This window comes from Acinetobacter sp. ANC_7634, from assembly GCF_056779875.1.
Genome location: NZ_JBWYIT010000013.1, coordinates 1 through 57,671 on the forward strand (window position 1 = coordinate 1; position 57,671 = coordinate 57,671).

Sequence of the window (57,671 nt, forward strand, 5' to 3'; positions counted from 1 at the left end):
AATCACCATTACCTGCGTTGTTGTTGACGATCACTAAGTCTTTAATACCGAGTTCAATTAAGCCATCGATGAGTTCAGCAGGCTGACCTGCGGTACCAAACCCACCAATCATAATGGTTGAACCGTCTTTAATTTGGGATAAAGCTTCAACTAAAGACTGTGACGATTTATCGATCATCCAACAACTCCCTCTGTACAACATATTTTAATATTTGGGGAATCCACGATTAGCGCAATTTCAATCTGGACGGAGATTGAAATATGCAACTAAATCGCTTGGATTCCGTCACTCCATTCTTGATAAATTAAAAAGCTTGAGCTACCTTGAAAAAAGGTTTTTGTACGATTTACAGATTTTTTGTTCGATGATCGAACAATATCTTGAGTATATTGCTCAAGATTCTAAATCAGCATTAATAATTCAATTTTTAAAATAGCAAGGAAAATGCTGTGTCTACAGAATCAGACTCAAGGAACAGACAACTTCAAAATCCAGATAATAAAAAGTGGATTCGTCATGAAGACTTTATTGCAGGTATCAGCAAAGGACTGGCTATCCTAGATTGTTTTGCAAATGACCGTCACCGTTTAAATGTGACCATGGCTGCAGAAAAAACAGGGTTGACTCGAGCCGCTGCAAGGCGACATTTAATGACTTTAGAATATTTAGGTTATTTAGAATTTGATGGTCATTACTATTATTTAACACCTAAAGTTTTAAAATTTTCAGGTGCATATTTAAGTGGTGCACAGCTGCCTAAAATTGCTCAGCCATTGTTGAATTTACTCACTCAGCAAACCTCTCTCATTTATTCCGTGATGGTATTAGATGGCTACGAAGCTATTACGATTGCACGTAGTGCAGCGCATCAACAGACTGATCGTGTTAATCCTTATGGATTACATTTAGGTAATCGACTACCCGCTCATGCGACATCTGCAGGGAAAATTTTATTAAGTTATTTATCCAAGGAAGCACAACAAGAATGGTTGGAAAAATATCCACTCAAAGCACTCACCAAATATACGTATACCGATAATGAGAAATTTATAAAATTATTAGCAGAAGTTAGAGCTGATGAATATTGTTACTCAGCTGAAGAACATGAGTTAGGCGTACATGCTTTGGCTGTACCTATTCACAATCATCGTGCTGATGTTGTCGCAGCATTGAACATTGTGTCACCGACAGGTAAAACCAGTAAGGAATATTTAATTCAGTATATTCTGCCCTTATTACAGCAAACCTCGATTGAATTTAGACAATTTGTTTAATAAAAAAACACACCAAATTGTGGAGCAATTTGGTGTGTGCTAAAAATTAGCCAATGGATTAAGCTTGACTTCGAGGATTAACTCGCTTTTTGGAGTGGTAGTCCAACATAGTTTTCAGCAAGCGTAGTTTGCCCTGCTTCTGAACCAAGAATATAACTTAATTCAGCTTGTTTGATTTTATGCTCGAATTCGGTTTCTGTCTCAAAACGATGTAATAAATGAGTCATCCACCAAGAGAAACGCTCTGCTTTCCATACACGTTTTAAGCAATTTTCAGAATACTGCTCAATCCCCTGCTCAGAACCCGTTTGATAATATTCAATGAGAGCTTGAGAAAGATACGCAATATCAGATGCAGCGAGGTTTAAACCTTTAGCTCCTGTTGGCGGTACAATATGAGCAGCATCACCCGCCAAGAACATTTTACCAAAACGCATTGGCTCAGTGACAAAACTACGTAATGGCGCAATACTCTTCTCAATTGATGGACCAGTCACGAGCTTTTCACGGCTTTCAGGATCTAGACGATTTTTTAACTCTTCCCAAAATTGCTCATCTGACCAATTTTCAACTTTATCCGTTAACGGTACTTGTAGATAATAGCGACTTCTCGTGTTAGAACGCATACTGCATAATGCAAATCCACGATCAGATTGCACATAAATTAGTTCCTCCGCAACAGGAGGTACATCTGCCAATACCCCTAACCAGCCAAATGGATAGACTTTCTCAAAAGTTTTAATTTTGTCTTCTGGCACACTGGCACGGCACACACCATGGTACCCATCACAACCTGCGATAAAATCACATTCAACTTTAACTTGCTGACCATTATGCTCAAAAGTAACACTTGGTTGACCGTAGAAATCATGTATTTGAACGTTAGCTGATTCATAGTATGAAGTGAGTTGAGCCGCTGTGCGAGCCTGCATTAAATCTTTGGTGACTTCAGTTTGGCCATATACCGTAACTTGTTTACCACCCGTCAACTGCGTTAAATCAACACGGTGCTTTTCACCATTGGTTAGAATTTCAATACCCTGATGAGGTAACCCTTTTTCACGGAGTTGCTGATCTACACCAGCTTCAGTCAATAAATCTACTGAAACTTGCTCTAAAATCCCAGCACGGATACGACTGGCAACATATTCAGCACTACGCTGTTCAATTAAAATATGATCAATACCCGCTTTATAGAGCAGTTGACCGAGTAATAAACCTGCTGGACCTGAACCAATAATCGCGACTTTGGTTTTTAAAATTTCCATATTGCAAACACCCTCAATTTTTTTCCTTTTGTAAAACCTAATGAAATTCCAACTGAGGTACTAGACTTTAGCCCTAAATACGACCGAATTTAGTGACAAATGACCGATCATCGGACAAGATATCAGAATTAAAGGGTGTAAATCAGAGCAATATCATGCGCAATGAATTGATTTCAAATGCTAAAAATAAAGAAGTAATTCAATATGATGATTATATTGCAGGCCTTGCTAAAGGTTTGAATCTATTAGAGTGCTTTGGTGTTGAACGTCAAAAATTAAATGTCACCCAAATTGCTGAACGTACAGGATTGAGTCGCAGCGCAGCACGACGATATTTAAGAACTTTAAAATTTTTAGGTTATTTAGACACAGATGAACATTTTTATTGGCTCACCTACAAAGTTTTACGCTTTTCAAGTGCTTATCTAAGCTCTGCATATTTGCCAAAAGTCGCTCAACCTATGCTGAATTTACTCAGTATCAAAACTGCACTGAGCTATTCAGTCACGGTACTCGATGAACATGAAGTAGTACCTGTTGCGAAAAGTGTTCCTCAACAGAACGAATCATCTAAAATGAGTCCGTTGGGTATTCATCTAGGTAATCGCCTTCCAGCCTACGCCACCTCAACAGGTAAAATACTACTCTCAAGATTGAGCCATGATGAACTTAATCAATGGCTTGCACAATATCCACTCAAGAGATTAACGCCTTTTACCATCATAGATCATCAAAAGTTTATAAACACTATTGCAACTGTTCAAAAACAAGACTATTGCATTTCTACAGAAGAACATGAATTGGGAATTATTGCTTTAGCTGTCCCTATTCTCAACATGCAAGGTGATACTGTAGCCGCACTCAACTGTATCGGATCCAGCCACAGAATTACAGAAACATATTTAATCCAAAATATTTTGCCCCAGCTTAAACAAGTAGCTCATGATTTGCGCGCTATTTTATAAAATTCGGAAGATTCGAATGAACTTTTAAGATTTTTTTCCTTTCTTTAACTGAGGCGTTCATTTTTTTAATCCCTAGTACTTTAGTATATTTTTCAAGTACTTCTTCGCAAATATGGATCCATTTAATCTAAAATATATCTAAGTTAATATTTTTTTGCTTGAATTTGGATCCAATAATGCTAAATTCATGCACATTGCAGACGTGTTGATTATTTCATCAATACCAGAATATGGACGGGTTCTGACTGCGATGAACACCTTAAACATTACTAGGATGACTTCTGAAGTCTGCCTACGTTTATGACATGTAATCACATGCCACACGTAGTGCTTTTCAATGAGGTCTTATTCCATGGAGAAAGTAAATGGTTCAGAACCCGCGTGAGGAAATGAATAACAAGACCATGAATGGGTTTCAGTGGTTTGTTATCGGTATCTGTATTTTATTAAATGTTATTGATGGCTTTGACGTTCTTGTCATGGCCTTTACTGCTGCATCTGTTTCTGCCGAGTGGGGACTGACTGGCGCTGAACTTGGTGCACTATTGAGTGCTGGCCTATTTGGTATGGGTGCTGGCTCACTATTTCTTGCACCTTGGGCTGACAAAATCGGTCGCCGCCCACTCATCTTACTTTGCCTTCTTATCTCTGGAGTAAGTATGGTTGCAGCATCATTTGCTCAGACTGCAATGCAACTTGGCATGATGCGTTTTGTGACTGGTTTAGGCATCGGCGGTATTCTCGCAAGTAGTAATGTTATTGCAAGTGAGTACGCATCTCTGCGTTGGAGAAGTCTCGCAGTCAGCTTACAATGTACAGGTTACGCGATTGGTGCAACCGTTGGTGGGATTATTGCAATTGCGCTTATCAGCAATTTCGGATGGCGTGCAGTCTTCTTAACAGGTGGTTTAGCGACTTTATTCATGTTGGTCGTGTCTTATTTCACCTTACCAGAATCACTTGATTACCTTTTGGTTAAACAGCCAAAAAATGCTCTAGAACGTATTAATGTTTTAGCAAAGAAAATCAATATTACCCCATTACAGCAACTTCCTACGGTCACTATGACCAGCGAACAAGCAAAGAGTGGTTTGGCACGTTTGTTCAGCCCTAAATTGGCACTTCAAACGATTTGTATCTGGTTTAGCTTCTTCTTCGTTATGTTTGGTTTCTACTTCGTAATGAGTTGGACACCAAAAATCTTATCTGCAAATGGGATGACCACTGAACAAGGTGTAACAGCAGGTGTCCTGATTAGTGCTGGCGGTATGTTTGGTGCTGCGCTGTTAGGTCTGATTAGTTCACGTATCCGTATTTACTATGTTCAAGCGGCTTTCCTTGCCTTAACTGCAATCTTGATCTGGTTATTTGTGAACAGTACTGGTTCACTCATGATCGCATTCATTCTTGCTTTATTCCTTGGCATGATGTCAAACGGATGTGTCGCAGGTCTATATGCGATGTCTCCTGCAATCTATGATGCTGATGTTCGTGCGACTGGTGTAGGTTATGCGATTGGTTTTGGTCGTGTAGGCGGTATTTTGTCTCCACTAGTTGCAGGTGCTTTCCTCGACAGTGGTATCTCATCACTTGTACTTTACGGTTATTATGCGTTGGCATTCGTTGCAGCCATTATCATGGTATTAAGCATTTCAAAACTCAAAAATAAAGAAACTGCACAATTGCATTTCCAACAACCAACATCTGCATAATCATTTTTTAAATACTTTAGAGCTAGACAAGACGTCTAGCTCCACTTTTCATATAGGGACAATAATGAGATTTTCTGCAATCTTTTTAGGGGTAATTGCGTCTGGATTTCTATCAACAACGCAAGCAAATTCATTTATAGATGATTCATCAGTCAATCTAACAGCTCGCAATTTTTATTTTGATCGCGCATATACACAAGATGCATCAGGTAAAAATCAGAAAGACTGGGCTCAAGGTTTTATCTTTAAAGCTAATTCAGGCTATACACCAGGTACCTTAGGACTAGGTTTAGACATTATGGCACTGGCAGGTTTTAATCTTTTAGGCAGTGATGCCGATGATTATGCAGCTTCGGGATTACTGCCAACCAGTCCATCAGGTAAAGCTGATCAGTATGGAGAAATTCGCTGGACGGCAAAAGCGAAAGTGGGCAAATCGACTTTACATGGGGGTACACTCGCACCAATGTTCCCTGTTTTGTTCTCTTCACCAGCTCGTTTATTCCAGCAAAATTATCGAGGTACACATCTTCAAATCAATGAAGTGGATAATTTGAAAATTCATGCCCTGTATGTGGATCGTGTGAATCAACGTGATTCAACAGATTATGAAAAAATTAAAGTTGGCAATCCTAATAATCGATTTAAGACTGCTGCCGAATCATCTGGCTTACACATGCTTGGTGCTGAATATAAATTTAACGATCAAATTAGTGCGCAACTCTTTCATGCCACCCTTCATGATGTTTATCACCAAAATTTCATTGGTGCAAAAAGCAAACATGATATAGGTATTGGGCATTTATTAGGGGATGTACGCCTGTTTGTGAGTGAAGACTCAGGTGAAGCTCGTGCAGGACATATTGAAAATCAACATTTGAGCGGTATTTTTGGGCTTAACCGTAACAATCATACTTTCAGTTTGGGCTATATGCAGTCTTTTGGTGATACAGCTCTTCCGACCTTAGCGGGTTCAGAGCCAGCAGTGTTCTTAGATAGTATGAGTGCTGATTTCACCAACATTAATGAAAAAGTCTATCACGCACGCTATGACTATGACTTTAAAGACACTTCATTGAAAGGTCTAAAGTTTATGACTCGTTATAGTAAAGGCGATGATATTGAAATTCGTAACACCGACAATCAGACGTTTGAACAAGATGCTCTTGATTTCGAGCTCAGCTATCGTGTTCCAACGGGTAAACTCGAAGGTTTAAATATTCGTACACGTTATAGTCGCTACCGTAACGATATCCCACCAGTAGGTATGGCATTTAAGTCGGATGACGAAATGCGTGTCAACATTGATTACACTTGGAAATTTAAATAAAACAAAGTTAAAGGGAGTTCAACGGAACTCCCTTTAACACAAATACCTTTCATCGATCACAGCTCATATTTTAATTTCACATCCATTTCACAAGATTGCCAGTAGATTAAAAAATAAGAATAAATTAGTGGATTGAGATCATGAAACACGTCAAAAAAATTGTGGCTGCGACATTGAGCCTTCCTCTACTCTTTTTATCAGGCTGTGCAAGCATCCCAAGTTACTCTGATGATTATGCTCAAGCAAGATCGACAGTTCAAGGCATCACCATGACGCCTGCCAAAGCTCAAGATATAGGAGTTCGTTTTACCAGTGCATTCAATACTTTAGGTACACCTGAATTCACTAACCGAGCAAGCAATCTGTATGCTGACAGTTTATATATCAATGACACACTTTCACAATTTAGTAAGCGTGAAAATCTAGTCGAACACTTCAAAGGTATGAATAACCGTGTCAGTAATGTTTCAGTCAAATTGCTCAACACATCACATTTTGACGACTCAGCCTATGTGCATTGGCGTATGGCATATGATTTTAAAATCTTCGGCACGACTCGAAGCATGGAATCACATGGAATTAGTGAAATAAAACTCAATGAGCAAGACAAAATTGTGTTTCAGCAAGACTTTTGGGACCCAGCTGATGGCTTATTTCGCTCACTACCATATGCTGGAGGGTTATACGCATGGTTATTACCTTTCAAAAAATCGCAATAATGACCCTCTCTGCTTTGAGTCTATTCTTCTTACCACTCGCGCATGCACAAAGTGTGCGTGAGTGTGGTCAAGGAGACCTCAAAGTTGGACAAAAAAATGTCGGTAAAGCAACTTATTTCGCTCAAAATTGTCAAAGCACTTGGAAGAATCAAGATATTCGCATGGACTTTGCTTATACTCAAAATATTCCAGAATGGGCTTTTAAAAAGGCTGCAACGCACTTTCTCAAACGAAATGTCAAACAAGCCAATACGTTGAAACAGCTTGACCAGATCACACAATTGTATCAACCCGTTCGATCTGGTGATATTTACAGTCTAAGCTATACCCATACGACCCAGACTTTAACTTTGAGTCTAAATCAAAAAATTTTGGGTAAAGTTCAATACATGAATGCCAATGATTATTTTAATATTTGGCTGGGTTCGTCTCCATTTAGTGATACTTTAAAAAAGCAATTATTGGACTAATCGTGTCGCCATGACTAAACATTTTATTTTAATGGTCGAAGATCATTACGAACTTGCTTCAACATTATGTGAATTTTTAGAAGAGCATAATTTTGTGGTTGATCATGCGCGTAATTTGGATGTGGCACGTCAACTGCTCAAGCAACATCCTTATCATATTCTACTGTTAGATATTAATTTACCTGACGGTACAGGGTATGACCTGTGTGAATGGCTTCGCAATGAACAGGGACTCGACCTCCCGGTACTGATGCTGACTGCTCGTGATACTTTGGATGATAAATTAAAAGGTTTCCGAGCAGGTACAGATGATTATTTAGTCAAACCATTTGATTTTAATGAATTGGTTTATCGTGTTCGTGCACTGATCAAACGCTCATTAGGAGAAGTATCTAACAGCCAAATCAAAATTCACGATCTTACATTAGACCCTGCTTTACAGCAAATCACACGTGCAGGTCAAATGATCGATCTGCCACCTATTCAATTCAAACTTTTAAAATTACTTATGCGAAACTCACCTAAAGTGCTCACTAAACAGGAGATCATGCTTGAGTTATGGGGGGATGAAGAACCAGAAAGCGATGCACTCAGAAGCCATATCTATAATTTAAGAAAAATGGTCGATAAGCCCTTTGAACAAAAATTAATACACACCGTTTCAGGGGTAGGTCTAAAGATCGCAGTTGAATAAAATTAGTTACTACTGAATTCGCACTTCAGATCAAATTCCCCCAAATACACTATTTTGGAGGCTGATCATTCAAGTAAACGACCACAATCAGTCCTGAACTGAGTGACAAGTCAACTTTTGGATGAGTCATCAAATAGTATTCACGATCAAATAACTCTACTCTCCAGCCAAGTTGTTTACATAATTTTTGAACCAGTTGTAGCCCGATACCATGACCTTTGATATCGAGTTGCAGCTGCTGATTCGTTAACTCTTGCACCTTAGAGTTATTCGGTAAATCAATCCCGATACCATTATCTGCGACCAACACTTTATTTTTTTCGAGAATAACATTAATGCTTGTACCTTGAGAGTAATTCAATGCATTTCTTAAAATATTGCTGAATACCATTTTCGTCATCGATGGATATAAATGACGTTTGACCTCATCAACTTCGATGTTTAAATCGATACTCATTCCTTTAGCCAAACTGACACTATTCAAGTCGCTTACAACATCTTGAAGCAGTTCAGATAAACGGGTTTTTTCACTTTGTAAATTACTTGTGGTATTTCGAGCAATCGCCAAAAGTGTATCGACCAATAACTGCATATCTTCAATTGTGTTTTGCAATCGAGTAAAGGATTTGTTATCACCATAACGGGCCTGACAAAGTTGTACATTGCCCTTCAATATTGTGAGCGGTGTTCGAAGTTCATGACTAACATCGCCAGTAAACTCTCTTTCACGCTGAATGAATTCGCTTAGAACTTGATGATATTTTTCAAGTGCTTGCTTGAGATATTCAGCCTCCAAATTAGAATCTGTTTTAATTTCTTTAAATGGTGATGCTCGATTATTCTGATGTTCCCAATCGATATGTTCGAGTGCATTGGCTAAGCGTGTGATGGGCGAAAAATAGCGGCGTGCACGGCGATTCCACCACCACAACACACTGTATAGCAAAAATAAGCTGACCATGAGTGGCGCTAAACCAAACAGCCAAATAAGCTTATTAACATTACTTTCACCAAACACTAAAAAAACGTGTTCACCATTGCGTGTCCCATAAACTGTCATCCGGTCTTTACCATCGATATAGTGTCGATGTACACCCGATTGGAGTTTTAAATTACGAAATTCAGAGGGGGCTAACTCGTCATCGGACCAACGATATCCATATAAATTTTTAGTGTCGGGTAAAGCAGCTTCTGGATTACGCTCCATACGCTGCCAGTAATGCTCCATCTCCTGTTCGAGCGCTGTGGTCAGCAATGTTCCTTTAATGACCCAAGCACTGCAACCAATCCCAATCACAATAGACAAGGCAATAAGACCAATTTGTAGCCAATAATAGCGGTTAAACACCTCACCCAAAGGATGATCGCGTTTATCCCTAAATAGCCTCATCATGGACATGTACCCTCTTCACCTTATCGCTAAAATTAGTTTGAACTTCAAACAGCTCGCTTCTTAAACAAATAATGGCCAATCACCCACTCACGACCTTTGTCATAACCAAACAGTTCTGCACAAGCCATGAAAAAGATTCTCCAACGTTGCCACCAGATTTCCGCATCTTGACCATAAGTTTGCTTAAATAGTGGTTTAAGTAAGTCCTTTTTTAGGTCCATATTATTTAACCATGCATTGGCTGTATGTTCATACTGTTGTCCAGACCATTGCCATTGGTTTTCTAGCTGTAAATGATCCTGAAAGTGCAGGAAAGTCGAAACAGCAGGCATTAAACCGCCTGTAAAAAAATATTTAGACATCCAGTCATAATCATTTTTAACTTCAAATGGATAGTGAATAAATCGATGGCAGAAAATATGACACCACAATAAACCATCTGCTTTGAGCCATTGGCTAATATTGGCAAATAATCGCTGATAGTTTCGAACATGCTCAAACATTTCAACGGATACAACACGATCAAAAGAGTTTTGCTCCAACTCGAGTTGATTTACATCACAGGTGATGACTGTCAAATTGTTAAATTGCTTTTCTTTGGCTTGTTGTTGAATGTGAAGACGTTGAGTATTGGAGTTTGATACTACCGTAATGTTGGCATTTGGATAATGCTCTGCCATATACAAACTGAGTGATCCCCAACCACAGCCTATTTCTAAGATGTCCTGACCATCTTGTAATTGCGCACGTTCACAGTAGACCTGCAGGGCATTTTCCTCAGCTTGATCTAAACTGGTTTTAGCATCATGGAATAAACTGGCACTGTACTTTAAACGCTTGCCCAACACGGCCTGAAAGAATGCTGTAGGCAATTCATAATGTTGTTCATTTGCCTTGTCTGTATCAATCGCGATTTCACTTTTTTTCAAGTCTCTTAATACATCCATATAACGCTGTGAAGCGAATACAGGGTCAAAACGACCTTCTTGCTCAAGACGTTTTTTGCAAAGTGCTTGGATACCAAGACGAATAACTTGATCTGGAACTTTGCCACTTTCAATGAGTTTTAACGATTGTTGAACGATTGAATCCATGTAATTACCTACTTTTTCGGTGGCCAAGGAAGAAACATTGATGTTTTTTGTTGGTACATCTTGTAGTTTGCACCACGATTTTTGAGCGCTTGCTGTTCACTAAATGGAATACCCGTGATGTAGTACAAAAAGAGCCACATCAACACCGGATAGATCCACAACCAAGGCGCTCCCGCCGCTATACCTAAGATTGGATAAGCAAACCAATGTATCCATTCAAAAAAGTAATTCGGATGGCGTGAATATTTCCATAACCCTTGATCCATCGTTTTGCCACGATTATTCGGGTTCAATTTAAATTGATACAACTGATGATCTGCTAGTGCCTCACCAATAAATGCAACCAGCATGATTAATCCTGAAATCAGCAGCAGCAGTTCTGTCGAGTTACTCCACTGCATCGCAGGTATACTGAGCAATTTGATCATTGGATATGAGAATAAGGAGATCAACCCAGCCTGAAATAGAAAAAAGAGAAGAAAACCTAAATGTTGAAAGTCTCCCATCGCACGGCGCATATTGGCATAACGCGTGTCCTCAGCATCTTCTCGGATATATCGTCTGAATAAATGCCATGCTAAACGGAGAAACCAAAGACCACTCGCGATCGCTAGAAAAATGCGAACAGATGTAGGGGCTTCATTCATTACATTTGCTGCGATGAGGACATTTAAAGCTATTCCAAAGCTCCAAATGACATCGACCAAACCTGCACGATGATTAAATGTCACCCAAATCCATGCACAAAGCATCAGGAAAACATTCATCACAAATAAATTGAGCAACATCGAGATGTCCTCTCACTGATTTAGTATGGACTTGCTTCAAACAATAAATGCACATCACTAATGACGCCTTCGAGAAAACCTCCTTCGCAATAACATAAATAAAAATCCCACATGCGAATAAAGTTTTCATCAAAGCCCAGTGCTAAAACTTGCTCACGCTGTTGTAGAAAACGTTCACGCCAGCAGTGAATCGTTTGTGCATAACTTAAACCAATATCTTCAAGATGCTTTAGACGTAATTTTTGTTCTGATGCAACGTTGGTCATCACGCTGATACAAGGAATAAAACTACCTGGGAAAATGTATCTTTTGATGTAATCGACCGTACTCAATGCCTTTTCATATCTCGCATCTTCAATGGTGATGGCTTGAATAAGCGCCAAACCATTAGGTTTTAACAGCTGTCTACACTTTTCAAAATATGTCGATAGATATTGAGCACCAACGGCTTCAATCATTTCAATTGAAACCAATTTATCGAATTTACCTTCAAGTAAACGATAATCTTTTAATTTAACTTCAACACGATGAGACAGACCCGCAGCGTCAATTCTAGCTTTAGCTTCGTCATATTGAGCTTGAGAAATGGTAATAGTAGTCACTTTACAACCATAGTTTTGCGCAGCATAGATCGCAAAACCACCCCATCCACTGCCAATTTCAACCAAATGATCCATCGGTTGAAGTTTCAATTTTTGGCATATGATTTCTTTTTTATAATCGGATGCTTGTTCCAAAGTCATAGATGGATCTTTGAATACCGCGCTGGAGTACATCATGCTCGGATCAAGAAATAACTTAAAAAAGTCATTACTTAAATCATAATGCTCAGCAATATTTTTGCGACTACCTTCCAATGAGTTTTTACGCGATGCATACCAAGTTTTGAGCAAGAGTTGACTCGCCTTTGCTAAGGCACTTTGGTTCATACGATCTAAAATATCGCGATTTCTCGCAAGAATTCGCACAATCTTCACTAAATCTGGTGTCGTCCAATATCCTTGAATGAAACCTTCAGCTGCACCAAGAACCCCCTGACGAAAAAGTAGATCCATCAACTTTGCATCATGGACCTCAATCACTGCGTCTAGATCACTCACCTCACCGACTGAACCCTCCCAAATCCCTTTAAAATGAATTTGGCCGTGTTTTAATTTCAGTAAATGACGTAATACCAGCGGTAGTGAAGATTGCTCTCCCATTAACAATGATTTCATATCACAGCTTATCCTTCGTTTTATTGGGATGCCGATAAAATGGAACTCTATTTATCCAAAGCTTAAAGGCATGATAATAAATACCTGCAACCATCTTGATCGGCTCAAATAGTTTAAAAACAGCATAGCGATGAAGTTGTGAAGGAAGTGTGATGGGAGTTAACTCAAAACGCATTGATGCATCGAATTGTAATTTTTCCTCTTTAAACAATTGCATAAGCACATAATTTTGTTTTTCAGCCAAACTAAACGTCCATTGATACTTCAGATCCATTGGCATGAAGGGTGACACGTGAAAAGCTTTGTCAAACTGGAAGTGGAAGCTCGTATATTCGGAATGCTGCTCCCCCCCGGTGCGACAATCGTGAACATATACCTGTCTTTCTAACCAGGGTGTATTGGTGATTTCACTGAGAATGAACTGTAATTTTTGCTGGGCATTAAATAGAAAATAAAAAACCACCGAATTAAATCTGAAACCAAGCGTGCGCGGCAAAGCCAACACCCGAATTTCAGCGAGCTCCGTCGGCTCTTCTAAAGTATGCTCTTCCAACACATGCAGAACCTTCTCTCGAATCGTGCCTTGATAGTTTGCCAAGAAGTCATCAGAATCTAGGCTCAGAAAGTTCCATTTTTTCGTTGACCAAAGTATCGAAGTTTGCGCGAAGTGTTCGAGCTGTTCTGGATCAAACCACAAATACGTCAGCTGACTCTGAAAAGCATAAGGCTTAGGCAAGTAACGGCGATGACGAATGTCAGCAACTGCAATTGCAAGCGGATACAGCTGCATAAGTACTCCTAAGCGGCTTGATTTGATGAGTTTAATAAGGCTTCAACCACCCATGACGCACTTCTTGCACCATCTTCATGAAAGCCCCATCCCCAATAAGCACCACAAAAATAGGTCCGATTTAAACCGTTTATTTCAGACCATCTTGACTGAGCTGCAATAGCTTCCGCATTAAATACAGGATGACGATAGTTACGCTGAACCCAGACTTTGTTTGGATCTAAATCAAAATTAGGATTTAATGTCGCAAAAATCTGAGTTTCACATTTCAAATTTTGTAGCTGATTCATCCAGTAACTAAATCCATAATGGACACTACTTTGCTGAAATGGAGTGACTTGACCCGCCCTATTCGGTGTGACATGCACATGCCAACTCGCCCACTGACGTTTTGATTTTGGCATAATGCTAGTATCTGAGTGCACCACCATATGATTGTCTTGATACTGAAAATTTTCTAATATTTCTATTTCTTTAACTGTCGGTTCAGCGAGCAACTTCAGTGTGTCATCTGCATGACTTGCAAATACTACCCAATCAAACTGTTCAATTCCCTGTACCGTTTCAATACTCACGTCATTTGCTGAGCGCTTGACTGACTTCACTTCTACTTTTTTAAACTGAATATGCTTTGCTTGAGTTTGAATTGCACGGATATATTTAGAAGACCCGCCTTTTACGGTTAACCATTGTGGTCGATCTTTGAGTTGCAACATACGATGATGTTGAAAAAAACTGACTACAAATTTATATGGAATTTGACCTGCTTGCTCTACTGGGCATGACCATAATGCACCGCACATCGGATAGAGATGCTCTTGCCTAAACGCATCCGAGTATCCATGCTCGTTGAGATATTGCTCAATAGTGTAATGCGGGTCGGTCCCATCTACATCAAGATCTTTATTCGCTGCATAAAATCTGAATAGATCTGCCAGCATCGCTCTAAAACGGGTCTTTAAAAAGTTCTGTGGTTTGAATAATAATGAGAATTTCTTGGAAGGGTTATATTGCAGTCCTGTGACCTGATTATTAACTGAAAACCCCATATCGCTGCTTTGAGCTTGTACACCAAGCTCCTTCAACATCTCACAAAATAAAGGATAGTTGTGTTCATTAAAAACAATGAATCCGCTATCCACTGCAACTTGCTCACCATCGATCTTTAATTGATGAGTATCAGTATGTCCCCCAAAATAATTATTCTTTTCAAATACGGTCACCTCATGCAACTTACTCAACTTCCAAGCTGTATAAAGTCCTGAAATACCCGATCCAATAATTGCAATTTTCATCTTGATTCCTTTGACTGAACTTGAGAATGTTGGCGTTTGGCCATTTTCGAACGCGTAATTTTACTTGCTTCATAGACTCGAGCTGGTATGGGTTTCATTCCCCAAACCAAGCCAAACCATGACATAAATTTTAAGATGTAATAGGTCACATCGATCTGCCACCAATAGAACCCTTGGCGCGTACTTCCAGCATAAAAATGATGATTATTGTGCCAGCCTTCACCAAGTGTAATCAGAGATAAAAATAAGTTGTTGCGACTATGATCATTCGTCTCAAAATCTCGGCTTCCATAATGGTGAGCCAGTGAGTTAATGCACAATGTGGCATGAATAAGCAAAACAGTTGAAATTGCGCCTCCCCATACCAATAACTGTAAACCACTGGTTCCCCAATGTGGCCACATCCAAGCAGCCCATTCCCCAAGACCATAAATTCCGATAGCCGTTATTAGGACGATCATCAAACTAAAACGATCTAACCAAATCAGCTCCGGAAACTTCAGCCAATCTTTAATGACACTTTTACGCGTTGAAAAATTATATTCATTTAAAAACCAACCAACATGGCTATACCAAAATCCATGCGTTGATGAATGTGGGTCTTGAGGAGTATCTGTATAACGATGATGATATCGATGATGTGCTGCCCACCATAATGGTCCACGCTGCGCACTCATTGTGCCAATTAAAATAAAGATAAATTGCAGCCATCTCGAAGTTTGAAAAGTTTTGTGTGACAAATAACGATGAAAAAAAGCCGTGATTGCGAACATGCGAATAAAATAAAAAAACAACATAAATGCAAAAGCAAACCAAGAAAACCCGACCCAAAACACTGCCAGACAAGCAAGATGCAGTAGGATAAAAGGAATTATTCTGAGCCATTGAATCTGTTTACTCTCAGAGGTCAATGCTTCATGTGGTACGCTTACGGACCAACTATCCAGCCATTGCATGAGGCTTTTTAACATACAGTCATCCCAAACTAAGCAATCGATCTTTATGATTTAAATAAAGTGTAGTTCTTGATATATGAAGTTTATGTGAAGCACACGCTGTATCTTGAATTTCACGCTTAATCATTGAATTTAATATTAATTTAATTTCATCATATAAACTTAACTCACCCTCATTTTGACTACACAAATGCTGATCAATGAGCACTTCAACCCCTTTTATACCCTCGTTGAGTTACATGACTGCACACTGATAAACCAAACCGAGAAGGTATGTATCTCGATTCAACAAAATAATCATAGGCAAACCTATTGAATCTCGATATAAACTATAGGGAGAAATAAAAAACCAAGAATATTGATGAAAAAGTTGAGACAACGATGTCTGAAACGCATGTAGAAACTGTATCGGATTCTAAACTCGCCCCTGATTTAAGAATGGTGCAAATCAATCAAAATTATGTTGCTTGTGAAGAGTGCGATACTCTCTTTCGCAAATCCGATTTATATAAGAATGAACGTGCCTATTGTTCGGCTTGCGGTTCCGAGCTCTATCGTAAAATTCCAACATTTAACACACTGTTGGCCTTAGTCTGTACTGCGTTAATTATCTTTGCGATTGCCAATAGTTTTTCAATTGTCAAAGTTGAACTCCAAGGCATTTATTCAGAAACCACATTATTGGGTGCGGCTTGGGCAATGTTCGAGGCAGATCGTGCTTTTGTAGGCTTTCTTATTCTGATGACCACTTTTGTTGTCCCTTTGGCCTACTTACTTCTGATGGGATATATTCTTTTGATGGCCATGTTCAATAAAAATGTTATTGCAACCCAACAGTATGCATCACTTAAACTCGCATTACGGTCACTATTTCAATTAAGAGCTTGGGGAATGGTTGAAGTCTTTCTGATCGGCGTTTTAGTCACCTTAGTGAAATTAGTGGGGATGGTGGTTGTGATTCCTGGAATTGCCTTATGGGCATTTGCCATTTTAAGTGTTTTGTTGGTCTATTTAGTATCAATCAAAATCAAGGATCTATGGAATGTAATTGATGGAAATCAAATCTCATGACCATTACTTCCACTCATACGAATCAACCCGATCAGATGAAGCATTCGCCACACCCTGTGCAGAAACCCGCCTCATTAGAAACGCTTGCACCGCGTGCAATTGATCTTGAGCTCACACTTTGTCATTGCTGTGGAACACTCAACCGCATGACGTCCTTGTCGGCCATGGAACAAGCACGAAAATCCCGCTGTACTCGTTGTGATAGCCCCTTACATACCCGAAAAACCCGAAGTTTAGAACGAACTTTAGCTTATTTAATTGCAGCGAGTATTCTTTATATACCAGCCAATGTTTTACCGATGACAATTACAGAATCTATTCTTGGTCGTCAACAAGACACGATTATGAGTGGAGTCATCTATTTCTGGAAAAGTGGTGACTATTTCGTTTCGTCCGTTATTTTTATTGCCAGTATATTTATTCCACTACTGAAATTGGTCATCCTTGCTCTCCTGCTCAGTGCTGTACATTTACAAGCCTCAAAAAAAATTCACCTCTCACCGAAGCATTGCTCGATCATGTATAGAGTCGTGGAGTTTATTGGCCGTTGGTCAATGATTGATGTTTTCGTTGTCGCCATGCTCGCAGCACTAATCCAAATTCAATCATTGGCAACTATTTTAGCAGGCACAGGTGCAGTCGCTTTTGGTGCAGTGGTGGTTTTGACCATGTTAGCCTCACTGAGTTTTGATCCTAGAATCATTTGGGACAACTATTACGTTTCAATTCTGAGTCAGCATGAAAAAAAAAATGACGCTTCAGAACATTGAGATTTACATAAAACCCTTTCACTTCTTGCTTGATATTCATATGATGAAGCGTACAAACAACAACCACATTACGATTTAATAAGATCAATAACTATGTCAGAAAACCAATCGAGTAATGGTCATCCTCATGATGAACAAGTTCTGAGTCAGGTCGGTGTACCTGATAAGAAACGTAGCAAATGGAAACCTTCTCTCATTTGGATTATTCCAATTGTGGCATTACTCATTGCATTTTCATTAGCTCTCAAGGCGTATTTGAATACTGGTCCTGTTATTGAGGTTTCTTTTAGGACTGCAGAAGGCATTGAAGCTGGCAAAACTACAGTTCGTTATCGTCAAGTTAATGTAGGTCTAGTGCGTGAAATTGACCTTTCGGAAGATCGGTCTCATATCATTGCTAAAATTGAACTTCGGAAAGATGCCAGTAATTTTGCTACGGAAGATTCACGTTTTTGGGTAGTGAGACCACGTATTGGTGCAAGTGGGGTTTCAGGTATCGATACTTTACTTTCTGGCGCATATATTGAAGTAGATGGCGGTAAATCAGATGTCAAAACCACTTCATTTAAAGGGCTAGAAACTCCACCCGTCGTGACTTCCGATGTTCCTGGAAAAATCTTTTTCTTAAAGGCACAAGATTTAGGTTCGCTCGATTTCGGTTCACCTATTTATTATCGAAGAATCAACGTTGGACAAGTAACCTCATACCAACTGGCTGATGATGGAAAAAGCGTTGAACTTCAAACTTTCATTAAGTCACCTTATGACAAATTTGTCACCACAGATGCGCGTTTCTGGCAAGCCAGTGGTGTAGATGTCAATTTGAATGCTTCGGGCTTTAGTTTAAACACACAATCTTTGGCAAGCATCATTTCGGGAGGGATCGCATTTGGTTATCCTGAAAATTCTGATGCAGCTCCTGCTCCGAATAAAATGAAATTTGAATTATTTGACTCTGAAAAGCTTGCGCTTAAAGAGCCTGATCTTAATCCAAGACGGATCGTAATGTATTTCAATGAGTCATTGCGAGGTTTATCAGTAGGAGCTCCAATTGATTTCATGGGTGTCGAAGTCGGTACTGTGAAAAAAATCAACACTGAGTTCTACAATAATCACTCGCAAATTCGAATGCGTGTTGATGCTGAAGTTTATCCTTCACGTATTGCTGGAGGTCATGAGTTGGACCCGCAAGGTACAGTATTCAAGCAATTTGTTGAGCGTGGTTGGCGAGCTCAAATGCGGACTGGCAATTTACTTACAGGTCAAAACTACATTAGCTTTGATCTTTTCCCTAAAGCTAAATATGCCACTGCAATCCGTCGAAATGATGGTGTAGTTGAAGTTCCAACAACTCCTACAGAATTAAAAGGCCTTCAAGCACAAGTGTCCCAAATCGCCGATAATGTATCTAAATTTCCATTGGTTGAAATTGGTCAGGACGTTCGTCAAACCTTGGCTAACTTAGATAAAACTATACGATCTTCAAAAAGTTTGGTCGATCAACTGGATGGCAAAGTTGCGCCTAATTTACAAGCCACTTTGGATGATGTTCGTAAAACAGTTCAGTCTTCTGAAACCATCTTGGCAAGTGATGCACCATTACAACAAGATCTACGTCGTGCTTTACAACAAATTACCCGTGCCGCAGCTTCATTGCAGTTAATGGCAGATCAAATAGAACAAAATCCTGAGTCATTGATTCGTGGAAAAACAGCGGAGCCGAAGAAAGATGACAGAGAATAAATTATTGAAATCTCAGCAACGCTGCTACCTAAAAATCCTTTCAAGCTTGAGTGTTGGTTTGTTTGCACTCATCGTCAGTGGGTGCTCTTCATCCCCTACGCCTAAGTTCTATTCATTGAGCACTCAAACGCTAACATCATCTTCGTCAAATCAAAAAGTGAGGATGATTGAGGTGCTTCCTGTTGGATTATCCGATCGTTTAAACCGAATTCCATTGGTAATTCAACAAGAAAATGGGCAGGCTAAAGTATTGTTCGATGATCGTTGGACTTCTACTTTATCGGCTGAATTGAGAGATGCCGTTTCTGCGCGTTTACAGCAAACATTAGGTGCAGTGGATCGTTATAATAGTGGTATGACTGGAGGACAAGCAGCCTATCGAATTGCCTTAGATTTTTCTAACTTTGATTTCATCGAAAAATCAAATCAGCAACGCTTTATGCTTATGAATACGACTTGGACTTTACGATATGATGATCCCAATCGCCCCTTATCCACACCCATAAACGCTCAAACATTACCTCAACGTCATCAACTCAGTTGTCGGATGAGTTTTTATGAAGAAATTCCACAAAAATCTAAAGACTTAAATACTTTAGTCACTGTTTCGCAAAAAGCCATTGATCAACTTTCAATCAGTATTGCAAGTTCAGTCAAGCACTTAGAAAATAGGAATCAACCTCATACTGGTGCGGTATGTGGTTAAGCATATATCGATCACAAACTGATTTTTTATTTTAAAAAAATCATGTCTTTTTAGATCTAAAAGATTAAGCAAGATCTATGACTTATTGAGATGGATCCTTTAAATAGTGAATGACTTATAGATTTGGTTCAACTAAGTGTTCCCAAAAATGGGCATCATGATGTTGAAGATATCTCCCCACCTTAGGATTGAATCGTATCACCTCCTAATAAATGATGGGAGAATGTTTTGTTAAGTACTGAATCACGTATGATTTCTTTTTCATTGCGGATCTCAAAATTTCAGCACTCGTCTGATCCATATACTAAATCGCTAAGCCTTCATCTTTAAAGCTTCCAAACAAATGAGGGTAGTGCGCTGATGTAAATATTTGAGTAGGTCGCCACAATTTGAAACTGTCATTAAACACATGGCTTCATTTTGATATTGTGCTTATTTTAAAGCTGGAGGTTTATTTTTGATAGTATAAAGACATATTTCCCCATCTTGGTTTTGAATGAGTTTTAAAAATCATCCATCTCTTTTGACTCTATACAAACTGTCTGCATAAGAAATTAGATCATAAACACTGCTATTCATGCGTGCTCTAATTTAGAATCCAAACAATATTTAAAAAAACATTTTGTGAGTAATTTGATAAAAATATTTTGTGGTAAGAATCACAAAAATTAAGCGCGACAACTGAAATGCCACAATAATTGGCACCGATAGACCTAATACTTTTGCCATTAAGGACATTTCAGCAATCCCCCCCGGAGACAGTCCAAGTAATAGAACTTTTTCATCCACTGAAGCCCATTGAATGAGTCCAAAAACAAATATAATTGAGAGCATCAATGCCAATAAATTAAAAAGAATCGTGAGCAATAAAAAACGTTTATTGTCTTTTAGAAAGCCAAATGGAAATTTACTGCCCAATGACCAACCGATACAGAGTTGTCCAAATGCAATCAACCAATTAGGCAAACTATGCTGAAGAATACCGATGTAAGACAGCAAACCAATAATTAAAATCGGACCTAAAATCCAAGCATTCAGCACATTGAGATGCTCAAATAATTTTGCGATGCCTAAAGCCAATAAAAAAATCAAAATGGTGGAGCTAACATCAAAATGCTGCACGGTCATCAATGTTGTATGCCAATCAACTTCCAAATAAAGGCTCATAAAAATGGGTAATAACACAACTAGAATCACAATTCTTAGGCTATGGGTGGCTGCAACTTTATCGACCTGTGCCTGATATTTTTCAGCTATATTGACCATTTCACTAGCACTACCAATCGCTGATGCAAACCATGCCGTTGACCAATCTAGGCGATTAAAAAGATATTGAAGAGTCGCTAAAATCAAATTCAGCACGATGGACCATAAAATACCTATCAAGATAAATATCCAATAAATTGATAAGGCATTGACAAGCACTGATGTGAAGTATAGCCCCAAAGCCATACCAATAATCACTTGTCCTGTCTGACGCCAACGTACGTGACATGGATTAGATATCCCAAAACTGCCAATGATGACCGTGATCAGAAGTGGACCTAATAACCAAGGTAGTGGTAGACCAACAAGAATACCAAGCCATGCACCAATGAAGGTAATTGCCAATCCTTTGGCATTCGATTTGATGTTTTCCATATTCCTCACCAATGATGGTCAACATCATGTTGACCATCAGCTTGGGTTAGATTGATTTTTGTTTTTTTACAAATAGGTATTTGCGTACAATCGGTAGGATCAGTAACAGTGCGGACATCACCCAAAGACCAATACTGATTGGACTACTCCATAAAATGCTAAGTTCACCTTGAGAGATGGACAACGCACGGCGTAAATTCGATTCCATCAACTCACCTAATACGAAACCTAAAATGAGCGGTGCAAGTGGGAAGTCAAATTTACGTAAGATATAGCCAAACACACCCAAACCAAGGCATAGCAACAGATCAAAGATATTGCTATGAATCGCATAAACCCCAATAAAACTCACGGTTGCGATAATTGGAATCAAGATATAGCTAGGTACACTCAACATTTTTGCAAAGAAACCAACCAATGGAAGGTTCAGCACAAGTAAAATAATGTTCCCTACCATTAATGAAGCAATCAGTGCCCATACCAAAGTTGGTTGCTCAGTAAACAGTTGTGGCCCAGGTGCAATGTTATACATTAATAATGCACCCATCATGACCGCTGTGGTCCCTGAACCTGGCACGCCAAGGGTTAACATGGGAACAAATGAACCACAGGCCGCAGCATTGTTGGCACTTTCAGGTGCAGCAAGTCCACGCAAATCGCCTTTACCAAACTGACTGTTGTCCTTCGCCATTTTACGTTCAGTGGTATAGGCCATGGCACTAGCTACAGTCGCACCTGCCCCTGGTAAAATCCCAGAGAAGAATCCAATCAATGAACCACGAATGATGGTTGCGAGTGAACTAAAGAATTCTTTGACATTAAATAAAGAGCGTTTACCTTGTTGTAATACGACTTTACCAATGGTGGTACGTTCAAGTAACAGTAAGATCTCGCTGATACTAAATAGACCAATCACGAGTGTAGTAAAGGCGATCCCATCACTTAAACCGACACTATCAAAAGTAAAACGGTAAACACCGGTAATTGCATCCATTCCAACAGTCGAAAGAGCCAGCCCCATTAATGCCATAAGAAAGGTTTTAACAGGTTGGGTACTCACCAATCCCGTTAAACAAACGATCGCAAAAACCATCAATACAAAGTATTCAGCAGGACCAAATGCAATTGCCCACTTTGCTAAAAGCGGTGCAAATAACACAATCCCAATAAATGCAATCGTACTGCCAATAAAGGAACTGACTGAAGATAATGACAGCGCAATCCCTGCTTTACCTTGTTGTGCAAGAGGATAACCATCCAAGGTTGTCATCACAGCGCCCGCATCGCCTGGTACATTCAGAAGAATTGCGGAGATACGGCCACCATATTCGCAGCCCAAATATACAGCAGCCAATAAAATCAGTGCGCTATCGACGGGTAAACCTAAGGCATAAGCAAATGGTAAAAGAATCGCAACACCGTTGATTGGACCTAAACCGGGCAATAAACCGACGACAGTTCCAATAAAAGCCCCAATGAAGGCAATTAATAAGTTTTTCGGTTGTAAGGCAACCTCAAAACCCATCATTAAAAAATTTAATATTTCCATATGGTTGTTATCCTTAACCAAAGAGCCCAAGCGGTAAAGGCACGTCTAACACACGGTCAAACATATAATAAGTACTCAGACTTAAGACAATACTGGTAATTACAATCGGGATCATTTTGCCGTTAAACAAACGTCCAAGCGCGATTGTGAGTAACAAAGTAGCCCCCATAAATCCAAGAAACTCAAAGACAGCAGCATAGATTGTCAAAGCCACTACACACAGGACCAATTTACCAACCAAGTGCTTTGTCCACCCTAGCTCAACTACCTCAAACATAATGGCTGGCCGAACCGTTAAGTAAAAAGCACTGAAAGTGATCAAGCTCATGAGGAGCACCGGAAAGGCTTTTGGTCCGACTGGGTCGTAAGAAATGGGGGCTTGAAAGTTCAATGCGTAGATCAATAAGCCCAATCCAATAACAGTAATGATGGCTGTAAGCATGCGTTCAGATTTCATCAGCTTCCCTCTAAACAAAACTGAGTTAGAACAACTGTCCTAAATCAGTCTGTTGATTATTTTGATAATTTGTATTCTTCCGATAACTGACGCATTTCATTGGTTTGCTTATATACATACGCTGCTAGTTCGTCGCCAGTCATTTCAAATGGCAGTAAATCTTGATTGTCACGTACTGCATCAAATCTCTGATCTGCCATCATTTTTTCAAAGGCTTTTTTCCACCACTGATAAGCATCATCACTGACTTTTGGTCCCACATAGAAACCACGAATGACAGGCCACTCAAGGTCATAGCCTTGCTCAATTGCGGTAGGTAGATTTGAAAATTTACCTTCCAATCTATCTTTGGAAAACACCGCTAAAATACGAATTGAGCCGCTGTCTAAATGTGAACCAACTTCACTGACATTACCTACACCCACTTGTATATGCTGCCCCAAGAGTGAGGTTAAAACTTCGCCACCTCCTTCTAATGCAACGAAGCTCATATCGGCAGGATTCACGCCTGCTTTTTTCGCTAAAATTGCTGTTTGCATCCAATCCTGACCACCAACACTACCTGCACCACCAAAGCTGAGTTTCTTCGGATTTTCACGCAATGCCTTCATCAAATCATCAAGGTTTTTCAGTGGTGAATCTTTGTGAACTGCTACAAGCCCATAATCAACGGCAACACCTGAAAGCCACTTCACATCTTTTTCTGTGAAATTACCAAATTTGCCTTGGGCCAAGTTCAATAGTGAGCCTGTGGAAAATGCAATCACAGCATTATCGTTCGCTGGGTCATTGTTAACGATTTTGTTATATGCCACTGCCCCTACACCACCCGGCATATACGTTACACGAACGGGTGACTCAAGAACTCCCGCTTCTTTAAAGCCGGATTGCATCAGTTTACAGGTCATATCAAATCCCCCCCCTGGCTTAGCCGGTGCGATACATTCTGCTCGTTTAGGTTGGCCGGGTTCTTTTGATGCATTTCCTGTACCACAACCCACTAACACTGCTCCTGTAAATGCGAGTGCTAACCATTTCATTTTTTTCATAGCAAACTATCCTTATTGCTGAATTATTAATTGATGTATGTCCATGTTTTACCTATTTCCAATCTAACCTCTGGCCTAGATTGGTTTGGGTGTTTACTTCGTTTTAGCTCGTTGTTTTGCAATTCTCTCTTCCACAGCGAACTTTAATAAAGCTGCACTACGATAGAAACCGTGAGCGAACTTACCAAAGGGAATTGTTAAGAAGAAAGTCATAACTGTTGCGAGATGAATTATCAGGAGTAATGCCATTGCCGAGGTATCACGAAATGCCAAGAGCAATAAACCGGTGACACTGATCAGCAGAAGCAAGAAAATAAATCCACGGTCCATTGGCTTTTGCTTCACATCACCATGTAAAGGATGACGTTTAATATTGAGATATAACAATCCTACTGGGCCAATGATTAAGCCAATTCCACCCAACGTACCTAAAATTACGGGTAAACTGCTGTAGGCATAGGGTGCTTGAAGACCAAAAAAATAGTGATAGAACGTTGCAACGCTTGTTGCTGCAAAACAGAGTAAAAAGCCATACATTGTGAAGTGATGATAAACACGACGGATTTGTGTATATCGATCATCTTCTTCATTACAACCTTTACCATGCCCACCATCTAAATATTTGAGCGTGAGAACATTTTTAGAAGCTTGTAGAATATCTGGCTGCGCCACGCCTTCAGGAATAATTTTAGAGGTTTGCTTCCAGAATTTTGCAATGCCTAAACCCAATAGCACAAACGCTAAAATAAACACTGAACCAAACAGCACTGCTAAAAAATTGTGAGGAAAAATGGCGTAGAAATCACCTTGGTAGCGACCAAATAGATCGGTGCCATTCATCCAAACACCTGCCAACATCAGTAAGAAAAATAGTACTGACATTGCAGAAACCAGTGGAATGCCTGTTTTTTGATAGATTGATCCAAATGCAGCAGGGACTGCAAATTCTTGATAAGTCTCTAATCGAACTTGTGCCATGGCTTGCGGAATATTGACGCCAAATTCATGCGGTGGCGCATATTGGCAAGCATGTAAACACGCACCACAGTTATGACAAAGATTAGCCATATAGTGGATATCCGCCTGCGTAAACTCAAGACGTTTGGTCATGGCAGGGAAAACCGCACAAAATGTTTCACAGTAACGACAAGCATTACAAATCTGTAAGGCTTGTTTGACTTGATCTTCGTTCTGACTCAACTGCACGATAGGAATTAAATTTTTTGCATTGGCATTCATAATTAAACTCCCAACTTCAGTGCAACATTCGCCGCATTTTTTCCTGCAATACGACCAAATGTCGTTCCAATCGACATACCTACCCCTGCTGTATAACCCTGACCTAACACGTTGCCAGCCATCATTTCACCTGCAACGAATAAATTTGGGCTTGGGCAATTATTGAAACGAACGGCCGCATCATCCTCCACTTTTAAACCGAGATAAGTAAAAGTGATCCCCGGACGCAGTGCGTATGCATAAAAAGGGGGGTGATTCAGCGGAACAGCCCAATGGGTTTTCGCAGGGCTTAAATTTTCAGTATGACAATTATCAAGCACAGTATGATTAAACTCACCAACGACACAGGCTTGGTTAAACTCATTCACCGTTTTCGAGAGGGTCGCCACATCTAAATTGAGCTTTGCTGCTAACTCTTCAATGCTATCTGCTTTCGTGCCTTCAAATACGGGTGGCATGAAACGTCCAACAGATTTTGAATCAATTATTGAATAGGCAATTTGATTCGGCTGCTTGGCAACTAAACGCCCCCAAATCGCATAACGTTTTGGCCAGAAGTCTTCACCTTCATCATAAAAACGTTCTGCATTTTTGTTGACGACAATCCCTAAAGATACACAGTCAATACGGGTACAAATTCCACCATCATATAAAGGAGCACGTGCATCGACAGCGACACAATGCGATTGAGATGGATCGCCAATGATATCGGCTCCTTGATCCATCATAAATTTGAGTAAGTTGCCTTGGTTGAAACGTGTACCACGAATAATAAAATTATCCGCTGGCCACTCACCATTTTCGTTTTGTCCCCAAGCTTCTTTAAGCCATGCGATGTTCGATTCAAAACCACCTGCAGCAAGAACACAAGCCGCTCCTTCAAAACGTGTACCATCTTCAGCAATAGCAGCTTTGAAAGTATTGTCTTCTAAGTCCAAGTCAACAATTTTGGTGCTATAGCGAACCTCAACACCTAAATCTTGTGCGCTTCTAAAATAGGCATTAACTAAAGCTTTTCCACCGCCCATAAAAAATGCATTAGTACGTGCGACATGCAGTGCCCCTGACAGCGGTGGTTGGAAATTCACCCCATGCTTACGCATCCAATCTCGACAAGTTGCTGTACTTCGAATCACCAAACGTGCCAAATGTTCACTGGTCTTGCCCGCGGTAACTTTTAACAAATCCTGCCAGTACTCTTCCTCAGGATAAGCGTCCACCAAAACATCTTGTGGTGCGTCATGCATACAACGTAAATTACGAGTGTGCTGAGAGTTCCCCCCACGCCACTCTTTGGGTGCAGCTTCCAATAATAAGACAGATGCGCCTTGTTCTCTTGCTGTCAGTGCAGCACACAATGCGGCATTCCCACCGCCAATCACAATTACATCATGCATTCGATGTCTTCCCTCTCGAATTTGATGTAATTTAAGACTAAAAGTGCGAATTAACGTGATAGGCAGAATTTAAATAGGTGTTTAATAAAATTAAATAGGTTAAAAGTCTAATAACTCAGCACTTGGCCATAGTCCTTTCTGAATCAAGCTTTTAACTGTGCTTTTAATCGCCACTTTAGTTGCTAGGCTCGCGGGTGAAAGCTCTTCTTCAGCCAAACTAATTAAATAATTAATTCGATCAAGTTCTGGTTCAACCACTTTTAATAAACAAATATCCGACTTTAGATAATCAAAATGTGCACTGACAGGTTGAATGGTTGCCATGTTTAAATTGCTAACACAATTCATCAGAAGATGTAGACCATCTACTTCATAGTCAACATCTAATAATTCAACTTTTTGATCAAGAAATTTACGCAAACCATGTCTCTGACTTGGCAATACAAGTGGTAAGCGATTCACTTTTTCTAAATCAATTTTTCCTTCTAAAATACATTGTTCATAGCCATGCTCTTTTAACAAAGCACAATTGGCCATCATGAACATTTGCTCTTTCAATAAAGGTTGAACAGCCCAATTACTATCCACATCTTGGGTAAATATAATCGCAATATCTAGTTGCCTTGCATTGACTAAATTGGTGAGATTACCAGATAGGCTCTCGACTAAATGAATTTTTATATCGGGATAACGCTCCGACATTAGTTGCATGAAGGGAATGCCGAGTACTGATGCAATACTGGGTGAAAATCCCACACTCACATGACCTGTCAAGCGTGATGAATGCGCAGCTTCTATTGCATATTGCGCATGACGAAGTGAAAGTTGTGCCTGTTTGAAAAAAGCTAAACCTGCAGGCGTTGGAGTCACACCTGTAGAGTTACGTTGCAATAACCTTGTACACAGCTCATCTTCTAACTTTGCAATTTGCTGGCTAAGTGCTGATGTGCCCACATCTAACTTCTGCGCAGCTTTACCTAAACTTCCTGACTCAACAATCGTAATAAAGTATCTAAGTTGCTTCAGTTCCATATGCCTCCCCCTACCCATACGAATATTAAATAAGCATCGTACTTTTTCGTTTTATCAGTTTTAATTAGCAATAAAAAAGCCACTTAATATAAGTGGCTGATTTATAACAAGAATTTTGGTGGAGATGGCGGGAGTCGAACCCGCGTCCGCAAGCACTACACTCGAGATTACTACATGCTTAGATATCGTCTATTGTTTTAACCCTCAAAGACCCGACGAACAGGGTTAAGAGAGCGATCCTTTAAGTTTAGTACAACACCCCAAGGCTTGATGTTATACGGACTTGTGTGCGTGCGCTTCAGTCGGGATCTCTAACCACAAGTATTCAGAGATGCGGACAAGCTGCCCTTAGGCAGCTAGAGCGTAAGATTCGTCGTTTGCGACTATTTAAAATGCAAATTTTATTTACGAGAGAAAATGCGCTCTCGGCATGCATCTATGAGTTTCATCACCAGCGTCGAAGCCAGGAACATCCCCAAAGTACAACACAATCATAGCATAAAAGTTTGAAAATACGACCTCTAATTTCACAACAATTAAACATACACATGCGCTTATTCCAATAATTGAGATAAAATCTCTTTTTTCAAGTTCAAAATTGCATATTTTATGAGTTATTTACTTGCACTAGATCAAGGGACGACGTCAAGTCGTGCGATCATTTTTGATGAACATGGAAACGTTCATGCAACAGCTCAAAGAGAAACTAAAATACGAACACCAAAGTCAGGCTGGGTAGAGCAAAATGCACAAGAGATTTGGAGTTCACAAATCGCAGTAGTGCAGCAAGCAATTGCTGATGCGCGATTACTGCCTAAAGATATCAAAGCTTTAGGCCTAACCAATCAACGCGAAACGACAGTGATTTGGGATAAAAAAACTGGTGAACCTCTAGCCCCTGCAATTATTTGGCAAGATCGCAGATCAAGTGATTGGTGTAATTCCCTCATTCACCAAGACTTACAAAACAAGATAAATTACACCACAGGACTCCGCATTGATCCTTATTTCAGTGCTGGAAAATTAGTGTGGTTACTTGAAAATATTGATGGTTTAAGAGCTCGTGCGGAACAAGGCGAAGTGGCTTTTGGAACCATTGATAGCTGGCTAGTTTGGAATCTCACTCAAGGTGCTGAACACGTGATTGAAGTCTCGAATGCTTCAAGAACCATGTTAATGAATCTGCATACCCAGCAATGGGATGACGAATTACTCGCACTATTTAATATCCCAAAAGCAATACTACCCAAAATCGTGGCTTCTGATTGCCATATTGCCAATACAGCAAAAGGTCTCTTAGGTGCAGAAATTCCAATTACAGGGATTTTAGGTGATCAACAATCAGCGTTATTTGGTCAATCATGTTTTGACGTAGGCTCAGCTAAAAATACCTATGGTACTGGCTGCTTTATGTTATTCAATACAGGTGATCAAATTCAACTGAGTCAGAATCAGCTTCTCTCCACTTTAGCTTGGCAATGCAAAGAACACACCTCGTATGCGCTTGAAGGTAGTGTTTTTATGGCTGGTGCGATAGTGCAATGGTTACGTGATGGACTAGGAATTATTCAAAGTAGCCAAGAAGTTGAACAATTGGCGTGTCAAGTTAACAATACCGATGGTGTCGTACTTGTTCCTGCCTTTACAGGCTTAGGAGCACCTCATTGGGATACGGATGCCCGCGCATTATTATGCGGTATGTCTAGAGGGACAAATAAAGCACATATTGCGCGAGCAGCTCTCGAATCAATCGCATTTCAAGTCGCTGACGTTTTGAATGCCATGCAATCTGATATTCGAAACCCTTTAAAAGAATTACGTGTAGATGGTGGTGCGAGTCAAAATGATATGTTGATGCAGTTTCAAGCCGACTTACTGAATGTTCCTGTATTAAGACCGCAACTTTTGGAGTCAACGGCTTGGGGAGCTGCGGCAATGGCAGGTTTAACTGCAGGTGTATTTAAAAATCCGTCTGATATTGCGGCATCATGGAAATTGGAAAAAGCCTTTGAGCCAACAATGTCTGAAGATCAACGTCAATTTCATTTACATCAATGGAATAGTGCGTTAAAACGTTCAAGATCAGATGTTTAGTATAAAAAACCGCCTACAAGGGCGGTTTTCTTATAAGAGATACATAGATTTTTCAATATGCGTATGAAGCAATACCTGTTGCAATTGCTTTACCTTCATCATTCACCATATTCATGCGCATCGTACAACCTTTGCGACCCATGCGTAGGACTTCAGCAGTGGCAATAAAATACTTTCCGCGCCCTGGTGATAAATAATCCACTCGCATATCCACTGTTGCTAAACGTGAAACTTTCTTTAAAGTTTCAGGCAACATATCAGGCTCTGCACGCTTGTAAAGCTCGCCCATTGCAACAATCCCGCCAATACTATCGAGTAATGTTGCTGCTACACCGCCATGCAAAATTTGGAAAGAAATATTACCAATGAGATTAGGTTTCATCTCAATATAACCTTGGATTTCACCTTCTACGACACGCATTTGCATTTCGTTGTAAGCGAAATAAGGAGAGGTATTAAATACTTGAGTGAGTTGATTTAATACCACTTCAAGATCTGGTTTAGCACCTAAATGGAGGTTACCCATCCATTTTTTTTGGGAATCGTTCATACAAAACTCAAATTAACATCATGAGAAAAAACCATCAGCATTTTCCCAAAAACCGCCTTAAGGGGGCTACAATTAGACCCAAGTAAAATACCAAACATCGAGATTGTGATGACTTATACGTTTAATCGCCCTGCTTTTCCTGCAACACGCATGCGCCGTATTCGAAAAAATGACAAACTCAGAGCGATGGTGAGAGAAACACATCTTTCTGCTGAACATCTCATTTATCCGGTATTTGTTCTACCAGGTCAAAATCAAACCCAAGAAATACCTAGTATGCCAAATATTCACCGTCTTTCAGCTGATTTGTTGTTAAACAAAGCTGAAAAACTTTTAGAATTAGGTGTATCTAAATTAGCTTTATTCCCAGTTACCCCACAAGAAGACAAAAGTTTAACTGCTGAAGCAGCATGGAGAGATGATGGTTTAGTTCAAAGCACTGTCCGTCTTCTAAAAAAAGAATTACCAGAAATGGTACTCATCACTGATGGCGCTTTAGACCCTTATACAACACACGGTCAGGATGGCATCATAGATGAAACAGGTTATGTCCTGAATGATGAAACTGTTGAGTGTCTGATTAAACAAGGTTTAAGCCATGCAGAAGCAGGAGCCGATGTTTTCGCACCGAGTGATATGATGGATGGTCGTATTGCTGCGATTCGTCAAGCATTTGAAGCAAATGGTCATATTTATACCAATATCATGGCTTATTCTGCCAAATATGCATCAAGCTTCTATGGTCCTTTCCGTGATGCAGTGGGTTCAGCATCTAATTTAAAAGGTGGTAATAAGTATAACTACCAAATGGATGTAGGAAACCGAGCTGAAGCTCTTCACGAAATTGCACTAGATATTCAAGAAGGTGCAGACATGGTGATCGTAAAACCAGGGATGCCATATCTAGATATTGTACGTGAAGTTAAAGACACATTTGGCATTCCAACATTTGTTTATCAAGTGAGTGGTGAATATGCCATGTTGGCAGCAGCAATCCAAAACGGCTGGCTTTCTGAAAGTGTGATTTTAGAATCATTGATGAGCTGTCGTCGTGCTGGTGCAGATGGAATTTGGACCTATTTTGCTGAAGATGCTGCAAAAATGCTTAAAGATCTGTAATACACTATTGAATCAAAAGCGCTTTTACATAAAGCGCTTTTTTTCTACTACAATCATCATTGTATTCGAGACCCAACTTTTAACTCACTCATTTAACATCTTACATCTCATCGATCTCTTTTCATCATTGAGATTATTTGCACGATTAGAGCTTGAATATGGTCTAATACACCCCGTCATTTTGAAGGTGGATAAAAATGCACGTTGCCATCATTGGATGTGGAATTAGCGGCTTACTAACAGCGCTTGAATTACTCGAACAAGGTTGTGAAATTACCCTCATTGATCAAAAACAAGCAGCTAAAGCTGCATCTTGGGCAGGTGGTGGTATTTTGTCACCTATGTATCCTTGGCGTTATCCCAAAGCAGTCAATCAATTGGCACAACTTGGTAAATCGTTATATCAATCTTGGAATCAAAAAATTCAACCATTGAGTGGCATTGATTTCGAAATTCACGATTCAGGCATGTTAATTTTTGATGAAGATGATTTTGAGATTGGACTCAGTTATAAGGCGCAATATAACGAGCCGATGCAGCATTGCGATTTACTCGACGAGACTCAATTAAGAAATCTGAATCCACGAGTTTCTAATACTTTCAAGCAGGCTTTGCATTTTCCACAATTGTCTAATGTTCGTAATCCTCGTCTTTTAAAGTCTATTCTGACTTATCTTAAATCACATTCAAAAGTAAAGATTATCGAGCATAAGTGGGTAGAAAAATTACTGATTCAAAATCAGCAAGTGCAATCCATTGTTCTGCATGATCAACATCAAATTAAAGCTGATCAGTATGTTATCGCTACTGGAGCTTGGTCGGCACATTGGGCATCACAACTCGATTTCAATATCCCTGTTCAACCTGTTCAGGGGCAGATGATCCTATTCAAAACCCCTGAAAACTGGCTACCCACGATGTGTATGTACAATGTCATGTATATGATTCCACGTCGAGATGGCCATATCGTCTGTGGTTCCAGTATGGCGGAATTAGGTTTTGAACATCGCCCAAATTTGAAAACACAACAATCCATTTACCAAGCATGCATTCAACTCATACCTGAACTTAAAAATTTCCCGATTGTGCAACAATGGGCAGGCTTGAGACCTAGCTCACCTGATGGAATTCCATATATCGGTTTAATGCCTGAAATGAAAAACTTATGGGCGAATTTTGGTCATTTTAGAAATGGTTTATGCATGGGGCCAGCTGCAGCGCAGTTACTACGACAACTCATGCTGAATCAGACCACCCTCGTTGATCCTAGACCCTATGACCCATCTTTGAAGTTTCAAGTTTAATGTGATGGAAGTAGTTGCTCCAACGCCATTTTGAGTTCTGGATACTGAAATGTATAACCTGCTTGAATAAGTGCTTCTGGTATAACGTATTGTCCATTTAAAACCAATTGAGACTGCTCACCTAACATGATTTTAAACAATGAATCAGGCAGACTTAAAAGCGGTTTCTTGTTTAAAATTTTTGCTGCGGTGCGAACAAAATACACCTGATTCGTTTGTTCAGGAGCAACGAAATTAAAAACTTCTTTTGGAGTGTCATTCAACATCAGAAATTCAATCGCCTGAATCACGTCCTGAAGATGAATCCATGCTAAGGGCTGCTGACCTGAACCAATTTTACCTACCAGATTAAATCGAATCGGTAAGAGTAATTGTTGTAAAATTCCTCCGCCATGCCCAAACACCACGCCTAAACGAATGACCTTAATATCAAACTGATTTTTGTGTTGGAGCGCCGACCTCTCCCACTCTTGGCAAAGTTCGGACATAAAGATCGGTTGAGATGATCCCTGCTCATTGTTTTTTTCTGACCATTCTTGATCAGGATCAATACCATAATATCCTACAGCAGAACCAGAAATAATTCGCTTGGGATGTTGCTGATGGGTCAGCAGATAATGTAATAATGCATCGGTCGTATTCACTCGGCTGTCGATGAGTTTTTGTTTTCGCCTTTGCGTCCAGCGACCATCACCAATACTTTCACCCGCTAAGTTAATAACATAGTCAATTTGAGCGTGTTGGATATCATCTAAAGATTGAACCCATGTCAAACGTGGATGCTTCATTTTTGGATTGGACTGTCGGCTTAAACCAATCACTTGATAATCTTGATCTAGCAAATATGCAACCAAATAAGACCCAATAAAACCTGTTGCACCAGTAACCAAAACGCAAGGATGATACATAGAAATACTCTTATGATCTGATCTCTCTATCATGGTGAAAGATGCCGTTGAGCTCAATTCATGATTACTTATTTACCACCAATTTATTCGCCATGCGCTTCGCTTGTGGACCATAAAACCAAAAGGTAATTAAATATAATGGTATCGCCAGCATCAAAATCATAATTGCACTGAGACTTAAGAAACTGGAATTTTGGACATAGAGTAAAAAGTTCTGCCAAATTTCAGGGTCTTTTCTCGAAAAAAATAAAATACTTAAAAAAACACCAAGAAAGTTATAGCCCCAAAAGATTAATGTAAAACCTAATGTGAATTTTTTACGTTCTTGATCCGAAGGTGCACGTTGTTGTTGATCAATAAATCTATATAAAACAACAATCATCGCTATTAAATATGGAAGCGCAGTGACTATTCCTGCAATTGCTGAAGGCAATAACGCTGCCAATATACCTGCAACCAGCGTTAATCCTAAGCAAAGAAAAAAGAACCATAAAAAATATTTTCTTAAAGAAACCATAACTCTCAGACGCAATAAATTCCTGTCACAAAGCATAACCGAAAATAAATCAGATATTTTTAATTTTCTTGTCAACCGAATCACAACCTTATGCGTTATATAAGGTACAAGGTCAGTAGCAACCGCGTAGTCATTGCACCGGCATCCGCAATGATACACGGTGACCTTATACCCCAATGAGACCTATAAATCATGCTTCTTGCAGAAAAATTTAGTTTAGCAGCCTAAATTTGTATGACTGAAGTATTTTGGCCGACGATTTCACATCACTCGAATCGTCGGCTTTATTTTTGAAATTTATAAATTTTCTAAATATACTTTTATCCATAAAGATGAGATAACAATCAGAATAAATCCTAGCACCAATGTATAAAGAAAAAATTAAACATAAAATTAGTCTAAAAAAACGTCTAAATTTTAAATCAGACTTTTGGGATGTATTGAATTATCCATTCACTCGCTTTCTTATCAGTATCGTATTAGTTTGCTATTGCTTTGTTTTTATTAAAGCATTTATTAATCATCAATTTCACATACCGCTTACAATCATCAGTTTACTCTGTGGTGTTTTTTATCAAAGTTATCAAATCATTAGAAACAAAGAAAAAATCTTAATTTATTCAATTTTAAGCCTATTTTTGAGTGCACTTTCATTTATTTCTATACAGAGTAATAGCTCGAATCCATTAATAATTTGGGTCTATTTCTATCTTGGTGCTTACTTAATAGTTTTTTCTGTAGACCATCATCAGAGTTTAACCACACCTTTTGGTGAAGGTCTTAGTTTTTTATTCGCACTTGGAATTTGCTATTGGTTTTTCGAAAAACAGATGCTTGGTGTTGATACAGTATTATCGACATTCATCACAATAATCTTGTTAATATTTTTACTTTATTCGGTTTTACATGCCTTTTTTAAAATTAAGCATCATCATTTAAGCCGTTTTCTACTGAGTTTCTTTACTTGTTGTTCAGTTTTAATTTTGTCTATTGATCAAATTATAGAACTTTATTCACAGGTCGATAATACATCTGAGCATCGTTGGGTTGAGCGTTTAATTTTATTATTTCGATATTTTTTACTCGGTTTATCGTCTTTATATCTTTTTCAAAACTTAATTCTGCTTCTCAGCTATTTTCCCAATAAATACACGCGTTCTTATTTTTCAGATGTCAAACAAAATACGCTGATCCATATCAAACGTTTTTCAGAAGATCAAATTTCTAAAACAGAAGCTTGGTTTGCACTCATTTTTACGGTTTCAGTCTATTCTTTAAATTATATCTATCAAATAATTCCCATCAATATGAGTATTTGGCTAAGCATTCTATTGGTACCCTTAGTCATCCAATCTTTTTTTCATCATAAAATAGATCAATCGTTAACAGCAGCTAAACTGCATGCATCCTCTTCTCATAAGCAAATCTCGATCAACTCGAGAATCAAAAATAGAAAAAAGAGAAAAAGACGAAAAAAGAGTAAATCGAATAAAAAATAGCGATTAAAAGCTGTCTTATAGAGATGTTAAAAATTTCGATGTTTTAAAGTCCGATATTGGATAAGATGACAATTGAGATGTTTTGGGGTTCGGTAATGGCAGTGCGTTTTTTTCATACTTCAGATTGGCATTTGGGGCAATTTTTTCACAATCATGATCGTGACTATGAACACACACAATTTTTAAATTGGCTACTTGCGCAAATTCAACAAAAACAACCGAATGCCCTGCTGATTGCCGGTGATATTTTTGATGTGGTCAATCCTGCATCATCTGCTCAAAAACAGTTATACCAGTTTCTCACCGATGCCCATGCCATTGCCCCGCATATGCAAACCTTAATGATCGCAGGTAATCATGATTCCGGTTACCGCATTGAACAGGTTGAACCTTTTCTAGCGAAATTCAATGCCAAAGCGGTCGGTATTATTGGCAAACAGGATGGTGAATTTGATCTCGATCGTTTGTTGGTACCTATTTATGATGCTGATAAAAATATCGTTGCTTGGTGCTTAACCCTGCCTTATTTACGCAGTGCCGAAATTACAGGCTTAAATGAAAATACCACCAACAGCCAAAATGCGATTGCCTATTTACACCAACAACTTATTGCGGAAGCTAAAGCGCGTAAACAACCCAATCAAGCCTTAATTTTGATGTCACATGCCCATATGCAAGGCGGTGAAACCTCAGATTCCGAACGTCCAATTGTGATTGGTAACGAAGAGGCTTTATCCACTGCATTATTTGATGATGTGATTGATTATGTGGCACTCGGTCATTTGCATAAACCGCAAAAAGTTGGACAGGAACATATTCGCTACAGTGGCTCACCTATTCCACTGTCTTTTAGTGAACGCAACTATAAACATCAAGTGGTTGAAGTCACCATTGACCCCGAAGCTGATGAACAAAATCATTTTCAATATCAAGCGCACATTATTCCACGTACCGTGGATTTGATTCGAATTCGTGAACCCTTGTCTGAATTAATCACTACGGTACATGCCCTGCCAAAAGGCGAAATTGACAATCTCAATGCACGACATTTTCTAGAGATTGAATATACGACAGATGCCCCACCGCCTGTAGACTTACGTCAGCAGATTGAACTGGCACTGCCACCAAATCGTTATCGTTTACTGCGTATAGCTCGAATTTATCAAAAAGCAACGGAGCAAAACGATGAAAGTCACAAAGTCGATTTAGCGCCCCCCACCCCTGAAAAATTATTTTTAAGCTTGTGGGAAAAAATGGGCTATGAGCAGGATGAATCGGTGAAGCGTGATTTCTTAACTTTGCTTGAAGCGGCACAACACGATTTGGATCAAAAAGCGCACTAAGGACAGGTCATGAAAATTATTCGACTCAGTTTAAACAACTTGGCCTCTTTAGCCGGTGAACAACATATCCATTTTGAACAAGCGCCATTGGCTCAGGCAGGTCTGATTGCCATTACTGGTAAAACAGGTGCAGGAAAATCGACGCTGCTCGATGCCATGTGTTTAGCTTTGTACGATGAAATCCCACGTTTACGTGGCGCAGCTGGCAGCATGAAAGATGTAGGCGGTAAAGACATTTCAATTAAAGATTCGAAGAATATTCTGCGTCGTGGTACCACCGCTGGTTTTGCTGAACTTGAATTTCTTGCCCTTGATGGTAAACGCTATTTGGCGCGGTGGGACATTAGCCGTGCGCGTAAAAAAGTTGATGGCAATTTAAAAGTCGAGCGCTTTGTTCAATGTTTAGATGATGGCGCGACCTTAACGCAAAAAATCTCGGAAGTGACGCCACTGATTGAAAAGCTGATTGGTCTCAGTTTTGAGCAATTTACCCGTGCAGTCCTGTTAGCACAATCTGAAGTCGGTGCATTTTTAAAAGCCAAAGACCATGAACGTGCAGACTTACTCGAATATTTAACCAATTCGCAAATTTTTAGTGAAGTCAGTAAAAAAGCCGCTGATAAATTTAGTGAAATTAAACAGCAACGTACTGATTTAGAAAAGCAACTCGGTCATATTGATATTCTGAGTGAAGAACAACTTGCAGCCTTAAATCAACAACATCAGCAGTTAAAACAACAACTCGTACATTTGGCACAATCAGAAAAGCTGCTTGAAAATGAACGTAAATGGTATCTTGAGCGTGATCAATTGTATGCTGAAGTCCATGGCAAAAAAGAGATTTATGAAGTTCAGCTTGATGCCGTAAATAAATCCGCAGCACAACAACAATTGCTACAACAGCTTGATGCATTTCAAGCCATTCGTGAACAATATGTACAGCGTGCACGTTTAGAACCACAAAAACTTGAGGTGCAACAAAAACAACTGGCCTTTCAAGCTGAGTTTGTCTCTTTACAACAACAAGCTACTACTGAACAACAGCGCTTAAAAGCCTATGAACATGCCCAAGCGCAATTTGAGCAGCAACGTTTGGATATTAAGCCTCATCTTGAACAAGGCTTAAAGTTGGATCATGACATTCACAGTATTTCTGAACAGTATAAAAAACTCAGTGCAGATAAAGATCAGCTTGTTCTCAATGAATTAGAACCGTCAAAACATGCTGTTGAACAACAACAGACCAGCGTATTGGCTTGGCAAAATAAACAGCAACAAATCAACTTTGAGTTAACCCAAAGCCAATTTTTACAATGCTTTGACCAAGAACCACAAAGTACTTTGCAGGCGCTACAACATTATGTCGAGCAATATCAGTTGCTTCATCAACAAGAGCCAGAACTATTACAACAATCCTTTGCAACTTTAGAACAGCAACAGCAAACCATTGTACAACGTCTGCAAAGCTATGTGGCTCAACATGAAAGTCTTGACGCTTTGACACAATCGCTAAAAAACATCCAACAACAGCGTGAACATCAGCAAAGTACGGTATTACGACTGCAACATCAACAGCAGCAGCTTGATCAAGTCATTACCCATATCAGCGAAACACACGACCTGACAGGCTCAATCGCTGAACAACAAAAGCAACTGCAGATTATTCAACAGACCCTTGAAAAACGCTTGAGCGAAAAAGCCACACAAGAAGCCGCCTATACCCAGCTACAAAGCATCTTGGAGGCACAGCGTCTATTGCATAGCGAAAACGTGCAGCATTTACGTGAACAGCTCAAAGCCAATCAACCGTGTATGGTCTGTGGGAGCCATGAACATCCGTTTTTACAAAGTCAGCAACGCTTAGAACAAGGTTTATTGCAACTACACGAGCAGCAATTACAGGAGGCTCGTCAACAACTGGAACAGTTCAATCGTGAGGTACAGCAAGCCCAGATTGAGCAATCCAAAGTACAGACCTTACTTGAACAACAACAACAACGTGTGCAACAGCTGACGCAGTCGACTCAGCAACAGATCGTGCATATTCAAGCAGCATTACAACAACTGGGTTTAGATCTCGACACGGCAGACCCGATTCAGTTACAGCAGCGCATAATGCAGCAGATCGAAACACTGCAATCGCATATCGAACAACAACAGGCACAAGAACAACAACTTGGTCAATTGCTTGAGCAATGGCGTAAGGAGCAACAGCAACAACAGCAATTACAATTGAATATTCAACGTCGTGTGCAACTTGATCAAGGTATTCAACCCATTGTGCAGTTACTGCCTGCTCGCTATCAGCAAGACATGCCAATACATTGGGTTGCTGAATTACAACAGCAGCTACAGCAACGTGTTGCATTGCTCACCATGCAAAAACAGGTAGAGACATCACTGCTGCAAGCACAGCAGGAACTTGAAAAAATGACGCTGCGCTTTGAAGCAGCGCAAAAGCACGAACAACACCTGACTCACCAGATTGAACAACTGATTGAGCAAGGCAAAATGTTACGCTCGAAACTTGCGGAACTGACCCAAGACTATGCCGGTCAAAGCTACCGTTATGCTGCGGATTGGCAAAAACATTTAGAGGAAACTGCTATCGCCCATGCCAATGAGGTTCATGCACAACGCATTAAAACTGCACATGCTGAACAACAGCTGAATGCAGCCAATTTACAACAGCAGCAGTTGCTCAGTGATTTACATCATATTGAACAGGCATTACAGCAAGTACAACAGGCTATTCAGCAATGGCAACTGAGCCATCCGACCGTGACCACAGATCAAATCACGACATGGTTAAGCATTGATTTAGCCCAACATCAACAAATACGCCATGAGTTAAATACGCAGCGACAACTTTTAGAGAATGCCAAAACCGCTTGGCAAGTTTTAGAAGAACGTTATCAAGCCCATTTAAAACATCAGCCTGAACATGATCTCAGCATGCTCGAGCAGCAACTTGCGAACTTGCAAATGGAAAAGCTCGCTCAACAAGAAGCACTCACTGATACAGAAACTCAATTACGTATGAATGCTGCCAATCAAGCCAACTATGCTAAGTATCAAAGCCAAATAGAACAAATCAAGGCGGAGGAATATCGTTGGGGACGTATCTACGATTTGATTGGGCATAAGGAAGGCACCAAGTTTAAAAAGATTGCTCAAGAGCATCATTTAGATATTTTGGTGGAATATGCCAATCAGCAATTACAGCCGCTTGCGCCACGTTATCAGTTGCATCGTATTCCTGACAGTTTAAGTTTGGCCATTATTGACCTAGATATGAACAGCGAAGTTCGACCTGTGTTGTCCTTATCAGGTGGTGAAACTTTCTTAGTGTCTTTAGCCCTTGCTTTAGCGATTGCTAACATGGCATCAGGTTCAATGAAACTTGAATCACTGTTTATTGATGAAGGCTTTGGCACGCTCGATCCTGCATCACTACATATGGTGATGAATGCCTTAGATCATTTACAAAGTCAGGGACGTAAAGTGGTTTTGATCTCGCATGTACAGGAAATGCATGAACGCATTCCAGTACAGATTCAGGTCAAACCTGTAGGTGCAGGTGCCAGTACCATTAATATTGTCGGTTAATGATTAATGATAAAAAGTTGAAGCCGTCAAATGACGGCTTTAATCTAAGCCAGTTTTCTTAAAGTTAAAATTTGCTCAGCTCGTCCAAAAGGTCCGTTCAGATCATGAAGAATAGATGAAGTTAACCCGATACCGTCATCACCATATTGTTGCACTGTTTCCAGACCTAGCCACTTACCTATTGGCATACGATAGAGATGTATCTGTAAATCTAAATTTGGAAAAGTATAGTTAAACGGCCAACCTTGTCGTGTGACAATTCCATTCGCTGTATCGACCATTCCCATCAACTTCACAAAGTCTGAATGTATTTGTCCTTCAACCATGTCATAAGGATTGGTTAGCCATACAATGCCCTTGCCTGCCCGTCGATCTAAACGGCGTGCCTCAAGTGATTGAATATAGCCTCCAGGCCAGTTTCTAATTTCTTCCCATAAGATCCCCTCGTCAGGATCAGCAACTTTTTGATCTTCTAATCCTGCGACTGCCTGAGTATCACTCATCATCATTCGCCAAGTACGTGCCTGAATACAGCTTTTACCATGTGCAGACATGGTTGACTCGATCAATTCAATGGTTTTTCCAGGTCGAATAATTCGAGTTTCAATTTGAAACTCCCCAGCGGGTATCAGGCCCAAAATATCTAAACTTATACGTCCAATCCGTAGGTCAGACCGAGCAGAAAAGTGATCCAACTCTGCACAAATAATCCCTGTTGCGGGCGCCATATGCTGTTCGTGCGCATTCCATGCACCTTGAGCATGTATAGTCGACTTATACTTAGCCAGTACTGATCCATCATCACACACTTTTCGTTCTAAAAGCTGATAATACGAACTCATCCAATTCTTCCCTGTTTTATGATTATGTGAAATATATTGGTTTATTTTTATACATAAAAAGTTGTATTTACAATGACAGCGACTGAACCCGAAAGTTCAGTGCAGACTGAATCCAATCATTTTGAGTAATCTCGCGCCCCAAATAAGGCCGTCCCTATGCGAACCATAGTCGATCCAGCGCTAATCGCATCTTGTAAATCACCCGACATTCCCATACTCAAGGTATCCCAATCAGAAGGATGTGCATGATGCTCTTTCATCTGATCAAAAAGTGTCTTGGCATCATAGAGTGCATCTACATTGCCAGGTGCTGGAATGACCATTAACCCTCGTAATCGAAGTCGGGGTAATATGCTCATTTGAGCAACCAGATCTTCGACCTCTGAAACTGCACAACCATCTTTGCTTTCTTGAGCATCAATATTCACTTGAAGACAAATATTGATAGGCTCCTGTTCGATTGTGCGTTGATTAGAGAGTCGCTCTGCGATAATAAAGCGATCAACCCCATGCACCCATGCAAATTGTTCAGCCAACTGTTTGGTTTTATTGCGTTGTACATGACCTATAAAATGCCATTCGATGTCTAAATCATTCAGCGCTTTGATTTTATCTAATGCTTCTTGCAGGTAATTCTCACCAAATGCTCGTTGACCAGTCTGATACATTTCTCTCAAAATATCCGCTGGATGCGTTTTGGAAACAGCAAGGAGTTTAACCTCGTTAGATTGTCGTTGAGCAACTTCACAGGCTTGTTCAATTTGTTGAATGACACTATTTCTCGCTTGCTCTAGACTCATCATGTATAGCTATCTCAGTTAATTTATCTTTTTTTACTTTCTTGCACGCTAACTGTTGGTTAAGCTGTAGGAAAGCCTTATTATTCTATCAAAATAATTACGATTTTAATGCGTTCGGGGAATTTATGGATATTACAGAATTACTGGCATTTTCAGTGAAAAACGGGGCGTCTGACTTGCACCTTTCTGCAGGAATGCCACCGATGATTCGTGTTGATGGTGAAGTTCGTCGTATTAACTTACCAGCCTTAGAACACAAAGAAGTACACCGCTTAATCTACGACATCATGAATGATAAACAACGTCGCGATTATGAAGAAAAATTAGAAACCGATTTCTCATTTGAAGTACCCGGTGTAGCACGCTTCCGTGTCAACGCATTCAACCAAAATCGTGGCGCTGGCGCGGTATTCCGTACCATTCCTTCTCAAGTGATTTCTATGGAAGACTTGGGCATGGGGCAAATTTTCAAAGACATTTGCGCCTATCCACGAGGAATTGTTTTGGTCACAGGACCAACGGGTTCAGGTAAATCGACTACGCTTGCGGCGATGATGGATTACATTAACGACAACCGTTACGACCATATTTTAACCGTCGAAGATCCAATTGAATTCGTGCACCAATCCAAAAAGTGTTTGATTAACCAGCGTGAAGTGCATCGTGACACACACGGTTTTAATGAGGCGCTACGCTCTGCACTGCGTGAAGATCCAGATATTATTCTCGTCGGTGAAATGCGTGACCTCGAAACCATTCGACTTGCACTTACTGCTGCGGAAACTGGTCACTTGGTGTTTGGAACACTGCATACCACATCTGCCGCAAAAACAATTGACCGTATTATCGACGTGTTTCCTGCCGATGAGAAAGACATGGTTCGTGCCATGCTTTCTGAATCGCTTCAAGCCGTCATCTCTCAAACACTTTTAAAGAAAACAGGTGGCGGTCGGGTAGCTGCTCACGAAATTATGATTGGAATTCCAGCGATTCGAAATCTCATCCGTGAGAACAAAGTTGCACAAATGTATTCTGCAATACAAACCGGTGCAAATTATGGCATGACCACTCTCGATCAAAGTCTCAAAAATCTTGTCGCGAAAGGCATTATTACCCCGCAAGTTGCACGTACTGCGGCTAAACAACCAGAATCATTTTTATAAAAATGGACGTCATTTGATTTAGGGGAATCAAAATGGATTTTAATGACCTGCTCGACATGATGATTGCGCGCAAGGCTTCAGATTTATTTATCAGTGCAGATATTGAACCATCAATGAAAATTAATGGTGAAATTGTGCCTGTAGTTAAAACAAAACTCACTGGTGAAATCATAGGTCAATTGATTCACTCGATTATGAGTGAAAGACAACGAATTGAATTTGCTGCAACACACGAATGTAATTTTGCTATTGCCAATCGTGATAAAACTGCACGTTTTCGTGTCAGTGCTTTTCAGCAACGTGATCAACCTGGCATGGTTTTACGTCGGATTGAAACTGTCATTCCAAGTATTGATGAGCTGAAACTACCGCCCGTCCTTAAAGATCTAGCAATGACTAAGCGCGGGATCATCTTATTTGTAGGTGCTACTGGTACAGGTAAATCGACTTCGCTTGCAGCAATGATCGGTCATCGTAATCAAAATTCTAAAGGTCATATCATTACCATTGAAGACCCAATCGAATTTATTCATCAACATCAAGGCTGTATCATAACTCAACGTGAAGTTGGAATTGATACAGACTCATTTGAAATTGCACTGAAAAACACACTCCGCCAAGCACCTGATGTCATTCTTATTGGTGAAATTCGCTCACGTGAAACCATGAACTATGCGATTAGTTTTGCTGAAACAGGACATTTAGTATTTGCGACCTTACATGCCAATAATGCCAACCAAGCCTTAGATCGTATTATTCATTTCTTTGAGACAGATCGTCACAGCCAACTGTTTATGGACCTCTCACTGAACTTGAAGGCGATCATTGCACAACAGTTAATTGCGACTCCTGATAAAAAATCACGTCATCCTGCAATTGAAATCTTAATCAATTCTCCACTGATTTCAGACTTAGTGCGTAAAGGCGAAGTTCATGAAATTAAGGAAGTCATGAAGCGTTCCCGTGAAATTGGAATGCAGACGTTTGATCAAGCGCTATTTGACTTATATAAAGCTGAGAAAATCACTTATGACGAAGCATTACGTCATGCTGACTCTGCCAACGATTTACGCTTACAAATCAAACTCTCTGAAGAAGATCCAAACTATCTGTTGAATTCTGGCCCCCGCCTCACTTTTGATGGTCAAGATGATTAATCAATAGTGAATAAAAAAGGAGCAATCATTGCTCCTTTTTTAATGCAATCAAGATTTATTTTTTACGGTATGCTTCTTGGCATTCAGGCGCATCGCAATAACCATATAAATTCAAAGAGTGACCTGTTAAAACAAAACCAAGTTGTTCAGCAACATTATGTTGTTCTTGTTCAATCAAATCATTGTGGAATTCAACAACTTTGTTGCAGTTCTGGCAGACCAGATGATCGTGGTGATCATCTTGCATGATTTCGAATACAGAGTGATTATTCTCGAAATGATGACGTTGGATAATACCAGCAGCTTCAAACTGAGTTAACACACGATATACAGTTGCTAGACCGACATCTTCGCCCTGCTCAAGTAAGGTCTTATAGATATCTTCCGCGCTCAAATGATGCTGTCTTGAATTTTCTAATAATTCCAAAATCTTGATTCGTGGAAGGGTAACTTTAAGTCCAGCTTTGCGTAAATCTTGATTTGAAATAGGCATATAAAAAGGTCTCTCAACAAATTTTAAGTTGGAATATGCAACAGAGTTGAGATGCAGTATGATCTATCCTTGGATCAATTGCATCATAATTAATTTGGGATAGTGTAGCAAAATGCAAAAAATCATGCTGACGTTATTCGTCGCTTCTTTACTGGGTGGTTGTTCTGTCTTTGGTGTATACAAAGTTGATATTCCTCAAGGAACACCATTAACCCAAGCGCAAGCTTCAAAAATTCAAGTCGGGATGACTTACCAACAAGTTCGTTTTTTACTTGGTAGCCCAACCATTTCAGATCCTTTGAATCCTTTACGTTGGGATTACATCTACAATTATACCCCAGGTACATATGCTAAAAAAGCAAATATTCCTGCAACTCAAGGTCAGCATCTAAAAGTATATTTCGATGGTTCTGGCGTCGTGAATAAAATCGAAGGTTTAGAAACTATCCCAGAAACTCAACCTGGTTTACCAGGTTCGAAAGATGCGATTTTGAACGCGCCACCACTATAAAGAATTAGACATAAAAGAAAACCCCTCAAAGAGGGGTTTTTCATATCATTTCAATTGTTTAAAGCGATTGCCACGACAATAGCGCCCAACTGGATTCGCTGCCGCTCGCTTACGGCGAATATCTTTTGGATTAATCGTTAATGCCCGATAGATTTCCACCCGATCACCTGCTTGCAGAACATGCGATTGATCTTGTACTTTCGTCCCAAAAATTCCAACAGCATACTCGTCTGGCAACTGCGTACACGACGCGATACCACTTTGTGTAATAGCATCCGCAACAGACATGCCTTCCACAAATTCAAGTTCAATGTGAAACTGCTGGTCTACAGCAGCATAAGCAACCCAAACTTTTGCATTTTGGATCATGGTAACAATTGACCTAAGTAAGAAATCATTGCAGCCACAATTGCTAAAGGTGTCACAATACGTACAGCCACACGCCAGATATTATAAAAAGCTTCATTACTAAAATTCAGCGCTTTACGTAAATGACTAATTTTCATGATCCAACCCACGAAAATTGCATAGATTAAACAAATGCTTAATCCCCAAAGCATTAAAATCGGAGTTAAAAATAGATCGGCTGCAGGGAATACCCAAATTAAAAGTGGTGCAAGCAATAAAAAATATTGCACCGCTTGTGCTAATCCACGATGTGCGAGTTGTTCCTTCCCAAGTTGCAGGAGTAAAGCTACTGCAAATATTGTCGCGATTAAAACGATATATGCTGGAATTGCAGCACTAATTGCAAAATATCCAAATCCAGCCACAGCCACCAGTTGCGCTAGCCAAATCGGTAAAGTTTTTGGCGTTGCAGCATCTTGTTTCTCTTGATTGAGATTTGTCTGCCAATATAATCCAAGCCCGAGACCTGAAGCTACTAAAGCGAGAATAGTTGCATTACCCCACTCTTTAAACTCAACAGGAGTCAGCTGCCAATCATTGACTTGGACACCAAAAACCTGAGCCGCGATTAAACTTGCAATCGTTGCAATCGCAGTAAGTACAACCAATACAGAACGTTGAAGAAATGATAAACCAAATGCAATGAATGCTGCGATACCCATCAAAATATTTGAACCAATACCAAAATCATTTTGTTGTGCTACAGCATTAGAAGTATTAAGTAATATACCGCCTGCTAAGAATGGAATAAAAATAACAGCAAGCCAGCCCACTACTCTCCAACGTTGGTTTGCATCGGCTTCACGGGTCAATTTTGATAATGCGTTCAGCGCTGAAGTTTGAGCTCGTTTCGCCAATCCAATTTCTAAATAAATAATTGGCAACGCTAAAAACAACATCGTTGCAAACCAAAGTAACCAAAAATCGAGTTGTCGATCAATTTGCAAGCCTAAGCTTGGTGCCAGACCCACAATAATGATAAATGATAAACAAAATGCCATCAGCGGCGATAACCATCGTGACATAGCGGTGTCCTGCATGAGGTATTCCATTAAAAAGTTTTACGCTATTTTGCCTAGCTCAATCATTAAAATCAAAGTCTGGCGTTAAAAAAGTAAGTGTAGATCTTAGCCACTTCAAATTAAATTTTTAATATTGATCCGCGCGAGTAACACGCTTCAAGCTTGGGTCACGGGCTTCTCTGACCAATCGCTCAACGTGAGTTATTGTACGTAATGTTGGCTTACCATCCTGAAATAAAATCATTTCGCCGGGCGTATATGCAAACCAAGCTTCATTATCTGTTAATGGTTCTGTCGTAATTACAGCCACACGATCTTCAGGTGTCGTGACCTGACTAAAATCGACTTCAACATCAATATCAATTAATCGTGCAGGTTGAAATGGATATTCGCGAACAATCCAGTGTAATTTTGTGGTCGCATAACTATACAAAGCCTGTCCATTTGATAAACAAAAATTGAATGTCCCATGCTCTGCTATTGTTGGTGAAATTTCTTCTAATGCATGAAATACATCGTGGACACTTGGCTCTACATAACCAAACTTTTGTACGAGATGTTCTAATAAATAGCAAAATGCAAGCTCACTATCTGTATTACCTACTGGTGTGAACTGTCCCGACAACCTTGGATGAAAATTATGCAGATCACCATTATGCGCGAAAATCCATTGTCTCCCCCACAATTCACGAATAAATGGATGAGAATTTTCTAAAGTAATTTTTCCCTGTGTTGCTTTACGAATATGGGCAATGACATTACGCGATTTAATCGGGTAATTACGAACGAATTCTGCAATTGGAGACTCGACTGCAGATTGGTTATCAACAAATAAGCGACATGCCTTATCCTCAAAGAAAGCGATGCCAAAACCATCTGAGTGATCTGACGTTATTCCAGCGCGCTGAGAAAAACCACGAAAAGAAAACGTAATATCCGTAGGGGTGGCACAATTCATTCCAAGTAGTTGGCACATAATCTTTCATTTTGCTTTAATTATCAGTTTTATTGTGCATCAGCCTTATAGATCTTGCAAATATGAATATAGCAATTGAATATGTTTTATGCTGGATATATGGGACATAAAACGATTATTCTTATCAAACAAAAAAAGCCACCGAAGTGACTTTTTATTATGTGATTATGAATTAGTGCGCCGACTTAGAACGATTGGTAATCAATGTTCCAACACCGTGATCCGTAAAAATTTCCAACAAAGTCGCATGTGGAACACGACCATCCACAATATGCGCGCTCACTACACCCCCTTTCACCGCATCAAGCGCACATCCCACTTTCGGAATCATACCGCCGTAGATCACACCTGTATCTATCAAGCGATCGACTTCTTGTGTTGTTAGTCCAGTGAGTAGGTTTTTATTCTCATCCAATACACCACTGATATTCGTAAGAAGAATTAACTTTTCTGCACCCAAAGCTTCAGCAACTTTACCAGCAACTAAATCTGCATTGATATTGTAAGTATTACCTTCCTCATCAACACCAAGTGGCGCAATCACTGGAATAAAATCACTTTGAGTGAACATTTCCAGAACGTCAGTTTTTACACCGACCACTTCACCCACTAACCCAAGATCAATTTGTTGAACAGATCCATCCTCTTGGGTTTTTTCCATCAACAACTTTTGAGCACGAATTAAGTTACCGTCTTTACCCGTTAATCCAATTGCACGACCACCATGTTGATTGATCAAATTCACAATAGACTTATTTACACTTCCGCCCAACACCATTTCTACAACTTCCATAGTTGCAGGATCAGTTACACGCATTCCATCAATACGGTCTGATTCACGCCCAAGTTGTTTCAAAAATGAATCGACTTGAGGACCACCACCATGAACCACAACCGGATTAAGACCAACTGTTTTCAGAAGCACGATATCACGGGCAAACGAACTTTCTAATGCAGGATCAGTCATTGCATTGCCGCCATATTTCACTACAAGTGTTTTACCTGTAAATCTTTGGATGTATGGCAAAGCTTCTGTCAAAATTTGAGCTTTGTCGATGCCAGTTTGTTGGTGTGGCATTCGCCTCTCCTTCATTCCTACATTAGTGTGCATTCAAAATACTTTGAGCAAGCACAGGATATTTTTCATTTAAAATTTTTACAAAATGCTGGCGAATTTCATAAAGTTTTGATGGACTATCTGCATCAAACCGTACCGTGAAGTATTCACCAGTATTTGATGCTCGCATAATGCCAAATCCGTAGTCAAAATCAAGGCGAATACCATCGATTTTACTCATTTTAGCCCCAGTACTTTTACAATTCTGCTCTATCAAGGCTAGGACGTCTTGCGGATTTGCATCTTGAGTTTCAATATAGGTATCTTCAGTACCAAAGCGATCTGGGAATTGAGCGAGATATTCAGATAGCGTGATATTAAGTTGACTCAATGCCTCCATGACCCGTAATGCTGCATAGATACCATCATCGTAACCAAAACCACGACCATCATTGAAGACATAATGACCCGCATATTCTCCCCCAAAAACAGCTCGACCTTTGGATTGGGAAATATAACGGCGCATGAAACTGCTGCCAGTACGAATCATTTTTGCGATGCCTTGTAATTGTTCAATGGTTTTTGACACCATCGTTGAACATTTTACGTCATAAACAATTTCATGATGTGGATGCTGAGTTAAACACAATGATGCGAATAATGCCAACAAGCGATCAGCAGACACAATGTGAGCATTCTCATCCAGAATGACGGCACGATCACCATCACCATCGAGAGCAATCCCTAAATCCGCCTGATGCAACAAAATTTTTTCTTTTAACTGCGTCAAATGCTTCGCTTGTGAAGGGTCTGGAGGATGATCTGGAAACTCTCCATTTTCACAACAACGTATTGAAATGACTTCGCATCCCATTTTTTGTAGTACTAAATCAGCACAACGCCCAGCGGCACCATGCATACCATCTAATACAACCTTGAGTGGACGCTTTAATTGAATATCCTTGAGCAAAGCATGCTGATAAGCCAAGCAATACTCTGATTTAATCTGATGTGTCAGTTGAGGTGGCGTTGGAAAGTGATCATGTTGAAAATAGAAACCTTCCGCATATTCCCCAACATTTTGAATCATGTCTGGACAAGGCGGTTCGTATTCAATAATCCATTTAATCCCATTATCATGTTTAGGATTATGACTCGCGGTCACCATGATGCCATTTCCATTTTTATGTCGAGCAGCAAAATACATTTGTGGGGTTGAACAACATCCAATGTTTTCGACATTCATCCCTTGGTTTTTGAAGACTGATTCAATAATCCAAGCAAAAGTAGGACCAGTCAATCGAGCATCGTAACCTAGCACAATACTTTTCTGGCCACGTGATTGATACTGAGCAGCGAGCCCATGCGCAATCGCATAAATTGTTCTTGTATCCAATTGACTGACTTTTCCGCGAATATCATAAGCGCGGAAAATTTGTCTTGGAAAAATAAGTGGTTGGGTATTCATTCTTAATTAACACCGTTGACTGCTGAGACAGAACAGCGTGATGAGAGTTGATCCAAATAAATTTTGAATATATTGAGTAATAGAAAATATCGTTATTCTTTATATAACGTGTACCAATTTCAATTTATATAATCTTTGTTAATATTTTGCAACATATAAATAAAAGCCTGATTTTACAGGCTTTTATCCAAAATACTATTGTTTTCCAGTGTGTCCGAATCCACCAGCTCCTCGCTCACTTGCTTTGAATTCGTCAACTAAATCAAATTCAGCTTGTAAAACAGGAACCAATACGTATTGAGCCAATCGCTCACCCGGCTCTAATGTAAATGCATTTTGACTGCGGTTCCAAACTGAAACCATTAATTCACCTTGATAATCTGAATCAATTAGACCGACGAGATTTCCTAATACAATCCCGTGTTTATGACCTAAGCCAGAACGAGGCAAAATCAAACCCGCATAACTTGGGTCTTCGATATAAATTGCCATACCTGTTTTAACTAAAACAGTCTGACCAGGCTCAATAGTGATCGCTTCATCTACACATGCACGTAAATCTAAACCTGCCGATCCTGTTGTTGCATAAGTAGGTAATGGCCATTCTTGACCAAGTCGTTGGTCGAGTACTTTCACTTGAACTTTCATATTCAATCCTGTTTTAAAATGTAATTAACGTTTGAGTAAAGCTTTCAGATTTTGCAGATAATGCTGTGCCTGTAATTTTGGATCGATATTTTCAGCCAATTTCTTTTTTCGACCTAGCCAATCGACTTCATCTTGTGGCAATTCATCCAAGAAGCGACTTGGTGTCATTTGTTTCATCTGACCGCCATTTTTACGCTGTTCTGCAAGCGTCAAAGTCAGACCTTGTTTGGCACGGGTAATACCAACGTACATCAGTCGACGTTCTTCTTCGATGGTATCAGCCACAATTGAATTCTTGTGCGGAAGCAACTCTTCCTCAAGCCCCATAATATAAACGAATGGGAATTCCAGGCCTTTAGAAGCATGCAAAGTCAGTAAGTTTACTTTATCGATATCTTCATCTTCTTGCTGTTGCTCCAACATATCCAGCAACACCATCTTACGAATGACACTTTCGATATTTTTTTCATCGACATCTTCAGCACGATTGATCAAACTTTGAATACTGCTATAAAGCACTTCAATATTGTCAATTTTAGTTTTTTCTTGTGCTGGCGTCGCTGCCGTTTCTTTGATGTAGTCGATATATCCTGCCTCAACCATCATTTGGCGGACTTTAGGCACAGGTTCATCATCATCTAACAGTTCACGCGTAAAACCTTCGATAAAATCAGCAAACTCAGCCAATTGAGATGTCGCCTTCTTCGGTAATACCATACTTAGGCGCTGATCCTTCGCGGCACCTAGTAGAGAAAGATTATTCTCTTGCGCAAATAAACCTAGTTTTTCTAAAGTCACAGGTCCTATGGCGCGTTTAGGTGTGTTGATAATCCGTAAGAAAGCACTGTCATCTTCAGGATTAATAATGAGACGTAGATAGCTCATAATATCCTTGATTTCAGCACGACCAAAGAACGACTGACCACCAGAAAGTTTGTAAGGAATCTGCATCTGACGAAGTTGTGTTTCTAAAACACGTGCTTGGAAGTTTCCACGGTATAACACGGCGTAATCTTTCCAATTTTTGCCATTCATCAATTTATGAGTCAGCAAATCTTTAACAACACGTTCCGCTTCATCATCATCATTACGACAAGTAATAATACGGATCACCTCACCATGTCCTTTATCACTCCACAATTTTTTATCAAAAATATGTGGGTTATTCTCAATCACATGGTTTGCAGCTTTTAAAATACGACTGGTTGAACGATAGTTTTGCTCAAGCTTAATGACTTTTAAATTGGGGAAATCTTCCTTCAATAAGGCCATATTTTCTGGCTTTGCCCCCCGCCAAGCATAAATTGATTGGTCATCATCCCCTACAGCCGTAAATTGTCCCATGACACCAACAAGCAGTTTGACCAAGATATATTGGGCGGTATTGGTATCTTGATATTCATCAACCAATAAATAACGTACACGGTTTTGCCATTTATCACGGACTTCAGCATTTTCTTGAAGAAGGCGTGTCGGCATTACGATTAAATCGTCAAAATCGACCGCATTATAGGCACGTAAATTACGCTCATAAAGTTGATAGAGATGCGCAAATTGAACATCTTCAGCCGTTTCACAAGTCGTATGTGCTTGCTCAGGCAAAATTAGATCGTTTTTCCAATCTGAGATCATCTTCATCGCTTTTGCGATCAGCTCTTTACTTTCTGCACCAGACAAATTATCTCGGTGCATTAAATCCATTAAAATACGCTTACAGTCATCAGCATCTAAAATGGAAAAGTTTGCTTTAAGTGGCGTATGTTTTAATTCTAGTCTTAATAAATTCAAACCAAAGGTGTGAAAGGTAGAAACAGATAAACCCTTTCCATCCTCTTTACCAAGCAATTTACCGACACGCTCTTTCATCTCTCGTGCAGCTTTGTTGGTAAAAGTCATCGCAGTAATACGATGTGCTGGTATACCGCATTTTTTGACTAAATATGCAATTTTCTGTGTGATTACAGAGGTCTTACCTGAGCCTGCCCCAGCAAGTACTAACAAGGGTCCTTGAGTGTATTTCATGGCTTCAAGTTGCTTGTCGTTCAAATGACTGGCTGATGACATATTCTTTCCTCTTTTCCTTCAGCGCTCGATTATAGTCATCTGCTTCGAATATGACTAACGTTAAATTTAATGAAGGTATATTTGAATAAATTTCAGACATAAAAAAACCACCCGAAGGTGGCTTTTTTCAGATCATGTATTATTGAACTGCGTAAACAGCAATCTCTACACGACGGTTTTGTTCTTTACCTGCTGCAGTTGTGTTATCAGCAATTGGGTTTGAAGAACCTAAACCTTGAGCATTAATACGTGCTGTAGAAACACCCTTAGATGCTAAATAGCTAGCGACAGATTGAGCACGTGCTTGTGACAATGGGATGTTAATCGCATCATTACCTGAACTATCAGTATAACCAGTTACAAGGATACCGCTCTTGTTGTCTTCAGTTAAAACTTGTGCAACACGGTTTAAAGTGTCATAGAAGTTTGGCTTGATATTTGATTTATTTGTATCAAACGTGATAGCACCTGGCATTACTAAGTTAATAGAGCCATCTGGATTACGGTTTACATCAATACCTGTACCAGCAGTTGCTTGGCGTAATTTTTTCTCTTTATTGTCGAGATATACGCCTGCAGCACCACCTAATACAGCACCAATCGCTGCTGCACGGTTATTTTGACGGCTAGTGTTCGCATTACCTTTAGAAACACCGTAACCAGCTGCTGCACCAATTAAAGCACCCAATGCAGTTTTGTCATACTCGACGCCACCAATATTGTTACCAGTTGTTTGACAACCAGAAAGTACCATTGCCCCAACCACTGCAGCTGAAATAGCTAATGCACGCATGGGATGACTCCTTTTATATGTTTTTGTATGTGATGAATAATGATTTGTTAGAAACAATTTAACCATTACTATTTTGTTAATAATAAACAGTTTATTAACAATATGTAATCTTTTGTAGCATCTTTCGTTAATGCTTCATCATATTTTATACATAGTTAAGAAAACGGGCTTTGTGATTTGAGCGACTCGATTTATAGTGTTTTAAAAATTTCAATCACATGCAATCACTTTTTAGGACTGTGCAATGGCAGCAGAGAAGCAGAAACAACCTATTTTAAAAAAAATTTCTAAGGGTTTAACCGTAGGTTCTGTGATCACAGGAAGTACATTTTTTCGTGGCCCACCTATTCTTGCATTAGGTTTGACTAAACTCGTAAAAAAATCATCAAAAATCGATGAAACCAATATCAATATCGCCAATGGTTGGATTGGTACGAATAACTGGCTCATTGAAAAAGTTCTCCCTGAGCTTAAATGGCACATCACGATTGATGAAGATCTAGATCTCAATCTACAAGGTCGTTACATCATGACCTGTAATCACCAAAGCTGGGTGGATACAACTGTTACTCAATATTTTGGTCTTAAACGTATGCCGCTCACACGTTTTTTTACGAAATGGGAACTCATTTTTATTCCTTTTGTTGGGCAAGCATTCAAGATCCTTGGTTTTCCTATGATGAAACGTCATACCAAAGCGCAAATCGAAAAAAATCCTGCGCTGAAATATCGTGATATGGAAGAAGCGCGTAAATCGTGTGAACAACTGCTCAGCCAACCTTTTACCTTATTAAATTATTTAGAAGGTACACGCTATACCCCTGAAAAACACGCCCAACAAAAATCTCCGTATAAAAATTTACTTAGGCCCAAAGCAGGTGGTTTAGCACTTGCCCTTAATATTCTAGGAAGTGAAATTGATGCGCTAGTCGATATGACCATTGTCTATCCAGATGGTGTGCCAGGTTATGGAGATTTTTGGTTAGGAGAAGTTTCTCAAATTGCCGTCAATTTAAGAAAAATTGAAATTCCTGCTTGGGTTCATGGCGGCAATTATGAGGATGATGCCGACTATCGCGCTCGTTTCCAAAAATGGGTTGATGAGCTTTGGACAGAAAAAGATCAGTTAATTACACAGTTAAAACAACAGCTTCAAGCTGAATCTGTAAATTAAGCTGTCCTCAGAATGTATTGCATATGACAGATCGCATGACTAATCCTCGAAAAACTTTCCGTCCGCAGCGTCATGACACTTTATTTTGGAAGATGTTCCTGATTTATGACATCTTTATGATGCTCATTATTTTAGTCAATTTGTTTTGTCTATGTGCCAATGCATTTTTAATGAGTAATTTTGGCTCATGGGTATTTGACACGGTTCAATTACCTCAAATTCTGGAGTTTTATAAATCCGAGCTTCACCCATGGGTCATCATTACTGAAAGTTGGTTTATCACATTTTTAATTGTTGAACTCGCTGTAAGATGGCTGATTGCAATCGTCAATAAACATCATCAGCGTTGGTTTTTCTTTCCCTTCATTCATTGGTATGAAATATTAGCCATTATCCCTTACCTTCGCTTTTTACGTTTAATTCGCGTCGGAGTGATTGCCTATAGACTGCATGAGCTAGGCTATAAAGTCATACCTAATAAATGGTTCAGACGTCTTAATTTTTACTATAACGTGATCATGGAAGAGCTCTCTGATCGTGTGGTGATTACTGTCATTGATAGTGTAAAAAAAGAGTTAGACACTAGCTCGACCCATAAAAAAATCATTCATGATCTGGTGAATCACCATCGAGATATGTTTGCCACGACATTAGCGCAAGTCTTACAAGAATCTTTAGCAACCGAATTAAAACTTCAAAAAGATAATATCTCGCAAGGCGTTGGTCACATTGTCATTAAAGCTATTGAAGACACACCAGAACTAACACAGCTCTTAAAGCTGATTCCATTGGTGGGTGGTCGTATAGAACAGCAAATCCACAACATTGGTCAACGATTAGGTGAAAATATTACCGACGGTTTAGTTGAACCTTTTATTTCTGGAACCATTGATAAACCGAATGCGCATTATCAACTCATTGCTGAAAAAATTAGCCAGCTCAATATTGATAATCATGCATTAGAACAACTCGTTGAATCTGTCGTTTATGAAAGTCTTGAGTCTTTAAGAAAACAGGTGGCAGTAAAACAATGGCAAATAGAGTTATCAAAAAACAATCAAGTCAAGGAATGATCATTTCTCTATTAATTTAATATATCCGCTAGAGAATTCTTGAGAATTGAACTAGCATTTGCACAATTAACAATTTTTACTTCGATTATAAAGCGCGAAGCAAGCAAGGAATGAATATGGCAGATATTCGGATTACCGGTAGAATGGTGAATTTTACCCGAATTACCTTTGACACCAATGATCATAATGTTATCCGCCAACAATTAAGTGCCATGATGAGTGAAACCTCTTATGAAGGTGCGCTTGTCATTCTAGACACAACCGTTGAACAAGAACTCATTGGACTCATTCAATTGGTCATCAGTTTAGGGTTACAGCCAATGGCTGTCGTTGATGGTTTAATGGGTGATGAAGCACGTGCGATCCAATTCCCAGTTCTTGCGGCTGATCGTCCTTTGCAGCGCATCAAAGCAACAAAAGAACAAGTGGTAGAAGCCCCAGCAAATACCCCTGAAGCTG

Annotated in this window: 53 protein-coding genes and 1 other RNA gene (1 of these 54 running past the window's edge); 23 read left to right on the forward strand and 31 right to left on the reverse strand. The window is 39.6% G+C overall.

The window, feature by feature from the left end:
- The coding region (locus AC1M9A_RS12570) for a CoA-transferase (RefSeq protein ID WP_481594077.1) at nucleotides 1–178 on the reverse strand (178 nt) is incomplete at its 3' end.
- Nucleotides 179–450: 272 nt separating this feature from the next.
- On the opposite strand from AC1M9A_RS12570, the gene pcaU reads away from it, so the two are divergent.
- Nucleotides 451–1,275, forward strand: coding sequence for an IclR family transcriptional regulator PcaU (gene pcaU, locus AC1M9A_RS12575; RefSeq protein ID WP_481587829.1), 825 nt, complete (start codon nucleotides 451–453; stop codon nucleotides 1,273–1,275).
- A 77-nt stretch (nucleotides 1,276–1,352) separates the two neighbouring features.
- Here pcaU and pobA read toward each other — a convergent pair whose 3' ends face one another.
- Entirely contained in the window at nucleotides 1,353–2,543 is a 1,191-nt protein-coding gene (pobA, locus tag AC1M9A_RS12580; RefSeq protein WP_481610331.1) for a 4-hydroxybenzoate 3-monooxygenase, read from the reverse strand.
- A gap of 155 nt (nucleotides 2,544–2,698) precedes the next feature.
- On the opposite strand from pobA, the gene AC1M9A_RS12585 reads away from it, so the two are divergent.
- The 6 genes from AC1M9A_RS12585 (at nucleotide 2,699) to AC1M9A_RS12610 (ending at nucleotide 8,433) form a co-directional block, all read left to right on the forward strand.
- Nucleotides 2,699–3,508, forward strand: a complete 810-nt coding sequence (locus AC1M9A_RS12585; RefSeq protein WP_180000496.1) for an IclR family transcriptional regulator domain-containing protein — start codon at nucleotides 2,699–2,701, stop codon at nucleotides 3,506–3,508.
- Nucleotides 3,509–3,873: 365 nt separating this feature from the next.
- Nucleotides 3,874–5,220 carry an MFS transporter gene (locus AC1M9A_RS12590; protein ID WP_481594067.1) on the forward strand — a complete coding sequence of 449 codons (1,347 nt, stop codon included), beginning with the start codon at nucleotides 3,874–3,876 and terminating at the stop codon, nucleotides 5,218–5,220.
- Nucleotides 5,221–5,284: 64 nt separating this feature from the next.
- Complete coding sequence (locus AC1M9A_RS12595; RefSeq protein ID WP_481610332.1) at nucleotides 5,285–6,550, forward strand: OprD family outer membrane porin; 1,266 nt, start codon at nucleotides 5,285–5,287, stop codon at nucleotides 6,548–6,550.
- Nucleotides 6,551–6,690: 140 nt separating this feature from the next.
- On the forward strand, nucleotides 6,691–7,269 hold the full coding sequence (locus AC1M9A_RS12600) for a nuclear transport factor 2 family protein (RefSeq protein ID WP_171260728.1): 579 nt from the start codon (nucleotides 6,691–6,693) through the stop codon (nucleotides 7,267–7,269).
- Nucleotides 7,239–7,739 carry a chalcone isomerase family protein gene (locus tag AC1M9A_RS12605; protein WP_180028019.1) on the forward strand — a complete coding sequence of 167 codons (501 nt, stop codon included), beginning with the start codon at nucleotides 7,239–7,241 and terminating at the stop codon, nucleotides 7,737–7,739. The genes AC1M9A_RS12600 and AC1M9A_RS12605 overlap by 31 nt, the downstream gene beginning before the upstream one ends.
- 10 nt (nucleotides 7,740–7,749) lie before the next feature.
- Complete coding sequence (locus AC1M9A_RS12610) at nucleotides 7,750–8,433, forward strand: response regulator transcription factor (RefSeq protein ID WP_180028020.1); 684 nt, start codon at nucleotides 7,750–7,752, stop codon at nucleotides 8,431–8,433.
- Between the two features lie 49 nt (nucleotides 8,434–8,482).
- Here the strand turns inward: AC1M9A_RS12610 and AC1M9A_RS12615 are convergent, their stop codons facing one another.
- From AC1M9A_RS12615 to AC1M9A_RS12645, 7 genes are read right to left on the reverse strand one after another with little or no spacing between them, the layout of a single operon-like run.
- Nucleotides 8,483–9,826 carry a sensor histidine kinase gene (locus tag AC1M9A_RS12615; protein ID WP_481591954.1) on the reverse strand — a complete coding sequence of 448 codons (1,344 nt, stop codon included), beginning with the start codon at nucleotides 9,824–9,826 and terminating at the stop codon, nucleotides 8,483–8,485.
- Between the two features lie 44 nt (nucleotides 9,827–9,870).
- Nucleotides 9,871–10,920 carry an SAM-dependent methyltransferase gene (locus AC1M9A_RS12620; protein WP_481610333.1) on the reverse strand — a complete coding sequence of 350 codons (1,050 nt, stop codon included), beginning with the start codon at nucleotides 10,918–10,920 and terminating at the stop codon, nucleotides 9,871–9,873.
- 8 nt (nucleotides 10,921–10,928) lie between these two features.
- Nucleotides 10,929–11,708 carry a DUF1295 domain-containing protein gene (locus AC1M9A_RS12625; RefSeq protein ID WP_481610334.1) on the reverse strand — a complete coding sequence of 260 codons (780 nt, stop codon included), beginning with the start codon at nucleotides 11,706–11,708 and terminating at the stop codon, nucleotides 10,929–10,931.
- Between the two features lie 20 nt (nucleotides 11,709–11,728).
- Nucleotides 11,729–12,925, reverse strand: coding sequence for a class I SAM-dependent methyltransferase (locus AC1M9A_RS12630; RefSeq protein ID WP_481610335.1), 1,197 nt, complete (start codon nucleotides 12,923–12,925; stop codon nucleotides 11,729–11,731).
- 1 nt (nucleotide 12,926) lies between these two features.
- Nucleotides 12,927–13,715 carry a DUF1365 domain-containing protein gene (locus AC1M9A_RS12635; protein WP_035269389.1) on the reverse strand — a complete coding sequence of 263 codons (789 nt, stop codon included), beginning with the start codon at nucleotides 13,713–13,715 and terminating at the stop codon, nucleotides 12,927–12,929.
- An 8-nt stretch (nucleotides 13,716–13,723) separates the two neighbouring features.
- Complete coding sequence (locus AC1M9A_RS12640; RefSeq protein ID WP_481610336.1) at nucleotides 13,724–15,010, reverse strand: NAD(P)/FAD-dependent oxidoreductase; 1,287 nt, start codon at nucleotides 15,008–15,010, stop codon at nucleotides 13,724–13,726.
- Nucleotides 15,007–15,981, reverse strand: a complete 975-nt coding sequence (locus AC1M9A_RS12645) for an acyl-CoA desaturase (RefSeq protein ID WP_481610337.1) — start codon at nucleotides 15,979–15,981, stop codon at nucleotides 15,007–15,009. Before AC1M9A_RS12645 ends, AC1M9A_RS12640 begins: the two co-directional genes overlap by 4 nt.
- A gap of 423 nt (nucleotides 15,982–16,404) precedes the next feature.
- Here AC1M9A_RS12645 and AC1M9A_RS12650 point away from each other — a divergent pair, with 423 nt between their 5' ends.
- From AC1M9A_RS12650 to AC1M9A_RS12665, 4 genes are all read left to right on the forward strand, one after another.
- On the forward strand, nucleotides 16,405–17,037 hold the full coding sequence (locus tag AC1M9A_RS12650; protein WP_228143131.1) for a paraquat-inducible protein A: 633 nt from the start codon (nucleotides 16,405–16,407) through the stop codon (nucleotides 17,035–17,037).
- A gap of 35 nt (nucleotides 17,038–17,072) precedes the next feature.
- Entirely contained in the window at nucleotides 17,073–17,807 is a 735-nt protein-coding gene (locus tag AC1M9A_RS12655; RefSeq protein WP_481596570.1) for a paraquat-inducible protein A, read from the forward strand.
- A 93-nt stretch (nucleotides 17,808–17,900) separates the two neighbouring features.
- Nucleotides 17,901–19,550, forward strand: a complete 1,650-nt coding sequence (locus tag AC1M9A_RS12660; protein WP_481589476.1) for a PqiB family protein — start codon at nucleotides 17,901–17,903, stop codon at nucleotides 19,548–19,550.
- Entirely contained in the window at nucleotides 19,537–20,256 is a 720-nt protein-coding gene (locus tag AC1M9A_RS12665) for a PqiC family protein (protein WP_481610338.1), read from the forward strand. The genes AC1M9A_RS12660 and AC1M9A_RS12665 overlap by 14 nt, the downstream gene beginning before the upstream one ends.
- A gap of 609 nt (nucleotides 20,257–20,865) precedes the next feature.
- Here AC1M9A_RS12665 and AC1M9A_RS12670 read toward each other — a convergent pair.
- From AC1M9A_RS12670 to ssrA, 8 genes are all read right to left on the reverse strand, one after another.
- Complete coding sequence (locus tag AC1M9A_RS12670) at nucleotides 20,866–21,897, reverse strand: AbrB family transcriptional regulator (RefSeq protein WP_481610339.1); 1,032 nt, start codon at nucleotides 21,895–21,897, stop codon at nucleotides 20,866–20,868.
- Nucleotides 21,898–21,943: 46 nt separating this feature from the next.
- Nucleotides 21,944–23,446 (reverse strand): tripartite tricarboxylate transporter permease, encoded by a 1,503-nt coding sequence (locus tag AC1M9A_RS12675; RefSeq protein ID WP_481610340.1) that lies wholly within the window; start codon nucleotides 23,444–23,446, stop codon nucleotides 21,944–21,946.
- Between the two features lie 13 nt (nucleotides 23,447–23,459).
- Nucleotides 23,460–23,906: a tripartite tricarboxylate transporter TctB family protein gene (locus AC1M9A_RS12680; RefSeq protein WP_481610354.1), complete on the reverse strand. Its 447-nt coding sequence runs from the start codon at nucleotides 23,904–23,906 to the stop codon at nucleotides 23,460–23,462.
- A gap of 53 nt (nucleotides 23,907–23,959) precedes the next feature.
- Nucleotides 23,960–24,952: a Bug family tripartite tricarboxylate transporter substrate binding protein gene (locus AC1M9A_RS12685; RefSeq protein WP_481610341.1), complete on the reverse strand. Its 993-nt coding sequence runs from the start codon at nucleotides 24,950–24,952 to the stop codon at nucleotides 23,960–23,962.
- 93 nt (nucleotides 24,953–25,045) lie between these two features.
- Nucleotides 25,046–26,191, reverse strand: coding sequence for a tricarballylate utilization 4Fe-4S protein TcuB (gene tcuB / locus AC1M9A_RS12690; RefSeq protein ID WP_481610342.1), 1,146 nt, complete (start codon nucleotides 26,189–26,191; stop codon nucleotides 25,046–25,048).
- Nucleotides 26,192–26,193: 2 nt separating this feature from the next.
- Nucleotides 26,194–27,588 carry an FAD-dependent tricarballylate dehydrogenase TcuA gene (tcuA, locus tag AC1M9A_RS12695; RefSeq protein ID WP_481610343.1) on the reverse strand — a complete coding sequence of 465 codons (1,395 nt, stop codon included), beginning with the start codon at nucleotides 27,586–27,588 and terminating at the stop codon, nucleotides 26,194–26,196.
- A gap of 99 nt (nucleotides 27,589–27,687) precedes the next feature.
- Nucleotides 27,688–28,620, reverse strand: coding sequence for a LysR family transcriptional regulator (locus tag AC1M9A_RS12700; RefSeq protein ID WP_481610344.1), 933 nt, complete (start codon nucleotides 28,618–28,620; stop codon nucleotides 27,688–27,690).
- A 116-nt stretch (nucleotides 28,621–28,736) separates the two neighbouring features.
- Nucleotides 28,737–29,097: a transfer-messenger RNA gene (gene ssrA, locus AC1M9A_RS12705) on the reverse strand.
- Nucleotides 29,098–29,229: 132 nt separating this feature from the next.
- Between ssrA and glpK the strand changes: the two genes are divergently transcribed.
- Nucleotides 29,230–30,714: a glycerol kinase GlpK gene (gene glpK, locus AC1M9A_RS12710; protein ID WP_481610345.1), complete on the forward strand. Its 1,485-nt coding sequence runs from the start codon at nucleotides 29,230–29,232 to the stop codon at nucleotides 30,712–30,714.
- Between the two features lie 52 nt (nucleotides 30,715–30,766).
- Here the strand turns inward: glpK and AC1M9A_RS12715 are convergent, their stop codons facing one another.
- Complete coding sequence (locus tag AC1M9A_RS12715; protein ID WP_035266285.1) at nucleotides 30,767–31,264, reverse strand: thioesterase family protein; 498 nt, start codon at nucleotides 31,262–31,264, stop codon at nucleotides 30,767–30,769.
- Nucleotides 31,265–31,372: 108 nt separating this feature from the next.
- Between AC1M9A_RS12715 and hemB the strand changes: the two genes are divergently transcribed.
- Nucleotides 31,373–32,383 (forward strand): porphobilinogen synthase, encoded by a 1,011-nt coding sequence (gene hemB / locus AC1M9A_RS12720; RefSeq protein ID WP_180000234.1) that lies wholly within the window; start codon nucleotides 31,373–31,375, stop codon nucleotides 32,381–32,383.
- Between the two features lie 197 nt (nucleotides 32,384–32,580).
- Nucleotides 32,581–33,687: a glycine oxidase ThiO gene (gene thiO, locus AC1M9A_RS12725; RefSeq protein ID WP_481610346.1), complete on the forward strand. Its 1,107-nt coding sequence runs from the start codon at nucleotides 32,581–32,583 to the stop codon at nucleotides 33,685–33,687.
- Here the strand turns inward: thiO and AC1M9A_RS12730 are convergent.
- Both AC1M9A_RS12730 and AC1M9A_RS12735 read right to left on the reverse strand, forming a co-directional pair.
- Nucleotides 33,684–34,595 carry a TIGR01777 family oxidoreductase gene (locus AC1M9A_RS12730; protein ID WP_481610347.1) on the reverse strand — a complete coding sequence of 304 codons (912 nt, stop codon included), beginning with the start codon at nucleotides 34,593–34,595 and terminating at the stop codon, nucleotides 33,684–33,686. The genes thiO and AC1M9A_RS12730 overlap by 4 nt on opposite strands.
- 64 nt (nucleotides 34,596–34,659) lie before the next feature.
- Entirely contained in the window at nucleotides 34,660–35,112 is a 453-nt protein-coding gene (locus AC1M9A_RS12735; RefSeq protein ID WP_092768214.1) for an ABZJ_00895 family protein, read from the reverse strand.
- A 365-nt stretch (nucleotides 35,113–35,477) separates the two neighbouring features.
- Between AC1M9A_RS12735 and AC1M9A_RS12740 the strand changes: the two genes are divergently transcribed.
- The 3 genes from AC1M9A_RS12740 to AC1M9A_RS12750 all read left to right on the forward strand — a co-directional run bounded on the left by AC1M9A_RS12740 (nucleotide 35,478) and on the right by AC1M9A_RS12750 (nucleotide 41,563).
- Entirely contained in the window at nucleotides 35,478–36,611 is a 1,134-nt protein-coding gene (locus tag AC1M9A_RS12740) for a hypothetical protein (protein WP_481610348.1), read from the forward strand.
- Nucleotides 36,612–36,706: 95 nt separating this feature from the next.
- The gene (locus tag AC1M9A_RS12745) at nucleotides 36,707–37,954 is read left to right on the forward strand and encodes an exonuclease SbcCD subunit D (protein ID WP_481587872.1); all 1,248 of its coding nucleotides are present in this window, start codon (nucleotides 36,707–36,709) and stop codon (nucleotides 37,952–37,954) included.
- A 9-nt stretch (nucleotides 37,955–37,963) separates the two neighbouring features.
- Nucleotides 37,964–41,563, forward strand: coding sequence for an AAA family ATPase (locus tag AC1M9A_RS12750; protein WP_481610349.1), 3,600 nt, complete (start codon nucleotides 37,964–37,966; stop codon nucleotides 41,561–41,563).
- 44 nt (nucleotides 41,564–41,607) lie between these two features.
- Here the strand turns inward: AC1M9A_RS12750 and AC1M9A_RS12755 are convergent, their stop codons facing one another.
- Nucleotides 41,608–42,405 carry a thioesterase family protein gene (locus AC1M9A_RS12755; RefSeq protein WP_180028750.1) on the reverse strand — a complete coding sequence of 266 codons (798 nt, stop codon included), beginning with the start codon at nucleotides 42,403–42,405 and terminating at the stop codon, nucleotides 41,608–41,610.
- A 116-nt stretch (nucleotides 42,406–42,521) separates the two neighbouring features.
- Nucleotides 42,522–43,208, reverse strand: a complete 687-nt coding sequence (locus AC1M9A_RS12760) for a YggS family pyridoxal phosphate-dependent enzyme (RefSeq protein ID WP_035267462.1) — start codon at nucleotides 43,206–43,208, stop codon at nucleotides 42,522–42,524.
- Between the two features lie 122 nt (nucleotides 43,209–43,330).
- Between AC1M9A_RS12760 and AC1M9A_RS12765 the strand changes: the two genes are divergently transcribed.
- Nucleotides 43,331–44,368 (forward strand): type IV pilus twitching motility protein PilT, encoded by a 1,038-nt coding sequence (locus AC1M9A_RS12765; protein ID WP_092768204.1) that lies wholly within the window; start codon nucleotides 43,331–43,333, stop codon nucleotides 44,366–44,368.
- Between the two features lie 32 nt (nucleotides 44,369–44,400).
- Complete coding sequence (locus tag AC1M9A_RS12770) at nucleotides 44,401–45,525, forward strand: PilT/PilU family type 4a pilus ATPase (protein ID WP_481587875.1); 1,125 nt, start codon at nucleotides 44,401–44,403, stop codon at nucleotides 45,523–45,525.
- A 55-nt stretch (nucleotides 45,526–45,580) separates the two neighbouring features.
- Here the strand turns inward: AC1M9A_RS12770 and fur are convergent, their stop codons facing one another.
- Entirely contained in the window at nucleotides 45,581–46,018 is a 438-nt protein-coding gene (gene fur / locus AC1M9A_RS12775; RefSeq protein WP_481610350.1) for a ferric iron uptake transcriptional regulator, read from the reverse strand.
- A 112-nt stretch (nucleotides 46,019–46,130) separates the two neighbouring features.
- Here fur and AC1M9A_RS12780 point away from each other — a divergent pair, with 112 nt between their 5' ends.
- Entirely contained in the window at nucleotides 46,131–46,529 is a 399-nt protein-coding gene (locus AC1M9A_RS12780; protein WP_092768200.1) for an outer membrane protein assembly factor BamE, read from the forward strand.
- 45 nt (nucleotides 46,530–46,574) lie between these two features.
- Here AC1M9A_RS12780 and AC1M9A_RS12785 read toward each other — a convergent pair whose 3' ends face one another.
- The 8 genes from AC1M9A_RS12785 to AC1M9A_RS12820 form a co-directional block, all read right to left on the reverse strand.
- The gene (locus AC1M9A_RS12785; protein WP_092768198.1) at nucleotides 46,575–46,898 is read right to left on the reverse strand and encodes an RnfH family protein; all 324 of its coding nucleotides are present in this window, start codon (nucleotides 46,896–46,898) and stop codon (nucleotides 46,575–46,577) included.
- On the reverse strand, nucleotides 46,895–47,977 hold the full coding sequence (locus AC1M9A_RS12790) for a hypothetical protein (RefSeq protein WP_481596562.1): 1,083 nt from the start codon (nucleotides 47,975–47,977) through the stop codon (nucleotides 46,895–46,897). Before AC1M9A_RS12790 ends, AC1M9A_RS12785 begins: the two co-directional genes overlap by 4 nt.
- Before the next feature lie 109 nt (nucleotides 47,978–48,086).
- Nucleotides 48,087–48,935 (reverse strand): class II glutamine amidotransferase, encoded by an 849-nt coding sequence (locus AC1M9A_RS12795; RefSeq protein WP_035267429.1) that lies wholly within the window; start codon nucleotides 48,933–48,935, stop codon nucleotides 48,087–48,089.
- A gap of 172 nt (nucleotides 48,936–49,107) precedes the next feature.
- Complete coding sequence (gene argB, locus AC1M9A_RS12800; RefSeq protein ID WP_481587878.1) at nucleotides 49,108–50,013, reverse strand: acetylglutamate kinase; 906 nt, start codon at nucleotides 50,011–50,013, stop codon at nucleotides 49,108–49,110.
- A gap of 22 nt (nucleotides 50,014–50,035) precedes the next feature.
- Complete coding sequence (locus AC1M9A_RS12805; RefSeq protein WP_481609229.1) at nucleotides 50,036–51,460, reverse strand: phosphomannomutase/phosphoglucomutase; 1,425 nt, start codon at nucleotides 51,458–51,460, stop codon at nucleotides 50,036–50,038.
- A gap of 195 nt (nucleotides 51,461–51,655) precedes the next feature.
- Nucleotides 51,656–52,108: a dUTP diphosphatase gene (dut, locus tag AC1M9A_RS12810; RefSeq protein ID WP_035267418.1), complete on the reverse strand. Its 453-nt coding sequence runs from the start codon at nucleotides 52,106–52,108 to the stop codon at nucleotides 51,656–51,658.
- Between the two features lie 24 nt (nucleotides 52,109–52,132).
- Entirely contained in the window at nucleotides 52,133–54,172 is a 2,040-nt protein-coding gene (locus AC1M9A_RS12815) for a UvrD-helicase domain-containing protein (protein WP_481610351.1), read from the reverse strand.
- Between the two features lie 139 nt (nucleotides 54,173–54,311).
- Nucleotides 54,312–54,965 (reverse strand): YiaD family glycine zipper/OmpA-like lipoprotein, encoded by a 654-nt coding sequence (locus tag AC1M9A_RS12820; protein WP_092768184.1) that lies wholly within the window; start codon nucleotides 54,963–54,965, stop codon nucleotides 54,312–54,314.
- 244 nt (nucleotides 54,966–55,209) lie between these two features.
- On the opposite strand from AC1M9A_RS12820, the gene AC1M9A_RS12825 reads away from it, so the two are divergent.
- The 3 genes from AC1M9A_RS12825 to minC all read left to right on the forward strand — a co-directional run.
- The gene (locus AC1M9A_RS12825; protein ID WP_481589486.1) at nucleotides 55,210–56,139 is read left to right on the forward strand and encodes an acyltransferase; all 930 of its coding nucleotides are present in this window, start codon (nucleotides 55,210–55,212) and stop codon (nucleotides 56,137–56,139) included.
- Nucleotides 56,140–56,162: 23 nt separating this feature from the next.
- A complete protein-coding gene (locus tag AC1M9A_RS12830) occupies nucleotides 56,163–57,212 on the forward strand; it encodes a preprotein translocase subunit SecA (protein ID WP_481597971.1) in 1,050 nt (349 codons plus the stop codon).
- A gap of 116 nt (nucleotides 57,213–57,328) precedes the next feature.
- Nucleotides 57,329–57,671, forward strand: the 5' portion of a protein-coding gene (gene minC, locus AC1M9A_RS12835) for a septum site-determining protein MinC (RefSeq protein WP_180000266.1). It continues 371 nt past the right edge of the window; only the first 343 of its 714 coding nucleotides appear in the window; the start codon lies at nucleotides 57,329–57,331; its stop codon lies beyond the right edge, outside the window.

Coding starts and splice junctions, on each gene's coding strand:
- pobA (WP_481610331.1), bottom strand. CDS start 2,543: ATGGAAATTTTAAAAACCAAAGTCGCGATTATTGGTTCAGGTCCAGCA.
- AC1M9A_RS12585 (WP_180000496.1), top strand. CDS start 2,699: ATGCGCAATGAATTGATTTCAAATGCTAAAAATAAAGAAGTAATTCAA.
- AC1M9A_RS12590 (WP_481594067.1), top strand. CDS start 3,874: ATGGTTCAGAACCCGCGTGAGGAAATGAATAACAAGACCATGAATGGG.
- AC1M9A_RS12595 (WP_481610332.1), top strand. CDS start 5,285: ATGAGATTTTCTGCAATCTTTTTAGGGGTAATTGCGTCTGGATTTCTA.
- AC1M9A_RS12600 (WP_171260728.1), top strand. CDS start 6,691: ATGAAACACGTCAAAAAAATTGTGGCTGCGACATTGAGCCTTCCTCTA.
- AC1M9A_RS12605 (WP_180028019.1), top strand. CDS start 7,239: ATGGTTATTACCTTTCAAAAAATCGCAATAATGACCCTCTCTGCTTTG.
- AC1M9A_RS12610 (WP_180028020.1), top strand. CDS start 7,750: ATGACTAAACATTTTATTTTAATGGTCGAAGATCATTACGAACTTGCT.
- AC1M9A_RS12615 (WP_481591954.1), bottom strand. CDS start 9,826: ATGATGAGGCTATTTAGGGATAAACGCGATCATCCTTTGGGTGAGGTG.
- AC1M9A_RS12620 (WP_481610333.1), bottom strand. CDS start 10,920: ATGGATTCAATCGTTCAACAATCGTTAAAACTCATTGAAAGTGGCAAA.
- AC1M9A_RS12625 (WP_481610334.1), bottom strand. CDS start 11,708: ATGTTGCTCAATTTATTTGTGATGAATGTTTTCCTGATGCTTTGTGCA.
- AC1M9A_RS12630 (WP_481610335.1), bottom strand. CDS start 12,925: ATGAAATCATTGTTAATGGGAGAGCAATCTTCACTACCGCTGGTATTA.
- AC1M9A_RS12635 (WP_035269389.1), bottom strand. CDS start 13,715: ATGCAGCTGTATCCGCTTGCAATTGCAGTTGCTGACATTCGTCATCGC.
- AC1M9A_RS12640 (WP_481610336.1), bottom strand. CDS start 15,010: ATGAAAATTGCAATTATTGGATCGGGTATTTCAGGACTTTATACAGCT.
- AC1M9A_RS12645 (WP_481610337.1), bottom strand. CDS start 15,981: ATGTTAAAAAGCCTCATGCAATGGCTGGATAGTTGGTCCGTAAGCGTA.
- AC1M9A_RS12650 (WP_228143131.1), top strand. CDS start 16,405: ATGGTGCAAATCAATCAAAATTATGTTGCTTGTGAAGAGTGCGATACT.
- AC1M9A_RS12655 (WP_481596570.1), top strand. CDS start 17,073: ATGAAGCATTCGCCACACCCTGTGCAGAAACCCGCCTCATTAGAAACG.
- AC1M9A_RS12660 (WP_481589476.1), top strand. CDS start 17,901: ATGTCAGAAAACCAATCGAGTAATGGTCATCCTCATGATGAACAAGTT.
- AC1M9A_RS12665 (WP_481610338.1), top strand. CDS start 19,537: ATGACAGAGAATAAATTATTGAAATCTCAGCAACGCTGCTACCTAAAA.
- AC1M9A_RS12670 (WP_481610339.1), bottom strand. CDS start 21,897: ATGGAAAACATCAAATCGAATGCCAAAGGATTGGCAATTACCTTCATT.
- AC1M9A_RS12675 (WP_481610340.1), bottom strand. CDS start 23,446: ATGGAAATATTAAATTTTTTAATGATGGGTTTTGAGGTTGCCTTACAA.
- AC1M9A_RS12685 (WP_481610341.1), bottom strand. CDS start 24,952: ATGAAAAAAATGAAATGGTTAGCACTCGCATTTACAGGAGCAGTGTTA.
- tcuB (WP_481610342.1), bottom strand. CDS start 26,191: ATGAATGCCAATGCAAAAAATTTAATTCCTATCGTGCAGTTGAGTCAG.
- tcuA (WP_481610343.1), bottom strand. CDS start 27,588: ATGCATGATGTAATTGTGATTGGCGGTGGGAATGCCGCATTGTGTGCT.
- AC1M9A_RS12700 (WP_481610344.1), bottom strand. CDS start 28,620: ATGGAACTGAAGCAACTTAGATACTTTATTACGATTGTTGAGTCAGGA.
- glpK (WP_481610345.1), top strand. CDS start 29,230: ATGAGTTATTTACTTGCACTAGATCAAGGGACGACGTCAAGTCGTGCG.
- AC1M9A_RS12715 (WP_035266285.1), bottom strand. CDS start 31,264: ATGAACGATTCCCAAAAAAAATGGATGGGTAACCTCCATTTAGGTGCT.
- hemB (WP_180000234.1), top strand. CDS start 31,373: ATGACTTATACGTTTAATCGCCCTGCTTTTCCTGCAACACGCATGCGC.
- thiO (WP_481610346.1), top strand. CDS start 32,581: ATGCACGTTGCCATCATTGGATGTGGAATTAGCGGCTTACTAACAGCG.
- AC1M9A_RS12730 (WP_481610347.1), bottom strand. CDS start 34,595: ATGTATCATCCTTGCGTTTTGGTTACTGGTGCAACAGGTTTTATTGGG.
- AC1M9A_RS12735 (WP_092768214.1), bottom strand. CDS start 35,112: ATGGTTTCTTTAAGAAAATATTTTTTATGGTTCTTTTTTCTTTGCTTA.
- AC1M9A_RS12740 (WP_481610348.1), top strand. CDS start 35,478: ATGTATAAAGAAAAAATTAAACATAAAATTAGTCTAAAAAAACGTCTA.
- AC1M9A_RS12745 (WP_481587872.1), top strand. CDS start 36,707: ATGGCAGTGCGTTTTTTTCATACTTCAGATTGGCATTTGGGGCAATTT.
- AC1M9A_RS12750 (WP_481610349.1), top strand. CDS start 37,964: ATGAAAATTATTCGACTCAGTTTAAACAACTTGGCCTCTTTAGCCGGT.
- AC1M9A_RS12755 (WP_180028750.1), bottom strand. CDS start 42,405: ATGAGTTCGTATTATCAGCTTTTAGAACGAAAAGTGTGTGATGATGGA.
- AC1M9A_RS12760 (WP_035267462.1), bottom strand. CDS start 43,208: ATGATGAGTCTAGAGCAAGCGAGAAATAGTGTCATTCAACAAATTGAA.
- AC1M9A_RS12765 (WP_092768204.1), top strand. CDS start 43,331: ATGGATATTACAGAATTACTGGCATTTTCAGTGAAAAACGGGGCGTCT.
- AC1M9A_RS12770 (WP_481587875.1), top strand. CDS start 44,401: ATGGATTTTAATGACCTGCTCGACATGATGATTGCGCGCAAGGCTTCA.
- fur (WP_481610350.1), bottom strand. CDS start 46,018: ATGCCTATTTCAAATCAAGATTTACGCAAAGCTGGACTTAAAGTTACC.
- AC1M9A_RS12780 (WP_092768200.1), top strand. CDS start 46,131: ATGCAAAAAATCATGCTGACGTTATTCGTCGCTTCTTTACTGGGTGGT.
- AC1M9A_RS12785 (WP_092768198.1), bottom strand. CDS start 46,898: ATGATCCAAAATGCAAAAGTTTGGGTTGCTTATGCTGCTGTAGACCAG.
- AC1M9A_RS12790 (WP_481596562.1), bottom strand. CDS start 47,977: ATGCAGGACACCGCTATGTCACGATGGTTATCGCCGCTGATGGCATTT.
- AC1M9A_RS12795 (WP_035267429.1), bottom strand. CDS start 48,935: ATGTGCCAACTACTTGGAATGAATTGTGCCACCCCTACGGATATTACG.
- argB (WP_481587878.1), bottom strand. CDS start 50,013: ATGCCACACCAACAAACTGGCATCGACAAAGCTCAAATTTTGACAGAA.
- AC1M9A_RS12805 (WP_481609229.1), bottom strand. CDS start 51,460: ATGAATACCCAACCACTTATTTTTCCAAGACAAATTTTCCGCGCTTAT.
- dut (WP_035267418.1), bottom strand. CDS start 52,108: ATGAAAGTTCAAGTGAAAGTACTCGACCAACGACTTGGTCAAGAATGG.
- AC1M9A_RS12815 (WP_481610351.1), bottom strand. CDS start 54,172: ATGTCATCAGCCAGTCATTTGAACGACAAGCAACTTGAAGCCATGAAA.
- AC1M9A_RS12820 (WP_092768184.1), bottom strand. CDS start 54,965: ATGCGTGCATTAGCTATTTCAGCTGCAGTGGTTGGGGCAATGGTACTT.
- AC1M9A_RS12825 (WP_481589486.1), top strand. CDS start 55,210: ATGGCAGCAGAGAAGCAGAAACAACCTATTTTAAAAAAAATTTCTAAG.
- AC1M9A_RS12830 (WP_481597971.1), top strand. CDS start 56,163: ATGACAGATCGCATGACTAATCCTCGAAAAACTTTCCGTCCGCAGCGT.